This window comes from Spirosoma migulaei, assembly GCF_054776855.1.
The window spans coordinates 57,672-115,342 of sequence record NZ_BAAHBG010000031.1; the positions used below are offsets into that span (position 1 = coordinate 57,672).

The 57,671-nt window shown below is 47.1% G+C and carries 51 protein-coding genes (2 of these 51 cut by a window edge); 22 read left to right on the forward strand and 29 right to left on the reverse strand.

The features are described 5' to 3' along the window. From ACYVGO_RS29190 to ACYVGO_RS29220, 7 genes are all read right to left on the reverse strand, one after another. Nucleotides 1-154 carry the 5' portion of a hypothetical protein gene (locus ACYVGO_RS29190; RefSeq protein WP_460972312.1) on the reverse strand. Its footprint begins 110 nt before the window's first position, so only the first 154 of its 264 coding nucleotides appear in the window; it begins with the start codon at nucleotides 152-154; its stop codon lies beyond the left edge, outside the window. A gap of 27 nt (nucleotides 155-181) precedes the next feature. Then, nucleotides 182-1,144: a sterol desaturase family protein gene (locus tag ACYVGO_RS29195; protein WP_460972313.1), complete on the reverse strand. Its 963-nt coding sequence runs from the start codon at nucleotides 1,142-1,144 to the stop codon at nucleotides 182-184. 40 nt (nucleotides 1,145-1,184) lie between these two features. Further along, nucleotides 1,185-1,664, reverse strand: a complete 480-nt coding sequence (locus ACYVGO_RS29200) for a sll1863 family stress response protein (RefSeq protein ID WP_460972314.1) — start codon at nucleotides 1,662-1,664, stop codon at nucleotides 1,185-1,187. 184 nt (nucleotides 1,665-1,848) lie between these two features. After that, nucleotides 1,849-2,709 carry a YsnF/AvaK domain-containing protein gene (locus ACYVGO_RS29205; RefSeq protein WP_460972315.1) on the reverse strand — a complete coding sequence of 287 codons (861 nt, stop codon included), beginning with the start codon at nucleotides 2,707-2,709 and terminating at the stop codon, nucleotides 1,849-1,851. Between the two features lie 40 nt (nucleotides 2,710-2,749). Beyond that, complete coding sequence (locus tag ACYVGO_RS29210) at nucleotides 2,750-3,268, reverse strand: YsnF/AvaK domain-containing protein (protein WP_460972316.1); 519 nt, start codon at nucleotides 3,266-3,268, stop codon at nucleotides 2,750-2,752. A 146-nt stretch (nucleotides 3,269-3,414) separates the two neighbouring features. Further along, entirely contained in the window at nucleotides 3,415-4,458 is a 1,044-nt protein-coding gene (locus tag ACYVGO_RS29215) for a YrzE family protein (protein ID WP_460972317.1), read from the reverse strand. A gap of 387 nt (nucleotides 4,459-4,845) precedes the next feature. Continuing rightward, a complete protein-coding gene (locus tag ACYVGO_RS29220) occupies nucleotides 4,846-6,552 on the reverse strand; it encodes an OmpA family protein (protein ID WP_460972318.1) in 1,707 nt (568 codons plus the stop codon). A gap of 459 nt (nucleotides 6,553-7,011) precedes the next feature. Here ACYVGO_RS29220 and ACYVGO_RS29225 point away from each other — a divergent pair, with 459 nt between their 5' ends. Beyond that, nucleotides 7,012-7,218: a hypothetical protein gene (locus ACYVGO_RS29225; protein ID WP_460972319.1), complete on the forward strand. Its 207-nt coding sequence runs from the start codon at nucleotides 7,012-7,014 to the stop codon at nucleotides 7,216-7,218. Nucleotide 7,219: 1 nt separating this feature from the next. Here the strand turns inward: ACYVGO_RS29225 and ACYVGO_RS29230 are convergent, their stop codons facing one another. Next, nucleotides 7,220-7,618: a DUF1622 domain-containing protein gene (locus ACYVGO_RS29230; RefSeq protein WP_460972320.1), complete on the reverse strand. Its 399-nt coding sequence runs from the start codon at nucleotides 7,616-7,618 to the stop codon at nucleotides 7,220-7,222. A 15-nt stretch (nucleotides 7,619-7,633) separates the two neighbouring features. Continuing rightward, nucleotides 7,634-8,965 carry a DUF2254 domain-containing protein gene (locus tag ACYVGO_RS29235; RefSeq protein ID WP_460972321.1) on the reverse strand — a complete coding sequence of 444 codons (1,332 nt, stop codon included), beginning with the start codon at nucleotides 8,963-8,965 and terminating at the stop codon, nucleotides 7,634-7,636. Nucleotides 8,966-10,178: 1,213 nt separating this feature from the next. On the opposite strand from ACYVGO_RS29235, the gene ACYVGO_RS29240 reads away from it, so the two are divergent. The 3 genes from ACYVGO_RS29240 (at nucleotide 10,179) to ACYVGO_RS29250 (ending at nucleotide 12,669) form a co-directional block, all read left to right on the forward strand. Then, nucleotides 10,179-10,427 (forward strand): SpoIIAA family protein, encoded by a 249-nt coding sequence (locus tag ACYVGO_RS29240; RefSeq protein ID WP_460972322.1) that lies wholly within the window; start codon nucleotides 10,179-10,181, stop codon nucleotides 10,425-10,427. A 460-nt stretch (nucleotides 10,428-10,887) separates the two neighbouring features. Further along, nucleotides 10,888-11,298 carry a DUF2147 domain-containing protein gene (locus ACYVGO_RS29245; RefSeq protein ID WP_460972323.1) on the forward strand — a complete coding sequence of 137 codons (411 nt, stop codon included), beginning with the start codon at nucleotides 10,888-10,890 and terminating at the stop codon, nucleotides 11,296-11,298. Between the two features lie 951 nt (nucleotides 11,299-12,249). Continuing rightward, a complete protein-coding gene (locus ACYVGO_RS29250) occupies nucleotides 12,250-12,669 on the forward strand; it encodes a hypothetical protein (protein ID WP_460972324.1) in 420 nt (139 codons plus the stop codon). Between the two features lie 48 nt (nucleotides 12,670-12,717). Here ACYVGO_RS29250 and ACYVGO_RS29255 read toward each other — a convergent pair whose 3' ends face one another. The 7 genes from ACYVGO_RS29255 to ACYVGO_RS29285 all read right to left on the reverse strand — a co-directional run bounded on the left by ACYVGO_RS29255 (nucleotide 12,718) and on the right by ACYVGO_RS29285 (nucleotide 18,629). Then, a complete protein-coding gene (locus ACYVGO_RS29255; protein WP_460972325.1) occupies nucleotides 12,718-13,185 on the reverse strand; it encodes a hypothetical protein in 468 nt (155 codons plus the stop codon). Nucleotides 13,186-13,340: 155 nt separating this feature from the next. Continuing rightward, a complete protein-coding gene (locus ACYVGO_RS29260) occupies nucleotides 13,341-13,907 on the reverse strand; it encodes a DUF308 domain-containing protein (RefSeq protein WP_460972326.1) in 567 nt (188 codons plus the stop codon). Between the two features lie 110 nt (nucleotides 13,908-14,017). Then, the gene (locus tag ACYVGO_RS29265; protein WP_460972327.1) at nucleotides 14,018-14,314 is read right to left on the reverse strand and encodes a hypothetical protein; all 297 of its coding nucleotides are present in this window, start codon (nucleotides 14,312-14,314) and stop codon (nucleotides 14,018-14,020) included. Between the two features lie 120 nt (nucleotides 14,315-14,434). Further along, nucleotides 14,435-15,619: a response regulator gene (locus tag ACYVGO_RS29270; RefSeq protein ID WP_460972328.1), complete on the reverse strand. Its 1,185-nt coding sequence runs from the start codon at nucleotides 15,617-15,619 to the stop codon at nucleotides 14,435-14,437. Then, the gene (locus tag ACYVGO_RS29275; RefSeq protein WP_460972329.1) at nucleotides 15,616-18,015 is read right to left on the reverse strand and encodes a sensor histidine kinase; all 2,400 of its coding nucleotides are present in this window, start codon (nucleotides 18,013-18,015) and stop codon (nucleotides 15,616-15,618) included. Before ACYVGO_RS29275 ends, ACYVGO_RS29270 begins: the two co-directional genes overlap by 4 nt. Nucleotides 18,016-18,187: 172 nt before the next feature. Then, entirely contained in the window at nucleotides 18,188-18,361 is a 174-nt protein-coding gene (locus tag ACYVGO_RS29280) for a response regulator (RefSeq protein ID WP_460972401.1), read from the reverse strand. Further along, nucleotides 18,279-18,629 carry a hypothetical protein gene (locus ACYVGO_RS29285; protein ID WP_460972404.1) on the reverse strand — a complete coding sequence of 117 codons (351 nt, stop codon included), beginning with the start codon at nucleotides 18,627-18,629 and terminating at the stop codon, nucleotides 18,279-18,281. Before ACYVGO_RS29285 ends, ACYVGO_RS29280 begins: the two co-directional genes overlap by 83 nt. 372 nt (nucleotides 18,630-19,001) lie before the next feature. Here ACYVGO_RS29285 and ACYVGO_RS29290 point away from each other — a divergent pair, with 372 nt between their 5' ends. Then, nucleotides 19,002-19,409 carry a hypothetical protein gene (locus ACYVGO_RS29290; protein ID WP_460972330.1) on the forward strand — a complete coding sequence of 136 codons (408 nt, stop codon included), beginning with the start codon at nucleotides 19,002-19,004 and terminating at the stop codon, nucleotides 19,407-19,409. A 554-nt stretch (nucleotides 19,410-19,963) separates the two neighbouring features. Here ACYVGO_RS29290 and ACYVGO_RS29295 read toward each other — a convergent pair. After that, on the reverse strand, nucleotides 19,964-22,198 hold the full coding sequence (locus ACYVGO_RS29295; RefSeq protein ID WP_460972331.1) for a PAS domain-containing protein: 2,235 nt from the start codon (nucleotides 22,196-22,198) through the stop codon (nucleotides 19,964-19,966). A gap of 367 nt (nucleotides 22,199-22,565) precedes the next feature. Here ACYVGO_RS29295 and ACYVGO_RS29300 point away from each other — a divergent pair, with 367 nt between their 5' ends. Beyond that, complete coding sequence (locus ACYVGO_RS29300; protein ID WP_460972332.1) at nucleotides 22,566-22,922, forward strand: hypothetical protein; 357 nt, start codon at nucleotides 22,566-22,568, stop codon at nucleotides 22,920-22,922. Between the two features lie 251 nt (nucleotides 22,923-23,173). Then, a complete protein-coding gene (locus ACYVGO_RS29305) occupies nucleotides 23,174-23,386 on the forward strand; it encodes a hypothetical protein (RefSeq protein ID WP_460972334.1) in 213 nt (70 codons plus the stop codon). A 228-nt stretch (nucleotides 23,387-23,614) separates the two neighbouring features. Here the strand turns inward: ACYVGO_RS29305 and ACYVGO_RS29310 are convergent, their stop codons facing one another. Together ACYVGO_RS29310 and ACYVGO_RS29315 are read right to left on the reverse strand one after the other, a co-directional pair. Beyond that, a complete protein-coding gene (locus tag ACYVGO_RS29310) occupies nucleotides 23,615-25,162 on the reverse strand; it encodes a serine hydrolase (RefSeq protein WP_460972335.1) in 1,548 nt (515 codons plus the stop codon). 93 nt (nucleotides 25,163-25,255) lie between these two features. Continuing rightward, on the reverse strand, nucleotides 25,256-27,745 hold the full coding sequence (locus ACYVGO_RS29315) for an outer membrane beta-barrel family protein (RefSeq protein ID WP_460972336.1): 2,490 nt from the start codon (nucleotides 27,743-27,745) through the stop codon (nucleotides 25,256-25,258). A gap of 7 nt (nucleotides 27,746-27,752) precedes the next feature. Between ACYVGO_RS29315 and ACYVGO_RS29320 the strand changes: the two genes are divergently transcribed. From ACYVGO_RS29320 to ACYVGO_RS29340, 5 genes are all read left to right on the forward strand, one after another. Continuing rightward, on the forward strand, nucleotides 27,753-28,994 hold the full coding sequence (locus ACYVGO_RS29320; protein ID WP_460972337.1) for a sensor histidine kinase: 1,242 nt from the start codon (nucleotides 27,753-27,755) through the stop codon (nucleotides 28,992-28,994). Then, the gene (locus ACYVGO_RS29325; RefSeq protein WP_460972338.1) at nucleotides 28,978-29,745 is read left to right on the forward strand and encodes a LytR/AlgR family response regulator transcription factor; all 768 of its coding nucleotides are present in this window, start codon (nucleotides 28,978-28,980) and stop codon (nucleotides 29,743-29,745) included. Before ACYVGO_RS29320 ends, ACYVGO_RS29325 begins: the two co-directional genes overlap by 17 nt. Nucleotides 29,746-29,811: 66 nt before the next feature. After that, nucleotides 29,812-29,988 carry a hypothetical protein gene (locus tag ACYVGO_RS29330; RefSeq protein WP_460972340.1) on the forward strand — a complete coding sequence of 59 codons (177 nt, stop codon included), beginning with the start codon at nucleotides 29,812-29,814 and terminating at the stop codon, nucleotides 29,986-29,988. Between the two features lie 284 nt (nucleotides 29,989-30,272). Continuing rightward, nucleotides 30,273-33,407 carry a lantibiotic dehydratase gene (locus tag ACYVGO_RS29335; RefSeq protein ID WP_460972341.1) on the forward strand — a complete coding sequence of 1,045 codons (3,135 nt, stop codon included), beginning with the start codon at nucleotides 30,273-30,275 and terminating at the stop codon, nucleotides 33,405-33,407. Between the two features lie 206 nt (nucleotides 33,408-33,613). Further along, the gene (locus ACYVGO_RS29340) at nucleotides 33,614-33,847 is read left to right on the forward strand and encodes a hypothetical protein (RefSeq protein ID WP_460972342.1); all 234 of its coding nucleotides are present in this window, start codon (nucleotides 33,614-33,616) and stop codon (nucleotides 33,845-33,847) included. A gap of 397 nt (nucleotides 33,848-34,244) precedes the next feature. Here ACYVGO_RS29340 and ACYVGO_RS29345 read toward each other — a convergent pair whose 3' ends face one another. Continuing rightward, nucleotides 34,245-35,246 (reverse strand): hypothetical protein, encoded by a 1,002-nt coding sequence (locus ACYVGO_RS29345; RefSeq protein ID WP_460972343.1) that lies wholly within the window; start codon nucleotides 35,244-35,246, stop codon nucleotides 34,245-34,247. A 455-nt stretch (nucleotides 35,247-35,701) separates the two neighbouring features. Between ACYVGO_RS29345 and ACYVGO_RS29350 the strand changes: the two genes are divergently transcribed. Beyond that, nucleotides 35,702-35,839 (forward strand): Kazal-type serine protease inhibitor family protein, encoded by a 138-nt coding sequence (locus ACYVGO_RS29350; RefSeq protein ID WP_460972402.1) that lies wholly within the window; start codon nucleotides 35,702-35,704, stop codon nucleotides 35,837-35,839. Nucleotides 35,840-35,889: 50 nt separating this feature from the next. On the opposite strand, the gene ACYVGO_RS29355 is transcribed toward ACYVGO_RS29350, so the two are convergent. The 4 genes from ACYVGO_RS29355 to ACYVGO_RS29370 all read right to left on the reverse strand — a co-directional run bounded on the left by ACYVGO_RS29355 (nucleotide 35,890) and on the right by ACYVGO_RS29370 (nucleotide 39,559). After that, complete coding sequence (locus ACYVGO_RS29355; RefSeq protein WP_460972344.1) at nucleotides 35,890-36,810, reverse strand: zeta toxin family protein; 921 nt, start codon at nucleotides 36,808-36,810, stop codon at nucleotides 35,890-35,892. Beyond that, complete coding sequence (locus ACYVGO_RS29360) at nucleotides 36,803-37,096, reverse strand: hypothetical protein (RefSeq protein WP_460972345.1); 294 nt, start codon at nucleotides 37,094-37,096, stop codon at nucleotides 36,803-36,805. Before ACYVGO_RS29360 ends, ACYVGO_RS29355 begins: the two co-directional genes overlap by 8 nt. A 408-nt stretch (nucleotides 37,097-37,504) precedes the next feature. Next, nucleotides 37,505-37,885, reverse strand: a complete 381-nt coding sequence (locus ACYVGO_RS29365) for a hypothetical protein (RefSeq protein WP_460972346.1) — start codon at nucleotides 37,883-37,885, stop codon at nucleotides 37,505-37,507. A 462-nt stretch (nucleotides 37,886-38,347) separates the two neighbouring features. After that, nucleotides 38,348-39,559, reverse strand: a complete 1,212-nt coding sequence (locus ACYVGO_RS29370) for a tyrosine-type recombinase/integrase (protein WP_460972347.1) — start codon at nucleotides 39,557-39,559, stop codon at nucleotides 38,348-38,350. 458 nt (nucleotides 39,560-40,017) lie between these two features. Between ACYVGO_RS29370 and ACYVGO_RS29375 the strand changes: the two genes are divergently transcribed. Both ACYVGO_RS29375 and ACYVGO_RS29380 read left to right on the forward strand, forming a co-directional pair. Continuing rightward, nucleotides 40,018-40,170, forward strand: coding sequence for a hypothetical protein (locus ACYVGO_RS29375; RefSeq protein ID WP_460972348.1), 153 nt, complete (start codon nucleotides 40,018-40,020; stop codon nucleotides 40,168-40,170). 724 nt (nucleotides 40,171-40,894) lie between these two features. Further along, on the forward strand, nucleotides 40,895-41,485 hold the full coding sequence (locus ACYVGO_RS29380; protein WP_460972349.1) for a DUF4142 domain-containing protein: 591 nt from the start codon (nucleotides 40,895-40,897) through the stop codon (nucleotides 41,483-41,485). 199 nt (nucleotides 41,486-41,684) lie between these two features. On the opposite strand, the gene ACYVGO_RS29385 is transcribed toward ACYVGO_RS29380, so the two are convergent. From ACYVGO_RS29385 to ACYVGO_RS29400, 4 genes are all read right to left on the reverse strand, one after another. Then, a complete protein-coding gene (locus ACYVGO_RS29385; RefSeq protein ID WP_460972350.1) occupies nucleotides 41,685-45,104 on the reverse strand; it encodes an ATP-binding response regulator in 3,420 nt (1,139 codons plus the stop codon). Between the two features lie 78 nt (nucleotides 45,105-45,182). Next, entirely contained in the window at nucleotides 45,183-46,418 is a 1,236-nt protein-coding gene (locus tag ACYVGO_RS29390) for a sensor histidine kinase (protein ID WP_460972351.1), read from the reverse strand. 10 nt (nucleotides 46,419-46,428) lie between these two features. Next, a complete protein-coding gene (locus ACYVGO_RS29395) occupies nucleotides 46,429-47,244 on the reverse strand; it encodes an alpha/beta fold hydrolase (RefSeq protein ID WP_460972352.1) in 816 nt (271 codons plus the stop codon). A 651-nt stretch (nucleotides 47,245-47,895) separates the two neighbouring features. Further along, entirely contained in the window at nucleotides 47,896-48,309 is a 414-nt protein-coding gene (locus ACYVGO_RS29400) for a response regulator (RefSeq protein ID WP_460972353.1), read from the reverse strand. A gap of 533 nt (nucleotides 48,310-48,842) precedes the next feature. On the opposite strand from ACYVGO_RS29400, the gene ACYVGO_RS29405 reads away from it, so the two are divergent. Then, nucleotides 48,843-49,415 carry an RNA polymerase sigma factor gene (locus ACYVGO_RS29405; protein ID WP_460972354.1) on the forward strand — a complete coding sequence of 191 codons (573 nt, stop codon included), beginning with the start codon at nucleotides 48,843-48,845 and terminating at the stop codon, nucleotides 49,413-49,415. 125 nt (nucleotides 49,416-49,540) lie between these two features. Here ACYVGO_RS29405 and ACYVGO_RS29410 read toward each other — a convergent pair whose 3' ends face one another. Beyond that, on the reverse strand, nucleotides 49,541-50,452 hold the full coding sequence (locus ACYVGO_RS29410; protein ID WP_460972355.1) for an alpha/beta fold hydrolase: 912 nt from the start codon (nucleotides 50,450-50,452) through the stop codon (nucleotides 49,541-49,543). Between the two features lie 309 nt (nucleotides 50,453-50,761). Between ACYVGO_RS29410 and ACYVGO_RS29415 the strand changes: the two genes are divergently transcribed. The 6 genes from ACYVGO_RS29415 to ACYVGO_RS29440 all read left to right on the forward strand — a co-directional run. Beyond that, complete coding sequence (locus ACYVGO_RS29415; RefSeq protein WP_460972356.1) at nucleotides 50,762-51,331, forward strand: hypothetical protein; 570 nt, start codon at nucleotides 50,762-50,764, stop codon at nucleotides 51,329-51,331. A gap of 665 nt (nucleotides 51,332-51,996) precedes the next feature. Further along, entirely contained in the window at nucleotides 51,997-52,455 is a 459-nt protein-coding gene (locus tag ACYVGO_RS29420) for a helix-turn-helix domain-containing protein (protein ID WP_460972357.1), read from the forward strand. A 47-nt stretch (nucleotides 52,456-52,502) separates the two neighbouring features. Further along, nucleotides 52,503-53,006, forward strand: coding sequence for a transposase (locus ACYVGO_RS29425; protein ID WP_460972358.1), 504 nt, complete (start codon nucleotides 52,503-52,505; stop codon nucleotides 53,004-53,006). Nucleotides 53,007-53,371: 365 nt separating this feature from the next. Further along, nucleotides 53,372-53,953 (forward strand): RNA polymerase sigma-70 factor, encoded by a 582-nt coding sequence (locus tag ACYVGO_RS29430; protein ID WP_460972359.1) that lies wholly within the window; start codon nucleotides 53,372-53,374, stop codon nucleotides 53,951-53,953. 171 nt (nucleotides 53,954-54,124) lie between these two features. Beyond that, nucleotides 54,125-55,207 (forward strand): FecR family protein, encoded by a 1,083-nt coding sequence (locus ACYVGO_RS29435; RefSeq protein WP_460972360.1) that lies wholly within the window; start codon nucleotides 54,125-54,127, stop codon nucleotides 55,205-55,207. A gap of 226 nt (nucleotides 55,208-55,433) precedes the next feature. Then, nucleotides 55,434-57,671, forward strand: the 5' portion of a protein-coding gene (locus ACYVGO_RS29440; protein ID WP_460972361.1) for a TonB-dependent receptor. Its footprint extends 1,035 nt past the window's final position; only the first 2,238 of its 3,273 coding nucleotides appear in the window; it begins with the start codon at nucleotides 55,434-55,436; the stop codon falls past the right edge of the window.

A 57,671-nucleotide genomic window follows, 5' to 3' on the forward strand; every position in this document is an offset into this window, starting at 1 on the left:
TCAGATCGTCGTTGGGTAGTTTCTCGTCGGGCAAATCGCTGACGGGTTGTTCGCTGCCTACGCCACTGTGTCCTTCGGCCGACTGATTTTCCAGCCCGTTCGGTGAAATGGCCTGTTTGGCCCGGATGATGTCTTCTCGATCTTCGCTTTCCATATCGTTGTTAGTTGTTTAAAAAGTAAATTAGTAATGCAGTGTAGATTGTGCCGACTGTTCAAGGCGTTTATCCACCGAATCGTCGTCCTGCTGGGCTAACTGCTGTTTTTTTAGCGCTACCGCAATGAAACTGCCGTAGAAATAGAACAGCTTCTGGCGAAACCCACGGGCCTTTCTCACGTCGTTTATCATGTCGATGAACTCGTGAAAATTGATGTGAATTGGGTTGGCTTTATTGCCAATATTGGTCGTAATGCCGTAGACCGGAGCTTCTTCTTCCGGCTGATACGTTCCCAGCAGCCGGTCCCAGATGATGAACGTAGCGCCGTAGTTTTTATCGAGGTATTTTTCCTGCGATCCGTGGTGAACCCGGTGGTTAGAGGGCGTCGCAAAAATAAACTCGACCCACCTGGGCAACCGGCGAATATATTCGGTATGCACCCAGAACTGAAACAGGACCGCGATCTGACTAACGGTAAAGAAAACCACGGGGTGAAAGCCGAACAGCGCCACGGGCAGAAAAAAAATAACTTTAAAATTCTGAATCCAGCTCAGCCGGAAAGAAACCGTCAGATTATAATGCTCACTCGAATGATGAACGACGTGGGTTGTCCACCAGAACCGGCGTTCGTGCGCAATGCGGTGCGCCCAGTAATTAAAAAAATCGAAAATAAGGTAACAGGGTATAAACGTCCACCACTGAAGCGATATGCGCCAGGGGAGCAAATTATAGACCCAGACGACCCCGAACAGCAAGCCGAATTTCAGGCTGGTTCCAATCACGACGGAGCCTAAACCCACCAGGGTAGACCCAATCGTTTCCTGTTTGTTATAATACGGCTTCTTCTGAATATGGGAAATCAGGATTTCGATTCCCGTCAGTAAAAATAGGATGGGTGCTGCCCAGACAATGAGGTTCGGAGCGGCTTTTTCGATGGTCCACAGTCGCTCTAACGGAATAACCGGCGCACCAAATAAGGCTTCGTACATAGATAAGGAATGGTATCATGTTGACGACATTGCGTCATCGTTACTTATTATCCAGCTTATCACCAGCCTCATCAAAGGCATTACCAATAGAACGTCCTGCTTTCTTAAAGCCCGCTTTCATATCCTGCCAGGCATCTTCTGTGGCATTTTTCGCCTTGTCGATATCGTTGTCCAGATCCTTGTGTTCCCGTTTGAACTTATCCATTTGTTGGTTCATGGACTCTTTTGCATTGCCGCTGCTACGATCCATCTTCTGTTGGAGTTCGTCAATTTTCTGATCGAGTTTGTCGCGCTGTTCTTCCAGGTTAGTAACGGCTTTAGCTCGCTCCGTATGGAAATCTGTAGCCATCTGGTCGGTTGATTCTTTGGTATCTGCCTCGATAGCATCCCCCGTATTTTCGAGGGCTTCTCCGGTGCGTGACTTCTCAGAACCGCTGTTGCAGGCCTGAAAACCAGTAAGCGTCAGGGCGACGAATGCGGTCGCCAGTAAGGAACGTAGCGTTTGTGTTTTGATGTTCATAACGTTTGTATTTATGAGGTACTACCTGGTTTCAAAGTACATATAGTGATCTTGGAATGGGCTTAAGCAAACCTTATAAAGTCCTTAGAGCTTCTGTTTTGCCACTTGCCTGATTTCAAAAGAAACGGATAAAATCCTTGGAACGGCTGAAAACGGCCATTCCAAGGATTGAACATCTAGTCGATTATTTCGTTGAATACGTCAACTCATCGCCATCGCTTTTTGGCTTTGTCGAATCGGTTAGGTCGTCAATATCTACCTCCGTTTTACGGATCGTATCCCGAACCACTTCGTCGTGCTCGGTCACGTCCTTGCCCACCGAGATTTCCTCAACGACCGTTGCCGTTTTCGACACCACCGGCACTTCCTTATGCTCGACCATCTCAATCTGTCCGTCCTGGAAAGCGTTCAGGTCGGCATCCGTCGCCGGGCGGTTTACCGGATTGCGCTGTACACTAACCCGTTCTTCGCGTAACCGAATGCTTTCTTCAACGGGTTTGGCAATGATCCGGCTGCGTAGCCGGACGCCCCCCGTCTCAACGGTGCGTTTCCCTACTTCCAGATTTTCTTCAATAACCTTAATGGTTTGATCGGCGTCGGGCTGCTTCGTATCGGTGAAGGCTGCGCCCATCGATGCACTGGGCTGGCTGGTCAGACTGTCATAAACCGGCGTCCCTTCGTTAACATCGACGGCTCCGGCGTCATCCAGAATATCGGCCGCCTTCTCAGCTTCGTCTTCCGTCTGGACATGAACCGTAACCAGCGAGCCTCTTTCGGTGGCCCGGGCATATCGGTCCGCATCGTCATCATCGCCGAAGAGCGAGCTAAAGAAATTACCAATGCTGCTGCCGGTGTCATCGTCATTACTACGGGTCGTATTGGTAGTCGCGTATGGATCAGATGTGGTGTTACTGTAGCCTGCCGTCGAATCTGACTGGAGGGAAAGGTCGATGTCCTGGCGTGTAATGCCGGCATCGACCAACTTGTCAACGGCCTGCCGGGCTTCGGAAGCGTTATCAAAAACGCCAATAACTGTAAGTGCCATAATCAGACTAGTTTATTAGTAAGAAATTAGTTAGGGTAATTTATTCGGTAAGTTCACTTGAGGATTCAGTAGCGGTCCGTTCAACGGTTATCTCTTCCTGTCGGAGCGAGACCGTTTGCGTATCGGTCGTCTGGACCTGCCGCCGGGTCACCCGGATTTCTTCCACCAGCCGCAGTCGTTTCAGAATGACAACCTCTTCTTTTAGGACAGGATAGATCATTGTATCTCCTTCCTGCCGGGCCACCGGTACGTGGTCTACGAGTTGATCCATAGCCACTCGTTCAATGACTACGTCCTCCTGAAGCAAGGGAATTTGAATATCCTGCTCGTGCTGATGAACCGTTTTGGTAAGTCTGACGCGGCCCGTTTCGATAACCTGCTTGCTAACCTGAAGCTGTTCGCTAATCAGCGGTATTAGTAGAGATTCAGCATCGCCGCTTAGGAATGGAGAGTCCGGGTCGGTGGTGTTCGGCGTTTTATCAACCCATTCATCGGTTGGTTTCTGAGGGATCATAGCGGGATCGGTAACGGACAGCGTCAGGGCTGCATGAATTTGCATTGGGGTTGCTTACGTGATACGTAGCGTATTAAGGCGTTGTGGGTAAAAAAAGAGTTGGGCAAGTGCTCAGCCCCTTTTCGATCGTCAATCACTACGGTTCCCCAGTCCAAATGGGAAACAAAACAACCCTATACACGTAGTTTTTTCTATCGCACCGTCTGCGTCTCCTGAATCGGGTGGTCGTATTGATTATACTCGTCTTTTGAATCCGTACCCATTCGAGCGCCGAAACCCGAGGCAACGACTCCAAGCAATAGGCCAAAAAAGCCATAAATAGCCGCTTTGGAGGCTGCGGAAGCGGCATCGTCAGCCACATGACGGGCTTTTACTTCGGCCTCTTGTTTGGTTTGTTCGAATTTCGCGGCTGCCTGCTGATACGTATTGATCCAGTTGTCAACGATTTGTTCTGATTCAGCCCGGCTTTTGCCCGTTCGCTTCATCAATACGTTAACGGCATCTTCTTTGTCCACACGATTGACCGTTGCCTGGCCCTGCTTGAACAGGCGGCTGAATAGATTGCTGGCGACTTCGTCAGCAGCCTGCGGATTCGATGCGGCCCGCTCAACGGCATTACCTGCCCGGTCAGTGGCCTGGTTTGCTTTACGTTCCAGCGTGTTGGGGTTCAGACCCGGATCACCCGTCTGACGAAGCATGGTGTTGACTTCGCTTTTCAGATCCGTCAGGTTCATATTATTCATATCGATCCCGTTCGCCTGAAGCTGATCCTGAACGGCATTGCCGATACCGGGCGCGGCAGCCGCTATCCCTGAACCGGCGGTTTTAACGATACCACCCACCAATTTGCCCACACCGCCAATAATACTACCCAGCGTCGTCGTCAGAAAATAAATGGTCAGTAGCGTAACCAGACACCAGGTCAGCACGCCATGAATCATCCCATCGAAGAGCCGGGGCGTACTTGCCAGTCGGCCCGCTACCCAGCCACCAATAAACAGGGAGAGGAGGCTGCTGACAATATACCAGATGGCGCTCCCGATGCCTAAACCTGCCATCGGGTTGCGTTCTTCCACCGGATCAATCGTGCCCAGGCCGATGCCCAGACCCAATAAGGTTAGGAGTATCTGAGTAACGATGGCCACCAGAACACCGGCAAATACGGCGCTCCAGGAAATTCGTTTCATAAAATCCAGCCGGTTCGGGCGGTCCTGGTATAAAGCTGTTGTTTCCATAACGTATTACTTGTTTATCAGTTGAGTAAGGCAGAAAAACTAGGCCATCCTGCCATTGGTCTTTTCACGGCATTGAACACTTCGTCACGTATTGAGTAAATCAGAAAGCAATCTGTAGGGACACACCTGATACGGGTATGATCAAAACTGGTTAAGGAATGAGGCTTGGCCGTTACGGGTGTTCAGGAAGGTGTGGGTAATTCCTGTGAATAGGCGGGATAGAATGCCACTGGGCATAATTCCCGTATGTGATGATGAGGTAGTGGCAAAAGTACGTCCCTCGATATAGACACCCTATGAGCGTTATCACTGTGCGCTATGATGGGTGTCACGTCATCGCCTATTCTTTATACGGGTCCACACCTTGTTAGCACACCCAGACGCTTATTACAACTGAGTCACGACGATCTCGACGCGCCGGTTTCGTTGCCGTCCCTTAGCGGTTTGGTTGGTCGCAATGGGATCGTCTTCGCCTTCTTTGCTGGTCGTTATCCGGCTGTTATTAATTCCCTCCTTTACCAAAGCCGCTTTGACAAAATTGGCCCGGGCAGCTGCAAGCGGTTTATTAACCGACTCAGGACCGACGCTATCCGTATAGCCGACAATGCGGATGTGCAGTTTGAGGTAGGTCTTCATAATCTGCGCCAGATCATCCACTTCGGCCTGGGCATCGGGCGTAATCCGGGCGGTATTGGTGTCAAACCGGAGATCATCGAAGAGAAATGATTTATTAGGCTGACTGTTTTTTGTCGCTAAATAGCGGGCTAACTGGTACGTAAAGGATTGATCGGTCAGGATTAGTTTGCGGCCACCCGTTGCATCGACCGCTACGCGTACTTTTGGCCCGGCGGAAGGTACATCTACACTCAGGACGACCACATCGATCCGGCGGTTTTGCTCGCGTCCGGCCTCGGTTTTGTTCGTCGCTACCGGCATTGTATCACCCCGTTCCCGCGTGGCTACGCGGCCCGACTCAATACCCCCGGCGACCAGAGCCTGTTTAACGGCTTCGGCCCGCTGGCCGGACAGGGCGTCATTGTGGGCATCGGTGCCGGTGCTGTCGGTGTTACCTTCGATGCGGATGCGGAGCGAAGGATACGCCTGCATAATCTGGATCAGATCATCCACGTTGGGACGGGACTGAGCCGTAATTTGAGCCGAACCGGGCTCGAAAGTCAGGTTATCGAACGCAAACACCCTGGGATACTGCCCATCTTTGGCGGCTAGATACTGGGTCAGTCCGTAATTGAAGGAGCGTTCGGCAACGTTCAGTTTTCGACCACCCGGTAAATCAACACCGACCTTTACGTCAGGTATGCCCGAGCCATCTACATTCCCATCCATATCGTTGGCCACCGTGTCGGTTGCTGCGGCCACGCCTGACCCGATTGCCTGTTCAGCCGTGGATTTGTCCGGTTTGCAATAACGAAGCAAAACTAAAGTTAACAGGAATAACCCCAGGCCGATAAGCAGCCATTTCCACCAAAGCATACCGCCAGCCGGTGCTGCTTCCTCCCGAATCGGAACAACCGGGGTGGCGGCAGGAAACGGTGTACCAATGAACCAGGCCAGTGGAACACCAAACATGGCTGGTATGACCGAGCGGGTAGCATCGCCTTCACTGTGGAGCATAGCGGCTAACTGAGCCTCGGTCAAATCTCGGGCGATTACCTGTTTATGCAAAAAGCCCATTAATACGGAGGCAACCAGCCCGGTTAAGGTAGTGGCCGATCCTAAGCCGATTCCACTGTACTTGCTTGTTTCCTGAGCGACCTGGTGAACCCGCTGGTCATACAATTTTTTGAGTAAGGCATTCCCCGATTCGGCCGCTTTTTGTCGTTCGCTGGCGGTATCCACCAACTCACCTAAGTTTGGTTCAGTGCTGAAGGGCGTATTCTTGAGCAGATGATACAGCTTTTTTGCGCCATCGTTGTCCGATACACGATTCATGACACCAGCCGTTACGGTGGGCAGAAGCCCATCGATTGCTTTTGGGGTGTTCGCCTTATTTTCATTCAGGCTGTGGGCCAGATCGTTGACGGCGGATGGGGTAAAAACAGACCGCAGATGGTCCAATGGGGTTGTCGTTGCCATAGGTATTTATAGGGTGTTGAGCTTACGATTCGGGTCATGGCGAACCGATAAAGTCGGTAGAGGCCTGTTTCCGAATTGGAATATGGACCGGTTGATGCCGTAATTTTGTGTGGGAGACGCAGGGTTACTTAGCTTCATTGCAGCCAGTATAGCCGGTGCCATTGGGCAGAGCTGGCCATGAATCTGACAAGATGGAGCAGCAACGAATGACAAAGGTAGACGTGACCCTCCCGGCATAACTATGACGACCATCATCACCAGACCTGATGGTTACCTTAGTTGGAACCGCTGTGTATGTGGGGTAATGATGTTCTTCTGACTGCTATTGGTCATAAGACCCGGTGATACGGGTCATAAATATGATCAGATTAGTCAAGTAAGTTTGTATGTTCGCCGGGGAAGATAACCAGAGGCCAGCGTAGTAGTATTCGTATTGAATTCACTTAGTAACTCTACCTTATGTGGCCTTTTACACTGGAATTTCCCGAAACGACTGATAAACAGTCTGATGCCAAATCGATTTGGGATCGGCAATTGAATGAGTACGTTTTTAGGGTAGCGGACCAGTACATAACCGTTGTCGATAAGCCGACGCAAGACCGATTAATAAACTTGCTGACTACTATTGGCAAGCCAGATTCTAGGCAGCCAGATACGTTTCAATAATTCAGGATTCTTCTCGTGAATCTATCAGGGCCGCACCTGACTCGGTTGGATGATTCGATGCCCCGCTCCGCTGTTCGGCGTTACGTAGTTCGCGCTCCAGAAAGTAGTTGAGCGCCGTTCGCAGTACGGCAATAGCGGCTAAGAGACCAATGTCATTCCAGGTCGGGGCTACAGCCGTTTTCAGAATATCGGCCCCTAACTCCAGCTCTAAGGCCAGGGCCAGTGAACGCCCCAGCGATAACCGGATCTCTTCTTTGGGAACCATCAGGCTCCGGTCGGTAACGATTGCGTATAAAAAGTTTCCTAACGACCGCAGAGACGCAATGGCAATGACGATAGCCGCACCCGCTTCAATCCAGCGGGCCAGCAGGAACGTAGTGGCTTTAATGAATTCTTCCATTGGGTGAATAGCCAGTCAGGACCACGATTTCATGAGCTTTTTATAGAGATCACGCACCTGCTGCTTTTCGTAATCGGTGTTCAGCGTCTGGTCGGCAGAATCCATCAGCAGTTTGGCCTGTTGCTTTAAAATCGGCTTCCGGTCGTCGGAGCAAACCGCTTCGTTGACCAAGGCCAGCGCCCGGAGCAAGCGCCGGAGCACGGCATGGTTTCCCTTGGCATTGATGCGCGGCAGATCGAACGCCAGCCGGATATAGTCATCAAAGTCCATGCTCCGCACCAGTATCCGCAGATGCGTCCCGTCGGAGCGCAGCCTGGCCGGAAACTCGCGGTGGGCCAATTGTTCACTAACGGCGCCGAGGTAATCGACGGCCATGATGGCGGTGGTGGTGTCGTTGATGCCGGGCGAGAGTGCTTTCAGCGCAATGTCAACTAGTTGCTGAATACCAAACGCTACATCCTGCTCCACGTTCCGGTGCCGCCCAATGCTAACGTAATCCATCAGATCAGCGGGCCAGTCGGCTTCCTCAGGGTCGGGACGTTCCATGCCACTGCGAACGCTGAAGAGTACCGTTCCTTCGCCCACAAAGGCACCCATTTCTTTCTCGATACGGAGCACGACCTGGTTTTTCGTTGCCCATTTGAGTAGTCCCTCCGTATTGATCAATTGCAAATAACCCGACTGATTGGTTTTGACTGGATGCCAGCCCATTTGTCCATCGGTGTATTCTAAAGCGGCTTTGGCCTTTTTAGGATCATCAATCGGCTCGCCAAACTGATCCGGAAACAGTTCGACGATGGCTTTGCCCGTTTCATGAAAAATATGCTGAACAATCGTACCGGTCTGTAAGGATTCGGCAATGTGATGAATAAAGAAGATCAGCGCCGCTACCCCCCCTAACGCCAGCAGCAGACCAACTAACACGGCCGTAGACGGCACAAACTTGACCTCATCGGTTCCCCGAATGGTGCCCAGCACAATCAGGCAGTAGGCAAAGACACCGACGAAATAGCCTATGACGACCTGATTGACGCGGTCCCGCATGAAGTTACGTAACACCCTGGGTGAATACTGACTGCTCACCTGCGAAATTGTGGATAGGGTGAGCGAAAAAGCCAGTGCTGCTACGGTCAGCATGGAGCCCGAAATAGCCGACAACATCCCCCGGGCGCCATCGGCCCCCGAAGCGAATAGAAGCGGGAACCGTTTGGCCCCGTGCCAACTAGTATTGGCATCAAACTCAACCAGCCCGTAGGCTAGACCGAAGGAGAACAGAACCATCAAACCCGGCACAAACCAGAGCGATTCCTGAAGTTGTTGCCAGTATTGACGAAATCGGGTAGGCATTTGGAATGCAAAAAGATTATTAAGCTAACCTGCCAGCAGCCGAATAGTTAGAACGGCTAGCAATAAGCATAAAAATCGCTTAATCAACCGATTAAACGACTAAGTGAGATTACAGGAAATGGCCGCTCGACAACAATCCTTAGCGCATAATAGGGCCTTTGTTCACAATTCGCTGTAGTATTCGATTGACGGAATAGAACACACCGTTCGTTGCGCGGACGTCAGCCTTTAGGACCTCGATCACATTACTCATCCGTTTTTTATCGTACTGGTATTTCCCTGTTCATGAACAAATGGTGGTCATTTCTTCGTGACCTATCTGAGTAAAATCAAGTGTATCATCCTGCGGTCCATTGTGTCCATGAGCTAGTAAATCTCGTCACCGGGAAAACCGAAGATTCGTTAGATTCCCTATTCATTTAAAAAATAATTGACCAGTTTTGCCATAATCGTATGCGTAAAAAGTGAAAATTTAAGCTGGGTATACTTCTCGGAAATAAATCCTGGATAATAGCATAGAACAAGTCGGTGTAACTCCCGAAACGCGGATTACTAATCAAAATCATAAGGGAGCAGGCGTGGTAGTTGATCTAGTTACTTAGCTGACAAATGTAGACGTATTCGATTGTCTTGTCTATGACATCCATCATCCTGCCCTATGATGGGTAATGGCTTTCCAATAGAGCTACTTAGCTGGTTAATGAGCGTCTGTCAGGCAATGAATTGACGCGCTTATCCCATGTAGTATTCCAACGTCCTAAGTGGGGGACTGACGAGGTATCAATCAGCAAAATAACAGAGCGGAATTTGTAGGATGATGGTTATCATTAGGCATGATGATTACCATCATTAGTAACTTCAGTGGAATCCAATACATTTGGTCACCTTACAGAAAGGAGCGTAAATCGCTTCTTTTCGGTACTAGGCTTACTATTGCGTATGTACTGAATTAGGCGAGGTAGATCAGAATCAACAAAATGCAGGGTAACCTTTCAATCAAGTTAGACTAAATCCCGGTTTAATCCAGATCAGGCAGACAGTTTATCTCTGGGGCTTTGTTTAAACTGGATTTTAGTGGACTTTGCCACCAAATTACTTACTTTAAGTCATAACTCTTATGATTACGCCCATTGATTTTCAGGATGACAAAATTGTTGGCTTCCGCATGAGTAGTACGATTACGAAAGACGATATCAAACACTAGGCCGCAAAATTGGACCGCAAATGCGATACGCTGGATAAACTGCGCGAGTACATCAAAGCAGACGATATGGATGCCGTTACGGTTAAAGCGGCTCTGGTTGACCTAAAATTTGACGTGTCGCACCTTGCCGATGTTGATAAAGCGGCTTTCGTTTCTGACGATACCTGGACAAAGATCTCAACCTTCTTGGCTGATTTGTTTCCCGGTATTCACGCCAAACACTTTTTGCTGGCTGAGAAGGAAGAGGCTCGTCAATGAATCAAAAGCTGAATGATTTAACCGAAAACAAGCCGAATTTCATCCATTAAATTCATCAACCATAAAAACCCAACGCTGCTTTTACTCACCGGCTACAGGGGCCAATGAATCTGGTAGTGGTATTCTTATTTCCGGACAAGACCAACAGCTTTTCCTGAGTTACCGGCAAATCAACATATTATTGAGCGTCTGGATTCAGTTCCGCATGGGGTTCTTGGCGCTGATGATCCAACCGATGATAACCTGACACAAAAATCGCCTGTCGCGAAAAATCAGGAAACGAAACAACCCGCTGCGTCCTAATACAGACTTTTCTCAAACCAGCGAATCAGTCCATGCGCCTTCAGGATGAGTCTACAATTCCTCTACCGGCGTTAATCTTATCTCAGTCATATTCAATTATACCTTGTCGTTCTCTTAATTGCATTTCAATTTCTGTTTAGTAAAGATCCAATTTATAATGAAACTAATTGTTTATTTGAATGTCTTCAGTTTTATAGTATCAATTTTCTGCGTATTAGGCTTCGTACCGGACAATCAGGCTGACCAGATCGTAGGCCGATGGCAATTTCCTTCTAGGGGGTCCAGTGTCGATATTTTCAGAAAAGGAGACTTCTATTTTGCCCGCGTTGCCGAGGTAGACCAAGCTGGTGAGGAAAATTTTGGCCTAGTAAAAGGGGCTATTCTCATTCTTGATCTCCACTACGATGGAGAGGTCTGGACGGGGGGGCAATTAATACATCCTAAAACAGGCATTCATCTGAGCGCTGAAGTTCACTTGGCGGAGCCGAATGCTATAAACGTAACCATATACAAAGGCATTAAACTATTGCACCGAAAATTCACTATGACTAGGCAAACAAGACACTAACTGTCTGTAGGCGACGGCCCATCAATGGGTAAAACTTTACTCATTTAGCCATTCAAACTGGTTTAGCAACTACTTGTGCCAATAGTACCCAGCGCATTGTCTACAAAAAGATGGTCAAATCGTTCATTAATCTTGCTTCTCCTTCAGATCATTCGGTCAAGGCCGTTTTCGTTATACTAGACGAGCAGACGGGCCTTTAGTTTTTTTTAATGATTGTGACCTGGGTCGTCATCAGTGTCTAGCGCAGCAGCCATTTCAGTTGCTGCCTTGCTTTGTCGATGTTTAGCTCATAAACAGAAAAATGTTAGTAAGATCAAAGACGAACAATACGGTCGAACACCGTCCAATTCGTAACACTTATCCCTTACCGAGTACCGACACGATCAGCAATCCGCAGAGATGATTCAGACTGGTAGCTGGCGTTTGAATTTGGATACTGAATACGTAGAGGCAAAATACAGCCAGATTCCTATCCTTCATCTGGCTGTTTGCCGGCGCTTTAGGCGCTTGCATCCTTGGCCGGGTTCCACTCTCCATAACCTATTCCATACGGTCGTCTTCGTGTAGATAATCTAAGCGACTAAAGGGGAGTTAAAGCCGTCCAGTCATCCCCAATTCTGTTTCGTACGTATTACCAAATCTGCCCGATTTAATCGAGCATCGATTGGGCTGGTAGGTAAATAACCATCATGAGACCACGTGACCAGTGTCATAGTTAATACTATATGACCCGTCTACCTTTGTATGGGTACTAGCCAAAAAAAGGTCTAGCTAATCCTCAGTCATTTTCTTGTCGACCTAGTCTACTTCATCGAAACGATACGCTTAGTCAGGAAGGGACCGGCTTGATCCAACGAGTAAGGGGTCCTGACAAAGTACCTGAATTGATTAGAGGTTATGAAATGAATGCCGGTCTGCTAATTTGCCTGTTAAACAATTAATCAAAAACGTATGAAAACGATTCAATTAATTACCCTTGCGCTCGGTGTGGGCCTGCTTGCGGGAGCTTGTTCAACCACGAAGATGAACTTCGTCACTTCATCCGTAGTCCCGGCTGCTACGGGCGAGGTAAAAGTCAAGAAGGACAAGAATAAAAATTATGTCATCAACGTAGAAGTGCTCAATCTGGCCGATCCTAAACAACTCACACCCGCCAGGGAATCATATCTGGTCTGGATGGAATCCAGCGGAAATTCAGTGAAAAAGTTAGGCCAGATCGATACGTCGTCGGGATTTCTCTCCAAAACCATGAAAGGGGAAGTGAGTGCGACAGCCGTAGCCGAACCTACCCGTGTATTCATCACGGCGGAGAATGATGTCAGTCTTCAATACCCATCCGGTGAGATAATCCTGACGACAAACCGCCAGTAAGTTGTTTGCTCATTCTCGTTTCTATCGCCAAATCCTGGCCGTACCCATTTACGTGATTTGGGTACGGCCAGGATTTGCTTTTTCGGCGGCATGCGTTATTGAGCTGGCTAGATTATACGTACCAATGCGCTCGGTGACATTCAAAGCCCCGTTGTCGGTTAGTATATTGGCCGCCTGTCTGGCGTCAGAATCGGTGGGCGCGTGCACCGTAACCACCGAACCCGTAGCTGCGACCTGGGCTAATGTATCGGTCTGATCCGGGTCATCGCCAAACAGCGAACTCAAGAAGCTACGGAGGCTACCTCCGCCCGTTGCGGTTTCATCAAGCAACGCTTCATCGGGTAGGCCACTTTCATTTGTAGATGGATCAGGCACCAGTTCATCATCCATGAGGGTGGTACCCAACTGGTGTGAAAGCTCTATCGTGTTCCGAGGCATACCGAAACGAATTAATTGCTCAACAGCCTGCTCGGCAGCTGAGGTCGTCTTAAATATCCCAATGACAGTAAGTCCCATTTTAGCTAAGCGTTTAAGATTAAAAATAGATTTGTTACCTACTCGAACGCCCACCAGATCAGCCGCTCATTGCTTGTTTTGATTCAGTAGGCAACCATACTATTCCAGGTAGGCTATGTAAACTTCGTTTGGTAATGGTATTTGTGTGCGTGAACTTAGGTTGTTCCAGTCCGCAATTGGTGAGTTAACAGGCCTTGGACAATGCCTAGCCCAATCAGAAACAGGCTCCCAAATCGAAGTGCCGTCTGTCGCTCTTGTGGCCCCAGCATCAGCATGAACGCAAAGCCCCCCGCCAGTAGTACACAAATAAAGTGGATAACTCCTACCCAGTAGCCTTTCGTTGCGCTGGCAGGGGTGCCCAGAAAGTAAAACATCGTTTCAACCGCTTGCACAAAGGCATAGATAAGGGCCCACAGCCCCAGGCTATTGACCAAGCTCTTCAGGGATACATCCATCATAGTCAGTAAAGTAAGCCCAAATAGGATATCCCGAATGCTCGCCAAAACAAACCAGTTGTTATTTGGCTGCCCTTTATGGCGCCGACGAGAACTCACAATTACCCGACTAAAGCCAGCCAATACCAGCAGGCCGCTCAACAGACCCGTACCTGGAGTCTGAATGGGATTCATAAATAGTAGCAGTAGGCCCATTACAAGGTAGCATCCGTTGGGTAGCTGCATGAGCCACCAGGGTTGGCTTGTGTTTTGGATGATTGTTTTCATGGGTATTCGTTCTGGTATCAAGTAGTCAAATCGGAGCTTCTCCCACTCTGGCTATCCACCTCAAAGGGGCAGATAACGAGTAGCCAGTAGCACTCTAAAACCCCTTTTTCTTACCCATGACGTGTCTGCCGTAGTGTCGATACTAACGTTGAATTTTTGGGTAAGCCTTCCCTGTACGCTACTCGCAGAATCTGCGGGAAATAATACGTGTCAGACTGGATTGGTAAGTGAACCTGTTTCCAGACGTTGAGCATCGTATTGATTAAAATGGCTTCTGATTGGGAGGGAGATAGATTAGCGAGTAAAATAAGTCCCCAAAGTGGCGGAGCATACCGATCATAGAATTCCGTAAAAGCGCGTGATGGCTGGTTCTTTAGAAGTGGTGATGACTTGGTAAATAAGTTCATAGCCGTTGGAACAAAGATCAGGTACTTAAACTATCCGAGCCATGAGTCTACCCCTACCATTCCTCGTCAGATAGCGCCATGACGCTTAACAGGCATCCACCTGTTGCGCGTCATAGTGTATCAGCGCTTAAGTTGGGTGAGTTTGTCAATGTTCAACAAGGTGATCTGACTGCCATTCACGTCAATCAGGCCCTCGGTGCGTAGATCACTTAAAATTCGGATGACCGTTTCAGTAGAGGCTCCTACCAGGTGTGACCAGTTTTCGCGCGAAAGCGTCATGGGTGGCGATGTATTGGCATCTTTCGAGTGAGTCGCTTGGCGGGTACCAGCGGGGACACGGGGACCGCTGGTGTGGTCTGGCCACGGTGGAGTTTCCGAACCGTCGGTGGGGCGACTTTCTGACTGGCCAGAATTGGTGGGTAGCGAATAATATTTGCGCTGAACCATCAGCAGGGCTTCGGCAACCCGTTTACGGACCGATTGATACGCCAGTTGGAGCAACCGATCCTGATGCGCAGCTACATTCCCCGCCAGCAGGCGGATGAATCGGTTGGCCACCGCCTGGTTGTGATAAATCAGGGCCAGAAAATCGGCTTTGGGAATGGTGCATACCTCGGCATCTTCCAACAGTTCGCCTGTTTCGGGGTAAACCGTTTCTTCCAGCAGCGCCAGGTAACCCACAAAATCACCCGCCCCGAACAGCATCGTGATGAACTCATTACCACTGGGATCGATTTTGGACAATTTGACTTTACCCCGGCAGATAAAATACAAGGCAGTCGGCCAGCTACCCGCCGTAAAAAGCCGATGCTTTTGCCTAAATTGAGTGGTTGGGTAGTTATCGCAGAGGGATTGGACAGTATCGGCTTCCTGTAAGAGGGCACTTGTCAGGTTCTCTAAACCTACAGGATTTTGGACGGGCTCGGTTTGGCCACGTTCCCCTTTCTGGAGCCGGACCGCCACCGTGTTCAGTAACGTATGGTCGTCGAAGGGTTTGGTTAGATAATCATCCGCCCCTAGGTTCATCCCATAGCGAAAATCAGTCAGTTCGGCCTTAGCCGTTAAGAAAATAAACGGCACATCGGCTAGCGCGGGATCGTTGCCCATAATATGCAAAACACCGTAGCCGTCGAGTTCGGGCATCATAATATCACACAGAATCAAGTCCGGGCGCGTCTGGCGGGCCAGAGCAATTCCCTGTTTGCCATTGGCGGCCTGCAACACATGGTAGGGAGCCAGTTGGAGAATCTCGACGATGTTCTCCCGCATATCAGGGGTATCTTCGATGACTAAAATAGTTTTCATGGGGTTGACGTAGTTAATGGTAACTGGATCGTAAAGGTGGTGCCCGAATTTAGCTCACTGGTAAAGGAAATCGTGCCACCCAGCAAATCCACGTAGCGTTTGACGACATAAAGCCCCAACCCCGTCCCTTCCACATTCGCTACGTTACGAGACCGGAAAAAGCTGATAAACAGCTTGTCTTTATCCGTATCAGGAATTCCAATGCCTTCATCTTTGACCGAAATGATCAATTGCCGGTCGTCAACAGCCGTTGTTAGTTCGATTTCTTTTCCATGGGCTGAGTACTTACTGGCATTCACCAACAAGTTAATCAAAATGTTCTTTAGCATTTGGCTATCGATCGATAAGCTCGTCTGGCCTGCCCGGTGCTGATAGACCAGCCGTTGACCTGGTTTGATAATGCCCTCCATATCTTCCATGACTTCTTCGCAGAACAGCTGGATGTCGAGCGGGTGGGGGTGGCCGTACAGGGTTGCCTGCTCCATCTGGCTGAGGGAAAGAAAATCATTCAGCAGTCCCGTCAGGCTCAGTACGGCCGATTTAATACGCTGTACATGCCGCTCCCGTTTATCGGCTTCATCCGGCCCATTATAGCGGCTAATGAGGGAGACCGAGGAGAGAATCGTGCCCATGGGCGTGCGAAACTCGTGGGACGCCAGGGTGACAAAGTTTGACTTCAGTTCATTCAATTCCCGTTCCCGAATCAGGAGGTTGTCGGTTTGCTGGCGGGCCAGTACCTGCTGGGTCACTTCAGTGGCCATAACAAATACGCCGGAAACAGCGCCAGGTTGCTCCCCACCATCAATTTGTTGCAGGGGTTCATAGTTAAAATTAAAATAGCCGGTCTCCAGCTGTCCGTTCCGAAAAAGCTCGATACTACGTTCAGTAGCCCGGAAGGCTTCTCCCGTGCGCATGACCTCCTGGAGCAGGCTATCAAGGCCCTGATTAATTAATTCGGGCAGGGCCACCAGCATTGGCTTATCAATCAGATCCTTATGATCATCGCGGCCAACCATGCCCAGGTATTGTTGGTTCGCCATTTCGTAAACCAGTTCCGGTCCACGCAGGATGGCAATGGCTACCGGTGCCTGAGCAAACAACGTCCGCAACTTGGTTTCACTTGCCTCTATCTGATGCCTCGCCCGTCGACGCTCGGTTGCGTCACTGGCCGTTACCAGAATACGCGTCACCCGTCCGTCAGCTTCGGGCAAGGGTTCATAGACGAAATCGAAATAAACGGTAGTGAACTGACCCTGCCGGTAAATAATGGCGGGTAATTCCTTGCCCACAAACGGTTGACTGGTCGCCATGACGCCCGCCAGCAATTCTTCAAAGCCCTGGCCAGCGGCTTCGGGTAGGGCCTCGAATAAGGGTTTGCCCAGCACCTGGGCTTCGGTACGTCCCCAGATGGCACAAACGCTGGGGTTCGCTACTTCAATCACAAACTGGGGACCCTCAAAAATGGCCATACCAACGGCGGCTGAGCGAAACACCCGCTGCAGATAGTCTGCATTAGCTTTTACAGCCTGGCGGGCCAGTACTTCCTGGGTAACCTCCTGAGCAACCCCACTGAACCGATCCAGTCCGCCCTCCAAATTGAAGACCGATCGGCCCTGGAACCGAACCCAGCGCAGGATTCCATCCTCGGCTCCGATGGTGCGGTAGGTAAGGTCATAGTGCCCGTCTGAATGGGGGCTCATTATCCTGCGAACGGCTTCATTTACTCGGTTTTTATCATCGGGGTGAATGTAGCCAATAGCAGTTTGGTAGGGAATCGCCTGACTACTGCTTAGCCCAAATAACCCTGCACTTCGCTGGTCCCAATGCACCCTATTGCTAACCGGGTCTACATCCCAGATGCCAAACTGGGCTGCCTCGATGGCAAAGCGGAACCGTTCCTGGCTTTCCCGGGCAAACGCTACTTTTTGGGTCGTTTCCTGACAGATCACCAGGACGCCGGCTACCTGTCCGGTTTCATCCAGGACTGGGCTGTAGCCAAAGGTCCAGTACACGTTTTCGAGCCGGCCATTTCGATAAATCGGTATCAACTGATCTTCGGCCCCGACGGAGTTTCCCGCCAGCACCTGGTCGATCAGCGGCTTGATGGTTGGCCAGGTTTCAGGCCAGCACTCCACGCCCCGTTGCCCAAGGGCCGTCGGATGTTTGCCGCTCGAGCCCAGACTGGGGCGGTAGGTGTCATTGTAGAACTGAATCAGCTCAGAACCCCACCACAGGAACATAGGGGCCTGCGCATGGAGCAATAGGCTCAAAACAATGCGCAACGGGTTTGGCCATTGGTCAGGCTGGCCAATGGCTGTCTGAGACCAGTCGTTGGTGCGGATGAGTTCGCCCATCTCCCCTCCCCCAGCCAGAAAAGCCCAGGTATCGGTATTCATTGCTGCCACGTTGCTTTTTTCATCAAGTTTATTCCTGCGAAGTCTTGTTTACAACAGTAGATTGGTAAGCGTTAAAGTGTTCAGTATCAACAAAAAAAGTAAGCCTGCGGGACCTATTATGACTAACTATCTGCCTGTGTAGGGTTGGCTCGAACAAGGAATTAGTGGGCCATTAATTCATGCCGGCGTTTAGAAAACAGACTTTGAGGGCCTGGGCAATAGGTTGCAACTCCAGCCAGGATACTGGTTTTTGAATATAGCTGTTAATGCCGCTCTGGTAGGCTGCCGCCACCTGGCATGGGCAGGCGGATGTCGAGAACATAACCGTTGGAATATGCTGCAGCAACGGATTTGCCTTGAGGCTCAGTAGCGTTTCTAATCCATTTGATTTGGGCATGTTCATGTCGAACGGTCCGCCGGTGCGGCAGGATTAACCGTACCGGATGGGGTTCAGGACCCTGTATCCAACCGTCCAGTAGCTTCAGCAAATGATCACCATCTTCCGCTTCGACGATCATCATCGACGGATCGGTGGCCTGGATGGCCTGACGAAGGAAATAGCGGTCATCAGCATCATCGTCGGCAATGTAAACTATGGAGGTAGCTGTTTTCATTGATTAAGTGGTAGAGTTTAAACGGGTACAGTACAAAGGTGAAACGTACTGGTAAAGCAAACAATGATGGATATCAGCCTCGGATATGATGGTTTCGGATTCCAATCCTGTTAACCCCAGCGTCTTAACGGATTCCTGTTAACGGTTTCAACAGAGTAGCTGGATGGGAAGTTTGTTGAAATCCGTGGCCGATTATCAAACTCCATAACGGTCATTGATCTAGTTGACCGTTATCATAGTTGGGCGGGTTATGATTCATTACCTTTATAAAACGTCCTACTTTTAACTAGTGCTGTTAAATGGAAGCAGTTTTTCCCCACTCAGCTACCTGAAGCCACCTTAATTTCACTGGTTTAATCAAGCAATTTACTAATGGCCTTACGACAAATGGTTACTGGCTTTTTTGAACACGTAGCCGAAGCACAACAGGCCGTTCAGCTACTATTGGGTAGTGGCTTTACCCGAGAGGCTTTAAGCATGAATACGCAACCTACCCCAATACTGCCAACTGTGGATAATACCAGTCTCCCCCAGTCTGGTTTTACGGATGGAGAAATTGGTTTGGACAAACCCACATCAGGGCATTTTCTGTTTTCGCTCTTTGGCAATGTAGATGAATCCGGACACGGACCCTTTGATCGGGACGAGAATGACTCCGGCACAAGCGCCCAGGCTAACTCGCTTCGCAGCCTTGCTACTGTAACTGTAAGAATTCGATCGACTGCTGAAGCCAAACGTGCTACCGAATTACTACGTAACGCGGGGGCTAAAACAGCTTAACTTTATAAACTCACATCGTCAGATAAGTCTTAAGTAGAAACCTAATCCACCATGTTTTTCCCATCTTCTCGGAGAATCCATTTCATCTAATTTGACAACGCTATATCAGGATTAGCTTTGCCTAATTATATCTGATCGAAAAACTGACAAACTAGGTGTAAAGCCAGCTTGGTTCTTTGAATGTATGTTGATGAGTATCGGAGGCCGATACTTAACCTTCCTCCCGCTGTAAGGGGATAAATTGTTTAGCTCTTAGGGGGGGCTTAGGCTTGTCCGCTTGTGGGTAGTTCGCCTCTAACACGCAGGCCATGGTCACGACGCTCACCGGCGGATTCATCGAAGTAGGTTTAGCCTCATTCTATTTTATGACTTCTCCTCCAAGAAAAAGGAGATTGTGCTCAAGTGGCCTCATCGGACACGTTTTACCCCTAAATTACCGTATCGTATGAATACAGTTTTGTCTCAAGGAGGAGCGTTATCGAGACCGAGTAAGCCGCTGGTTACCGCTTAAAACGGAGCTCTCTTTGACGCGTCTGAACAATATGAAACACCAACTAGGCTGGAAAATACACACAGAACGTAGCCCCTTGATTCGGTTTACCGCTGGCCGTTATCGCTCCCCCATGGTTCGTGACTACTTTCTGCGCAATGGCCAAACCAATTCCCGTACCGGCAAACTCATTCTTACCGTGTAAACGCTGAAACACTTGAAAGATGCGATTTAGGTACTTCTCATCGAAGCCAATGCCGTTGTCTTTCACCTCGATCAGGTGATACCTGTCGGCATATCGAGCGGGCAGCAACGAAGTGGGTAACTCACTTCTGGCTAACTGACGGGCACGAACGGAAATCTGGGGAATAATTGATGTCCCGTCCAAGTTGGGGCGTCGAAATTTAAGCGCGTTGGCCAATAGGTTCTGAAAGAGTTGAGTTAACTGCATTCGTTCACCTTGTATCGTCGGTAAATCATCCACGTCAATCTGGGCCTTGCTCTCCTCAATGGCCACCGATAAGCTGTCCAAGACTTGATTGACCACTTCGCTCAAGGGTACAGGCTCATCAAGTACTTGACTGGTCGCAATTCGGGAGAAGGCCAGCAGGTCTTTAATCAAGATCGACATGCGGCTAGCCGCTGTCTGCATGCGCTCCAAGTAAATTAGTTCTTCCCCTTCGGGTTTGGCGTAACGGCTTTTTAAGAGGTCGCCAAACTGTTGAATCTTGCGCAGGGGTTCCTGTAAATCATGCGAGGCAATATAGGCAAATTGCTCTAAGTTTTGGTTGGACCGTATCAGATCGGTGTTGGCCTGGGTTAACTCCTCCGTCCGCAACTGGACGCGTGATTCCAACTCGCTGGCCAACTGACGGTAGCGCTCCTCGCTTTGACGAAGTGCTTCTTCTCCCTGACGCTGAGTGGTTATGTCCGTATTAATGGCCACCGCTGCCACCACTTGCCCTTCTATGACCACCGGGGTAGCCGCACACCGCATGATTCGGTCTTCCCCGCTTAGCCGGTGCCGAATCAACACGTCCTCTACCACCCGTTCGCCACCCAGCGCCCGGGCAAATGCCTGCCGCTCGACTGGAATGGCAGCACCGGTCTGCCAGTCGCGGGTCTGAATCTCCTCAGCCAGCGTACCAATATGACGGTTAAGTTCTTGTGGGCTGGTGAAGCCCAGTTGTTCCAGGGCAGCCTGATTGACCAACGTAATGCCTTCCAGCCCCCCGATGTAGAGGCCGTCGGCCAGATTTTCCAGTACCGCCCGTAGCCGCCCTTCGCTTTGTCGCAGCTGTTGCTGTTCCCTCTCCAGGGCTTGACGAGCCTTGACTTGCCCGGTAACATCGGTGGCAATAACCAGGATACCCGACACGGGACGCTCAGCTCCTTCCTTCCGGGGCTGGTACGTTAGATCCACGTAAATGGTTTCGAGTTGATTGTTGCGCAATAGCTCGACAGCTACTTCACTGGCGATGAAGGGGACACCGGTCGCAATAACCTGCCGGAGCAGGTCATCAAAGCCTTGACCCGCTAGTTCGGGCAGGGCTTCCAGTAGGGGCTTGCCAACCAGTTGCTGAGGTGCTCGGTCCACTAACCGGCCATAGAAGGGGTTGGCCAGTTGAAATGTCAGATTCTGCTCATCGATAATAGCAATGCCAACGGGTGACTGCTCGAAAAGGCTAAGCAACTGATGCTGACTAGCCTCGATCTGTTGATGGGCCTCATCAGAATCTAATCGCAATCGGGTTTGAGTCTGGGCCTGGACCTGACTTTGCCGAGCTTGGTCCGAAAGTTGTTGGTTGGCCTTTCGTAGGGCCAATAGATTGATTACTTGCCGAGCCAGTGTTTTTAGGGCAGCCAATTGCCCGGCGTCCAGTTGCCGAACCTGATTGTCAATCACGCAGAGCGAGCCCAAGGCCATTCCCTGCTCATCTACCAAGGGCACCCCGGCGTAAAATACGATGTGGGGCTCGCCCGTCACCAGGGGATTGTCGGCAAACCGCTCATCCAGGCGGGCGTCTTGGACTACCATCGTGGTAGCCGGGTTCAGGATATTATGCGCACAGAAGGCTTGCTCTAAGGGTGTTTGACTGAGGCCAATTCCGTGCGTAGCTTTAAACCACTGCCGGTCTTTGTCCACGAAGCTAATTAACGAGACCGGTGTCTGACAGATTTGGGCGGCTAAGTGGACAATAGCCTCGTAATCGGCTTCGGGCAATGAGTCCAAGATTCGATAGTTTACCAGCGCGCTGATTCGCTTGTCCTCATCAGACAAGGGTGAGAGTGATTCCATTTACTGATAAGATACCGTTGAAGTAGGCTCATCAAAGATACTGCATTAATAGCGAATCCGGTAAAGCGGTCATCGATACCCGACTGTCTTATCCTAATTTTATTCGGACGTTTTTCTGAACGGTACTCGAGTAGGAGGGGAGTGGTCGAAAACAGGTCTTTTGCGTTCAATAAACCCGTTCAGTTAAGTTGTTCATGAATGTGTTACTATTTTTGACTTATATGAACGATTGGAAGCCTACCTCAATTTTTATCAATCATTGATGCCTACTGAAGCAACTCGTATTTGAGATAACGAATTTGGCCCCCTTTTTTAGATTTATATAAAATACTTCTATCAAGCCTTTTTTAACAATTTTGCTACCCGTATGGATTGGGCAAAATATAGGAAGAGGAGTCGGAACCTGATTATTTCTATTAATGGAAGCAAGGGCATTGCTATATTGACAAATACAGAAAAACCAGGCAGAAAACTAATACTCGACGCGTCAAAAACATATGATTCGGATGGGGATAATTTGACCTTTAAATGGTGGGTAATGTCTGAAGCTGGCACTTTCACTGAAGATATCAAAATTGAGGATAGCAATACGAATAAAGCTTTATTAGTTGGCACAACTAACGCTTACGGAAAGTTGTTTCAGGTGATTTGTGAAGTTACAGATAACGGAGCCCATAACCTTTCCAGTTATCGAAGAATAGTCTTTGAACCGACAAATAAGTGAGGTAGAATTAGTTCGGTAGGCTACGCAATTCATCAGCGGCTTATCGAACCAAGCCTTTTAGATAAAGCAACTCGAGAGCTATCTTTTTGAATATTTCATCAAACACACGGTCCGCCGTTGCGTTTATTTTTAAAAGAGTCAAAATTTAATGAGTCCGCCGAAGTGGCTCGTCCTTAAATCTGCTCAAAAAACCCTCCAGTCGAAGGAAGCAAGTCCATATTTGGATATAGCAAGTAGGTTAACCTTGCAAATTGGCAGTTTTTGGTTTCGGTGAGTTGAAACTTAGCAGTGATGATTTTTTTGACTTTTTTTTAATAGCATTCAATTTAATTACAAACCCTGTTTCCAACCGTCCCATGAATCCACAACAACCTACCTTCGATGCACCAGATGAAGCTGACGAGCCTTATGTTCAAGTCATCTCCACCGAAGAGTTTGTACGTCAAGTTGAGGAAGCTAGCTAAGAAGAGCCAAATCAAACTCAGGCTAATTAGCTTTGAGGCCATAGACCGCATTTTTTTCTCAAGGCTCTTTTATTTTGCGTTCAGAACCTAACCTATTTCCTGGTTAACGATATATATGACCCATTTTCAACGGCTTGTCCAATCAAATCCAATTGTTGAACTAATTAGTTTGTAGTAAGCGATTCTACAAATTGTTCATGCTAAACCAATTGAATCCGTAAAAAACTGTTACTGATTTACTTTTATAAATTCATAAGCATCATGATCGACAAAGTCAGTTCCCTTAATTTCAAGGTGTTCGACCTGATTCTTGGAAATTGTAAAGGTTATGGGGAAAATGCCAAATCGAGGATTGGAAAAGGAAAGTCTAAATTCACTTCCATCCATGTAATCCAGATAAGCAATTAAGTTTTGGTGATGTTCAAAGTGAATCGTTAATCGCTGTTTTCCTTCCTTAACCGAATCCGCAGCGATTACTAAAGTCCCATATAGCTTATTTTTATACACACCTGTAAATGCGGATAACGGCAATACAGGCTTATTATTTTTTTCCACTCTCCGAACAAGTGCCTTAATTTCATCTCGACTTTTTTGATCCCTAACTTTAGCCCGGTTAAAGTAATATTGATGGCGGTTGGTGTAGGGGACTTTTAGATAAGCATCGAGAATCTGAAATCGGAGTGCTTCATGAAAGTTGTTATTGTCCTGGTTGGTCAGGATCAGAATACCCAATTTTATTCCCGGCACTAACGTGGTCGTACTTTTATAGCCAGAACAGGCTCCAGCGTGGGCAAAAACAGATTGACTTGCATAATCTAGTAGCCCCGTACCTAAACAATAGAATTGAAACCCAAGAGGAAACAAAGTCATTCTATCGGAACTCACAATTGTATTTGCAGTACGAGTTTTATCCAGTACTGACCAGGGCAGTATACGTTTCCCCTCCAGGCGGCCACTATCGAGCTGCATCATCAACCACTTAGCCATATCGCCCGCACTGGATACCATACCTGTAGCTGGACCCAGGTTGTCTAAATTATCGAAAGGCACCCGCGTCAATTTGGCGTCCGTGTTGCAACACGTCGTGTAGGGCAAAGCGAGGTTAGTTTGATTTTCAATGCCCGCCGTTAACATTAACGTACGATTCATTGCAAGTGGTTTTAGGAGAAAGGTGTCGCTAAATTTTTCCCAACTCATTCCACTCACTTTAGGGATAATCTCCCCAGCGACTACATAGCCTTGATTGGAATATCCAAAATCCTGACGAAACTGGTTTGGTGGAACCATCAGTCGCATCCGATGCACCACGTCTTGACGGGTTAAGTCGGTATCCCAAAACAAAAAATCCCCCTGAAAATTGGACATCCCTAACCGGTGTGATACCAAATCCCGGATCGTTACCAGTTGGGTGACAGTAGGATCATGCAATTTAAAGTCAGGCAGGTATTTTATTACATTGTCATCCAAGGATAGTTTTTTCTGCTCATCCAAAAGCGCCAGTGCTGTTCCCGTGAACAATTTCGTATTAGACGCGATCAGAAACAATGTATTTTCATCCACTGGAGTGGTTTTCAATACATCTTGGACACCATATCCTTTAACCAAAACAACTTTCCCATCTTTGACTAAGGCAATAGCCATGCCCGGTATTTGCCAATCGGCCATCCCCTTTTTAATGTAGGCCTCAAGGCTATCGGTAATAAAGGCAGGCGTTTGAGAAAAAACGGGGAGTGCAAGGCCAAGCAGAATCAAGTGTAACCAATAACGTTTTCTCATAAAGACTAGACGAGGGATAAATACTCCGTTGATAAAGTATAATAAGTTAACTGTATTAAGAGTCCAGTGGGATGATTAGGTCAGCAATCTGACTTAATTTCTACTATCACCACTTAGGCGTTCCTGCTCTGTATCTGAACCGAATTGACGCTCTTTAAAACCTTTTGCCTTAGTGCTACCCAGTCGATGGGTGTATGAGAGCATAACCCGCTGACTTTCGTACTTATGGCGAAATGTAATATTTGTATTCAGGTAATTACCATGATTCACAATCAACATCGTGTGGAATAGGTCCGAAGCAGCTAACTTAATCGTTGCGCGTTTTCCAAGTGAACGTTGTATTCCCAGGTCAAGGAACCAGATTGGATCGTAATACATGTAGCCCACTACAGCGGTACTACGATAGGTAAGGTTAACGTTAGCAGACCAAATTTTTCCCTTTATCGTATTCGAAAGTCTGACAATAGCCGTTGACTGCCCAAGGAGAACAGGGGTATCTTTAAAGGTAGAATAGAACCGGGAATTCGCGCTGGTGAGGGTTGCTAAAATTTGCCAAACTGGCGTAACGTCGATTGGAACAGATAAGGTAGCGGCAACGCGTTTTTCCCAATCAAAATTAATTCTATAATCCAAAGTCGTCGCAGCTATTGAATCGATTCGGTAAACTATTTCCGCAATTCGATTTCGGCTATCACTATAGACTACACTGAGATTTAGCCTTTTTGGGCTTGTATACGAGACTTGTAGGGTTGTTGTCAACTGGGGCAAAAGCAAAGGATTGCCTGAGTAAAGCGTCAGTGGGTCGTAAAATATATAGGCCGGGTTCAATAAGTCAAATGCCGGGCGGATGATGCGCCTATTAAGAGATAGGGAGTACTGATTCTTTGTGGGGGCTGTAAACTGAAAATTTATTGATGGAAATAGATTCGTGTAATCTCGGCGAATCGGTATAGATTGACCTGACTCGCCTTGGTAATTAGTATGTTCCAATCGCAAGCCCGCTTGCAGCGAAAAATGGCTCCAACTGTAGTTGATGTTTCCGTACGCCGAAGCTGTTCGTTCCTGATACTGATAGGGCTTTGAAAGTAAAGGTTCTAATTGGGTGAAGGCCGCCGAAAACCCTTCCGTTACCGGTAGATTATTCATTGAAATGGAACTATACTTTATTCCCGATTCAAACTGGCCTTTTTTACCAAGTCGTGTTGAATAGTCAACTTTGGCCGTTCGAATCTGAACCCTATTTGGATACCTTACTCGTATAGTTTCCGGTAGTCGATTTTGGGGGAGGTACTGGGTAAAGGTGGCTGATGAGAGTGAACTGTTAGTATACCTAGCAAAATCAAAATCAGCGGATAAACTGGATTGCGGCTTTGTAAACTTCTTTCGTAGATTCACATTGGCCACCACGTTGAAAACATTCTGCTTTAATTGAGTTATGGCATCAATTTGAGTTCGCTCAGCCGATGCAGTGGCCAGCTGGTATTCAATAGACGAAGTTGGATTATCAGATTCAGTCGTTTGGGACGCCTGCACTACTGCACCAATCGCCGTCGTTCTGGCAATTTTCCAATCCCAACTGGTTCGAAACAGGTGGCTCAAAATATCAATCTTATTGAATTCATGGCTCCTGCTATAACCCATTTCTTCAGTTGCCGAATTGGTAAGCTTTTGGGCAGACTCCCAGCTAAAATAGGTTGGCCGGTAACTGGGTGCGTACAAAAATGTACCCTGAACGTTCGCTGCTTGTAAGGATAGGCTAAGCGATCCATTGCTTTTAGGGTAGCGCCCAACTCCAGCAGATAGGCTTAGCTCACCCGTAAACCCGCCTTTATCGAGTCCCTTTGTAAACAGCAAAATGACACCACTACTGCCCGCGTCGTATTGAACAGGCGGATTAGTCAGGATTTCAATTCTGGATATTGCATTCGCTGGTAGGCTCTGCAAGTAGGAAACAACTTGATCGGCTGGTAAGTATAGTTGGCGGCCATTCTGATATAAAATAAGGCCGATTTTGCCATCTAGGGCGACCGTTTTGGTAATAGGATCAACACTTACCCGAGGGGCCGTACTAAGAACATCGAAAGCGTAATTTCCTGAAAAAACTGGATTTGATTCAATATTAAGGATGATTTTGTCCCCCAGAATCTCAACCAATGGCTTTTTCCCCTGAATAGAAAATTCGCGTAATCTTATCTCCTGGGTTTCAAGCGTTACGTTGATCATTGCGTTAGTAACTGAATCAGAAAGAGTAACAGACCGATTAATAGTAAAAAAACCAACGTGCGTAATTCGAACGTTATATACTCCATTAGGTAGGTCCTTCAGACTATAGGCCCCTGCTGAATCTGTGGCCGTTGCCTTGACCAAACTGGAATCTGGTCGCGTTAAAGTCACTAAGCTATTCAGAATCGGCGCTCCGCCTGAAGATTGAACATGGCCGGAGATTGTGTACGAAGTTCGAGTCACTCCGGTCATGGATGAAGGAGTGAATTGTCCAAAGCTGGCAAAACTGAGGCTCAGCCAAAAGACTAGCGGATAGAAGTTCCAGCGGTTAAACAAATACGGAGACAGTTTTTTCTGCATTCATCTTATGCGCAAGTTGAGAACTGAAATTACCAAACAAAACTGGATTGAGGACAAAAGGTTGTTTGACGTTCCACCTAGGCAAGTTACCTGGGGACGCATCAGTTTACACCTGATATTTTGGAGTTGGGACGCCTGGTCAGCCTACATCGCACTGGATCGAGTGCTTCGGGTTGACCCAGCAGTCCATCCTGATCCAGCCTTACTCCGCCTAATGTACACTACACATCTGGGCACCACCATTTTACTTTTTTATCTGTACGGCTACTTAGTCGTTCCTTCTTTATTGAAAGTACTCGTCTACTTCCGGGCAACAAATCGCTTAATGTGGTCTAAAGCAGTGATTGTCGCGGTTTCCAGTGCATTGGTTTTTCTACTCTTTAACGCCTACGATTACTACTTGTTTACCTATGCTGCCTACTACTTTAAGCCCGTACCAGCTTATGTTCAACGGTATAGTGATTTACTTCTGGCCTCCGGACCGATTGGAATCTTCAACGATTATTCCGTTTTGACATTTCTTTGGGCGTATAATGTATCCTACGTTCTGTTACCACTTTTATTACGGATAATCAGAGAGGCAATTTCCTGGGGCGTTGAGAGTATTGACCAGAAAGAGCAAAACCAACAGCTTATTCAGAATCAACTCCAACAGTTACAATACCAGATCAATCCTCATTTTTTATTCAATGTATTCAATAATATCTATGCTCTGATTCAGCGGACTAACCGGGATGCAGCTGATCTTCTCCGAAAGTTATCCCAGTTAATGCACTATACCCTATATAACACAAATGCAAATTTTGTCCCTCTACCGGGTGAATTACAGTTCCTTAAAAATTATGTTGAAATCGAACAAACACGTCATTTTAACCCGGAACGGATTCAGTTTACGCAGTCAGGCGATTCACAGCGTTTTTTAGTACCTCCTCTCTTATTGATAACGTTTGTTGAAAATGCGTTTAAGCATGGTTTACATAATAGTTATGAAGAGGGCTGGGTGCGGATTGAATTGATAATCAATGAACGTAATCAAACGCTTCAAGTAAACGTTTCTAATAGCATCGCTACCGAAGCCGAACCGACTGAACGATCGGGAGGAGTTGGTCTAGTGAATGCTCAAAACCGATTGAATTTACTTTTTAACCCAAAAGAGTATAGTCTGACTGTTGAAGAAACCGCAACTAACTATAGGATTTCCCTGACCATACCACTTAAAAGTACACCTGCTTATGAGTACCAAAGTTAGATGCTTGATTATTGAAGATGAGCCCTTAGCCCAAGATTTACTGATTGATCATGTTGAACGTATTCCAGGCTTGGAACTGATCGGTACGGCTATCAATGGCCAACAGGCATTGGCAAAGTGTAAAGCCCTAAAACCAGACTTATTGCTGCTTGATATTCGAATGCCCCGGCTAAGTGGTTTTGAAATCCTGGACCTTTTACCCAAGCCAGTACCCTTGGTCGTTGTCACAACAGCCTATCGTGAATACGCCCTAAAAGGCTATGAACATGCCGTCGTTGATTTTTTAGAAAAGCCCATTTATTTTGACCGATTTAGCCAAGCGATTCAACGGGTTAAAGAGCGGTTAGGTTTTGTGCATCGGGGAACAGAAAACGTTGATTCCGAAGAACACGAGGAGGTAGCCCTTTATAAAACTCGCCTTTCTGTACGCGTCGACCGGCAACAGGTCAACATACCGCTTGAGAATATAAACTTTATTGAAGCCTTAGATAATTATGTTAAGATTCACTTGATCACGCAACCCGCTAAACCTTTGTTGTCTAAAGTAACAGTATCCCAGTTAGAGAACAAGTTGCCGAATCAGCATTTTCTACGGATTAATCGAAAATATATTGTTCATGTCGATCAAATATACCGCTTCACGTCTACCTACGTCCAGTTATTTACGGGTCAGGAGTTAGCTATTGGGGTTACTTTTCGAGATTCGGTTAGGCATGTACTGGACGAGCGGAGCGCAGGTAAAGGAATTTAAGCGCTTCAGTTAGATGACCAATGGTATTCATTCACCAACTAATTCAAGGCATTCACCAACTTTTTAGTGCTTCAACTGTTAGAGTATGCAACTTGCCTGAAAACGATCAAGATGAAAAGTCAGGACGATAAAAATCGCTTTCAGTTTACTAAGCGGACAGTAACCAATCGATATGGAGCGCGTACGGGCAGGGCGGGTAAACTCATGTCAGGCACTACCATTGACATGACCATTTTTAGCTAATGGCTATGCTACTCTTAGACTTTACTTAGTTTATTTTTGAATTTATCTAATCACTTTAACTCATGAATACATCAAATCGCTTTCAGATTTCTCCCAAGAGAATTGTAAAGTCAAGGATGATACTATCTAAGCAGTCTACTAATCCCCGAAATGGTACTGATTGTGGTGGAACGGGGGGAACAATTGTATCGACAACCTATTAGATTAACATAAACACCAGCGCTTATTACACCCCGTTCAAGCACTAGAACGGGGTGTTTTTATGAATTATAAGTTGATACGTTATGGCAACAGCAAAGTTGGATCATCATTCCTTTTTTTGTGTTAGGTTACCGTTTCGACCAATCAATCAACTAATTGAGTTAATCAAGTGCAGTCCTATCAACACAGCCTCGGACTACGACCTGATCTTACGAAGGATACTCCAACAGCCCCTGGCAGACGAAGCCCTTTTTTTAGCATCTCCAGCTTTATTTACCGCCTGGCTGGCCGCCAAAACTCAACCTCCCCCTATTGAATCCTCTTTAGCTAATGCATTATGGCGATACATTTTCCGGTCCTATGGCCGATCCACGCCGTATGGCTTATTCGCCGGGGTTGGAATGGGTAATATAGGGCCCATACGTCACATTGACTTTGGGAATCAGCCGTGGCAAACCACAAACCGACCCGATATTACCGTTCTTAAGGCAATCGATCACTCGTTGATTCAACAAAAATCGATTCGCCCCCTTTTACGCTATCGGCTCAATAACAGCTTGTATGAAGGAGCCGGGCAATACCGATTTTCTGAATTAAAGGGAACGGCCCTGAAATCACGAATTATTTTATCGTCGATTAACAGTACACCTGACTTAAACATACTAGTTAACTACCTGCGCCAACAAGGTGAGGCAACCTATAGTAACTTAATTAATTTATACGGGAGTGAATTTCAATCTGAAGTCACTCCCTATATTGACCGGTTAATTGATGACCAATTTCTGGTCAGTAATCTGTCTATCCCGATTACGGGTGTGGATATGACGTCCTATCTCTTAAATCAAATTGGCTATTTCCCCTCCGAAATTTCACGCCACAAACAACTTCTGGTTGCTCAGAATGCGCTCTCCCAAGGCATAGCCCAATTAGCTGATTTATGCCACGTTCAGTGCCTATTAGACCAGACAGTACATTCTGCTGAAACACCAGTCGAGCCCGTTGATTCGCGGATTCAAACAGATTTATTTTTCCACCCTAAAAAACTGATACTCGATGAATCAACCACCCTGCAAATCGCGAATCAATTTAGTCAAGTGATTCCGATCCTTACTAACAATCTCCTTTCCCCACTTCAAGAGTTTATCCAACGTTTTCAGGAGCGATATGACAAGCAAGCCATTGATTTATTGACGGCCCTTGACCCTGAACTTGGGGTGGGGTTTGCCTCAGATAAACTCGCAGATTATCCCCTACTGAGTGAACTGCCATTCCCCGTTCAACCTACTGCGTTGACAGCAACGGATCAATTTGAGCACCTCCGGGAGGTGCTCTATAGTCGTTTTTTGTTGCATAGACAAAAGGAGATAGAAATTACCGAAGCGGATATAAACGCGGTTACCAAAATTAGCCCTGTAAGTCCCTTACCTCCCGCCTGGTACTTACATGGTGAATTATTTATGCCAAACTCGTCGTCTGGCGAGTTAAATTCCCTAACGGAAGAAAAGTGGCGCTTTGTTTTAAATTCCACCATCGGCACCTCATCTGCCTTTTTTTTAGGTAGATTTTGTCACGGTCATGAGCCACTTCGGGCTGCCGTTGAGTCCATGTGTGCCTGGGAACAGATGCAATACCCTACGGAGATTCTAGCGGAGATTGTTCATTTACCGGTCAGTCCCCTTCGGGCAGGAAATGTGGTGGCCAGACCCATTTTACGTCCATATGAAATCCCTTACTTAACATCCGCCGGTGTGGATACTGACCATACCATTTTTCTGGCGGATTTGTTGGTATCTGTGACAGCGGAAGGCGAAGTTATTTTAAGACATAAAAGAACAGGCCAACGCGTGCGCCCCCGGCTCAGCACGGCCCATAATCCGTCCTTAGGCGATGAAGTCTATCAATTTCTAGCCAGTGTTTATCAGGCGGAATCCAATACCTGGAGTTGGTCCTGGCGTTCACTAAGTCAACTGCCCGCGTTACCCAGATTAGTGTATGGGAATTTAATAATCAGTCCTGCGCAGTGGACCATTCGAAAAGACCTTCTACCAGCCGACCATTTGTTAACCGGAGATTTATTACGCACGCTATACGACTTACCTCGATATGTACAGTTTGTGGAAGGCGACAACAAATTGCTGCTTGATCTTGAATTCGAACCAGCCTGGAGGATTCTGGTGGATGAGGTAAAAAAACAGGAGAAAATACGGCTCAAGGAATGGTTAGGGGAGACTCATTCGCCCTGGCTGATAAGCGCAACCAATCAACACGTCTCCGAGCTGATTATCCCCATGAGAACACTGGCCCATTCGGAACAGTCAGTGGCTTCTCTCAGGCCAAGTGCTCCTTTTATTCCGGGCCAAACATCCTACCGAGAGCGAACCTTTACCCCTGGGCAGGATTGGCTATATTTAAAAGTTTACCTACACGAGCAAATAGCGGATCAGATTTTACAGGAAGTACTAACGCCTTTGTACAAACAGGCGCTTAAAAAAGGATGGTCCATTGGCATGTTTTTTATCCGCTACGCAGACCCGGAACATCACCTGCGAATTCGGTTTCAAACCAATAATAAATATTATGCAAAGCTACTGATGACTTGGCATCAGGCTATTCAACCATACGTAGCGTTGAATTTGGTTAAGCACATTCAAGTGGATACATATCAGCGGGAATTAGAACGATATCATCCCGAACTAATTGAATCCTGTGAAACTATATTCAGTGCCGACAGTCAATTTTTCCTTAAGTGGCTTTCCCAGATAAACGAACCACAAGATGAAGATCGGTATTCATTAGCTTTAGCGAGTGTGGATGCGTTATTAACCGATTTTCGCTTTTCCCTTACCGAAAAAGCCAAGTTTAGTCTTCATCTACAGAACGCATTTTTCCAGGAACATGGTGGAAGCAAAGCGTTGAAACAACAATTGAATCGGTTATTCCGTAACTATAATAAGTGCTTTTTTGAAAGCTCACTCACAACTAAACGCTTTATTTTGGAGCGTCGTGATTCTATACAAACTGAGGCCAACTTAATCAACGCTTACTTTGCACAAAATTCCGCTAATAGGGGCCATGATCAGCTGATAGCTAGTTTACTGCACATGGCTCTAAATCGAATCTTTACGGGTCAGAATCGGAAACATGAACTGATTGTTTATCATTTTTTAGCCCGTTCTTATCAATCTCAACTCGCCCGTTTGAAGCAAAGTCCTGACTAATTTAAGTGAGGATCTTGGTCTGTGAAAGTCGGCTTTTTTGAAAAAAGCTTATTCGCCCCCCAAAATAGCCCATTTGCCCCTTCACCAACTAAATCTGAATGTTTACCAACTTTGAATACTATTCCATTAAAATGTAAGCGAACTTGATTAAGCGATTACAAGATCTGTTTTTCCGAAAACCGAATTAGATCTAACTCAACTTAATTATGTTCACAGCAAAAGCTCATACCCTAACGAATTTAGCTAAACTTACTGTTCAGCCTCAACTTTTGACGGTGCAGGACATTCTCAAGATAGCACGGTTGCTCAAGAAGACACCTTCAGAAATTTTTGACAGTATTTTCAATGAGCTAACCGCCACGAATAAAGGCTTAATCAACGAATGTGAATTGGCTGCCGACGAATTTTTAGCCAAAAAGAATAAGTATAGTTCAAATTAGCAGTTGGCCAGAAAATTCACCGTGGAGGTGCCAGTGCGAAGCATTTTCACGGTGAATTTATATCGGGCAGTTCGGCCACTTGTTAACTACTCATCTGTAGGCAAGCAAGTCCTGCTTCCATTGACGGTGTACCGCGCACCGTCTTACGCCCCTTACAGACGGTGTAGTCAACAACGTGTAGCAGGGCGGCAATGTGTCCCAAGCAAAAACCTTTCTTGAGCGATTAAGCACAAAAAGCCAAATGAGATACGACTGAAGTGTCGGACGAATCATCGACGGGTAATACCGCTTCAACCTAAAAGCGCGACGTGTTGATTTTCGGCAAGCCTTTACTCTCTATATCACTGCAAATCAATCCAATACAACTGAAAATAGTTCTCAAAATAGCCGCAACGAATTAATTTACGTTTAAAGCCTGATGGGTCAGTTCATGAAAAACCTTTTCATCCATGCTGTATCGATCAGCCAGGGATAGACTTGCCCGACTGTTCATTAGCGAGTAATTAAAGGCATTGTATAATAGCCACATGGTAGGTTCTGACTGCAATAGTCGTTCTTCAATTTTTAAGCGTTCCTGCGCCTGCTTGACGAGTTGGACGGGAATTTTTACCTGTTTAGCTAATTGGTCAATGGTATTTTCCTTCATCGGCATTTTATAAAGCCGGTCATAGACTTTCGTGGTAAGCGCCCCTTTATGGGCCATAAATTGATCAATCACCTGACCTAAATAACTTTGCAAATAATCCATATTGAGCCGGTAATGATGAAGTTTCTTTTGCACAATCTGCTCGACTTCAACATCTGATTTTACGATCCGGGTTTCTACGGATTCTTTTACATCTAGGGCATCTTTAAATTTCTTCGGTTTACCCGCTAATAACCAGTTTAGGTAGGTGTCCATTTCCAAAAACTCATCCGCCCATCCCATCAGCCCATTGGTACATATTTGCCGGTAATAGCTTACCCGAACACCTGTTTTCTTGATGGTATTGTCATTGACCAAAGTTCCCTGCATCGTAAAGGGCGATTTACCATTATACGAATTGTTAATGATGAGGTTCCGATATAAACGCTCCGAGCCTACACTAACCTCATCAGGAGTTATAATATTGATGTTGAACTCACCAATATCGGTATACCGCACACTGATCTCATACTGTGGAATGCGGCTGTTAACTACGTCACGTAAGAGTTCGTTGGGTACCACTGAATAATCCTCGGATTGAATGGCATAGATTGTGGGTTTTCCCGTAGCTGGAGAACCCACAATCGCATGTTGTCTGTCGGACGGTAAAATCGCGTAATCGGGCAAAATCGACGCAAGTCTTACGGACTCAACTGGGAAACAAATTTCATCCCAAGTATTGGTTTTTTGAGGAGTATTACTGACAGAGGCCATACCAAAATGCGTTTACTGGTCCAATTATATTTTGACTACTAAATTAATCAAATATTTTCTAATTACAAATTAGGAATTACGTTTTTCTAATTAGAAATTATCAAATTTTCACTGATGTATTGGCAATATGCTTCTTCGCTTTTACTCACCGCTATATAAAAAATTGAAGTTTTTTTTGGACAGGACGGGCAAGTGGGATCTGCTCACACTTAATAAAATGATTTCGGATCTGTGGCTTTTACGGTAATTTATAATCAGCCATTTACCAGACGTAAGTGGCTTGTCTTGGTCGCTTTTTATTCTAGAGTAACGATATGATTAGATAATCAACCATTCTGACACAACAGGGTCTTATAAAAAAATTGATCAGTATGCGCCCGCTATTATTCTTTGCATTACAAGTTGCTTTACTAAGTTGTCGTAAAGACGTGAGTCCAAATTTAGCCTGTATGGAAATGCCAAGAGATTTGTCTGGCTGTTATGCTAATTATAACCCTGTTTGCGGCTGTAACGAGAAGACCTATGGAAATGCATGCGAAGCCAAAGCACATGGTATTGAATCTTATACAGCAGGAGAATGTAAAAAGTATTAAAATTGATCTAACAAAGCCCAAGGATAAACCAATATGCGCTATATATCAATTCACTCTAATGGGTAACCACCTCTTCGGCTTTCCTCTTTCAGTTTACGGTAAGCTTTCCCGTAGGTAGACCTGGTTTTAATTTCGTTTAAAACTTGCTGATAGCGTTGATTGGGCAACGGATCAGGCTCGGCTCCTCGTTTTTTCCTTGCATGTAGTATTCGTTCCCAAGTGACGGCGTAGTCTGCTATTTCTTTCGGTGTCCATAGTCGATTCCGCTCCCGCTCGATCTCTCTGGAGGGCTCCACCTGGCTTGACCACTGCCCATCCTCTATTTTATAGTCAATCAGTACTATTTTGGCTCCTCGACTGTATATGACCAATCGGTCAACGCGTTGTTCCCGATACAACTTGTCAACTGATTTTAATGCACCCTCGTAGGCTTCCTGATGGATTGCGAGTGGGGTAAACCGGCCTGAACTACCGATCTCCTTTTGCCGTTCGTACCGGATGTAAATACCCTGTAAGGATTGTTCAAATGGAACGGCAAGTATATGGGCTTCGGGCGAATAACCGTGCTGCCGAAACCGATGCGCTGTGGCAGCTGGAACGTCGGGGTTTCGCATCGTTCCCTCGATAATAATGTTATACCGGTTTTCAATCGCTTCGGTCAATAACGTTTGGCCAATGTAGTTGGCAAAGGGTTGAGTAGCATTGGCCGCTTCCAGTTCTCCAGCCCGGTTAAATTCGTTAAATCGCGGGTGAAATGCTCTAAACTCATCCCCGTTGATCACTACGAAGGGGAGCTCTGGTTGGTCGTCCTGTATGCGGCCAATCAACAACGATTTACCAGCAGCTGGTTGTCCACCTAAAATAACGCCGATAGGGTATTGCTGGACAACGGCTTCCGCAAACACCTCTTCACGACTCCGATGTAAAGCAAGTTGTAATTCCGAGGGAGTAACCCCTAACTCATCAAGCATACTGGTTACTCTGTTCCTGAATAAATGGCGCGTAAACCGAATAAGCTTTGGCAATGATCGCTTCCTTAGTCGCGGCACGGTAGCAGGCTCGCCGTTCCTTACCTAAGTCTTTTATTTTCTGCTCCCATTCCTGAATACGATCCACATTAGGCGCTTTCTGGTTGCGCTCCTGGGCGACCTGGCCTACGTAAAATGCAATGACCTGTCCAATAACTTCAACCGCCGTCTCAAGCTGTAGCCACTCGGTCATAACCGATGGAGATTCTGTTTGTAGGATAATTGCCATCGTCAGGGATCGTTTCTCAAATATACTAACACATTTTATACCTATTTGCGTTTATTTCCCTTGATTGTTTGTGAAGAAAACAATTAAGGTTCAATGGTCAATGTTGCTAGATCAATATGAACCGGTCGATCATAATCATCAATAATCTCGGGTAAAAGTTTGTATTCAGGACGAACGGAGCGCGTATTATACGCTTCAACAGATGGATAAATAGCGGTTTGTTGGTGATACTGGTCACCCGTATCTGAGGGTTGAAGACGCCAGACCCGTACGTATAAACAGCCGGAATGTCCGACAAAGGCACCCGGATGTCGGACAGCTGGACGCCTTTAAATTTCTCAGATTCAAACATATTCCTTTGAATACAGCCCGTAACCGAAATGGTTACGGGCTGTATAGGTACTACTTTTAATTAGGAAATAGGCCCACCCAAATCAAATTTGACGTTTCCCAGGATAAAAAAGCCACATGGGGTTCAAGAGCTTTGCTACCTAACCAGATTACATTCGCTTCAAAGACGTCGATCATTGTTTTGGGACTGATGCTTTCGCCGTCATTAGATGTACCCACGACTAACGCCTTACTATAAATCGTCCACCCTTCAAAAGAAAAGGCGTCATGCTCAGTTTCTAATATGTCATCATCCACAAAGAGAACATCCCCATTAGCCTGACCAGCTGCCGTAGTCACTAACTGGCAATCTAATAAAGCGTAAATACTTTGTAGGTCTCCATCTGTATCTACCAGAGTAATCGTTCGAGTTGAGGGATCAATTAAGTAAGCGTTCATAATCGTCTTTTTGTTTAACTGATTGATTATGAACTAAATTTAATGTTTTGTTTCATATTATGGAACATATTTCATGATACATATTGAAATTTTTTATACTTATTATATCTTTTTTTCCCCGCTGTCTAGTTGAATTAAACTGCATTTTTTAAACCTTAAAACCACCGAGTGGTAGTCAATTTGCGATTGAATCGGGTAAATGTTTATCTACAAACTTTACTATCATATGTAGATTTGCAATGTAGTTTTTAACTATGTGCTACCGCTGCCTTTCCGTCTCATTTATAATTTTTCTAATTAGAAATTTTCTAGCCGTATTCTCCATCCATATACTCGAAAATCGATTAACAAAAATCGAACACTTAGCAATAAATTAACTTTGTAATAAAAAAACTAGCATACATAGTTAATTTGTTACATTGTTAACAAAATATTATAAGCGCCTATTAATCATCAAGTTATCTACTTGCTAGACAATTTAACATAATAGTCTTTCTCAGTTTGTTTCTTAATATAAAATTGCGTTGTTTCAAATAACTCATGGCGTAAGTGCCGCTGCACATGAACCGGTTCAACTCCTTCCTGAATTAGGAGTTGGCCTGTCGTATGGCGTAGACTGTGCGCGGACAACCGGGGGCGTTTCAAGTCCAGTTGCCGCAGATATTTATCAACCCGGTACCTAATTTGGTAGGTTTTTAAATCAGTCCATAAGGCTTTTCCAGACTGTGGCTGAACAGGCCAGTAATCTTTATCCTGTAAATAGGACTTCAGCGCTTTAGCGCAAAAATCAAACAAGTGCACGTCTTTCCGGGTATCCTTCCCTTTCCCTTTAACCCATAATTGTTTCCGATCAAAATCGATATCACCAACACGCAGCCGGGTCACTTCAACCGTTCGTAAGCCTTCAATGACTAATAAGGCGACTAGTGCCCGGTCGGCAGAGTCTTCAATGGAATTCAGTAGCGCATCCCGTTCCGTTCGCTCTAGACTATCTTTATAAAACTTACGTTCGGTCGTCAAGCCCCGTACAGCTGCCACATCCCGAAGTGCATCGACCTGATCAGCAACTAATCCGACCTGGCTTCGATTCTTAACTACCCAGGCCGCCAGTTGCTTAATGGCAGACAGTCGAATATTGACCGTAAATGCCGACAGGCCTTCTTTCTTGAGCCACTCGACATAGCGACTCACCGTCTGCCCGGTAAAAGAAGCCTGATTGCCCTGTCCTTGCTCATCAGACAAATAGTGAAAGAACGCGTTGAGGGATTTAGTATACGTATCCTTAGACTCCTCCCCTCGTAAGGTGGTTGAATCATGCAGAAATCCCAGAATTAATTCATTGGCTGCTGGAATCGTCGTAGAAACCGGTGGCGGGTCAGCGATCAGGCGCGGCATGCCTTGGATCTGATAAAACAGGAGAAACTTCCGTAGCGGAGAAATCCGATTGGCAGGTAAGCCAGCGGCAAACAAACTCAAACTAAAGCGGTCAATAGAATACTTATTGGTAAGACAATAAGCCAGGTAGGGCCGCACGATCCGGGGATAATTACCCGGTTTGGCTAACCAAGCCGCAAAGTAGTTTAGCACCTGGGTCAAAGTCAGCACCGTGCTGCTCGCCTGAATGGCCTCGCTCTTCGAGGAGAGTGTAGAAATAGATGTTGATGACTTAGCCATAAGCTCGGGCATTTCAGGTAGTAAGGTACAATTTATTTCAACGTCTTGGAAATACGCCTTTCCGATAATTGTTGAAAATACAACTTTTTAAATGAAATGCCTTAAAGAAGAAACAACGGGGGAAAATAAAGAGAAAGTTTAACTGAAACAGTAAAAGCGCGATTTGTAAGAGTTTCTACAACAAGGATAACAATTCAAGAACAAGCGTTAATGTTATGTAAAATGAGAAAAATCAATGTGAGCCTACCTTCTATGTTTCATCGAAGTAATAGATGTGTATTTTGATCAAGCGCATAATGAGCGTCATGGCTTTGTTACGACAAATCGTTCATGTATTATTCGACTGACAGCTTGGCAGCGAAGATCGTCTTTGTAACAGTTTATGCCAAATGAAGTACAAATTAGAAAACTTTAGGTTGCGGAAACTTCTGCCAGGACAAAAAGACTAGCTTGCCGGTATGAATACAGATAAACAAACATTTCCCCCTGAAGCGGATGAAGAACTGGACGATCCCTATGTGCACCCGGTTTTAACGGAGGAGTTTGTCGAAACGGTAGAGCAGGCCAGTCAAGAGTCGAAGCAGGACGTATTGACTCCCAACGGGGACTAGCTAGTCTCTACTGAACTGAGCGTGGGATTTGTGTTGACTTATCTTCAGGAGATAGCTAAAAAAAGGACTGGTTGAGCCATATACGGATAAGCTAACAATCGGTCCCAACTTATAAAATGCGATTCGTTAACAGCGTTTTTGTAAGTGAAGAGTCCTAATAGGATTTTTGTACTTTAAAAACATTTAGCATAATATAAGCTACCCCAAAATTAAATCCCATAAATGGTACATTTTTAAGATTAGGTATTTGTTTAAATCAGTTTAGCGAACCCCCTAGAAGTTGGCGGCACTTTGTTAACGTTGTATGTATCATATCTAGTAAAGGCGAACAAGTCCAGTCTTCCAACTCGGGCTATTGCTAACCAGTCAGCCCTCTCTATAGTCCGCAATGTTTAACTGTTGCTTAAAGATTTGTCCCGAGAACCGCGTCCCGTGTTTTGCGGCAAATCTGGTTGTTAATATCAGCCCTTGACAGGTTGCGAGTTGATCAGTTAGTTCCCCAGTCAGGGTTATTCATTTGAGATAACTAACCACAAAAAGTGGCAACGATAAATATGAAACAATATTATGACTTCGGTGACATTGAATCTACCTTTTTTAAACTCCCCAATTGCTTGTTGAAGGAATCTAGCCTAATAAAAGAACTGGAATAGGAACAGAATGCCCTGGAAACCGTTCATAGATGCTTGGTAGTAAAAACCATATACGCATCTAAATCAATGTTATGCAAAATTCTGACAATACCCCTCGAAGAGATTTCTTCAAAAAATCCGTGTCCGGTACTTTAGCGATGGGGATCGGTATGCCGTTACTGACCTCGCTGTTCACCCCGATTAGCGCCGAAGCTAGTGCGCTGACCGATACCCCACAAGCCGTCACCGAAAAGGAATTTCGACAGGGTGTGATTGGACCCGCGGAACTTTCGCTGGCCACTAGCCAGATTGCCGTCAGTAAAGCCACCAATAAATATGCTAAGGAGTTCGCTGGCTTTGAATTGGAAGAAGCTAAAGCCGTAACCAGCGTGCTCAAAGACCTAGGCACGCCTGTGCCAGCCATGAATGCCAAGGCCCAGGCGACACTGACTAAAATTAAAACGACAACGGGCGCAGCGTTTGATAAAACCTATATCCAGGCCCAACTCGAAAATCACGAATTTTTGCGAGATTTGGCCCAGAATTATCTCAAGAATTCGATGGGTAAAACCAGCCCGGCTGAAAGCCAGACGCGACACCTGGCCACCTTGGCGTTGGCTGTTTTTAAAGAACACGTGGCCCTGACCAAACAGATTTTAGGGCAGCTCGGTGGCGCAGTATAAGGAAGCAATTTATACAGGTTGAAAAGCCATACCTAGTCGGTGTGGCTTTTCGTTTTTCAAGCCAGAGAAGAGGCTACGGTTTCATTTGTAGGCCTACTTACTCGAATGTGACGGGTTAGTAAAATCAGGCGAATGCACACAGCCAAGTATACCTGTGTACACGTACTTAAAAAGGGGATAGTCTTCCCCGTAGCTCTAATCAACTGGGTAAATACACACTAAACGTAGCTCCTCGTCCGAGCTGACTGGTGGCTGTAATTACTCCCCCATGATTGGCAACCACTTTTTCACAAATAGCCAGACCGACACCCGTGCCCACATAGTCGCTTTTGCCATGCAGGCGCTGAAAGACCTGGAAAATTCGGTCCAGGTATTTTTCGTCAAAGCCAATCCCGTTGTCCGACACATCGATTCGGTGATACTGGCTGGCCAGACGACTCGGTTTTAGGGAAAGCGGCATATCGATCGCATCGATCAGAGATGCCTGAAACCGTATCAATGGGGTGCTGCCCGCCCGGCGAAATTTCAGGGCATTACTCAGCAGGTTATCAAATAGCTGCGTTAGTTGACCCGCATTGCCCATCACGGTTGGGAGCACCTCTACCTGGATTGACGCCCCGGTTTCCTGAATCGGTTGATCCAGCTCATCCAAAATCGTTTGCACCACTTCCTGTAGGGAAACGGGCGTTGCCGCTTCCTGACGGGTCGAAATGCGCGAGTAGGTAAGCAGGTCCTTGATCAGGGTGGACATCCGGCTGGCCGCCGACTGCATTCGCTCCAGATGATCAACCCCTTCGCCTAATTGGTTAGCGTAGCGGTTTTTTAACAGATCCCCGAAGGATTGAATTTTACGCAGGGGCTCCTGCAAATCGTGCGAAGCAATGTAAGCGAACTGTTGCAGATTTTCATTCGAGCGTTGTAAGTCATGAATCGAGAGCTGTAATTGCTGGGTGCGCTGTTGAACCTGTTCGTCCAACTCGGCCGACAGCTGCCGGTAGCGTGCTTCGCTGGTAGCTAAGGCCTGGCTGGCTTTGACCAGTTCCGTCACTTCGGTACATACTTCCAGGACACCAACCACCGAATTGCCTTCATAAAAAGGCGTCAGGGCAATATTAAAGTAGCCCGTTTCCAGTTGACCATCCCGCTGCAAAGGAACGGGAACCGACCAGCCCTGATCGGCAATGCCTGTTTGATAGACCTGCATACAGCGCTTGATAAACGCCTGTCCCTGTAATTCAGGCATGGCCTCCAGCAACGGTTTGCCCAGCACATCCGCTTCCCGCTGGATCAGATCCAACATGGTTTGATTAATTAGGTCAATAACCAATGACTCCCCTTTAACCAGAAGCATGGCCACCGGTGCCTGCTGAACCAGATTCCGTAGGCGAATCTCTTCCTGTCGGCGCGATTGGTTAAGACTAATTTGTGTCCGAACCTTCGAGAGAAGTTCGGGCCCCGAGAACGGCTTGACCAGGTAATCATCGGCACCCGCTTCCAGTCCATCAATCCGGGCCTCCTGGCCCGCCCGGGCTGACAGGAAAATAAATGGAATCGATGCAGTAACCGGGCTTTGTTTGAGCCGCTGGAGCAATTCCTTGCCGTCCATGCCCGGCATCATAATATCGCTAAGGATCAACTGGGGCGGCTCATTGGTTATCTGTCGGATGGCATCGGCTCCGTTTGAGGCCGTTTGGACGTTAAAGTAAGGCGTTAGCAAGCGACTTAGATAGTCCCGCATGTCGGCGTTATCATCCACCACTAAAATACGTACGCTTGGCATCGCCTGCTGGGCGACCTCATCCCATAACGCTGCCTGTTTTTCTCCGGCCAGCATGGTACGGGCTTCCTTCAGAAAGGAGTCGGTCAAGTGATGGTCGGTTCGATCAGGAGCACCTTCGATTAATTGGCGAACGGGCAGGTGTGCTTTTCCCAGCAGTAAGCGCACGATAAAGGTGCTACCTTTGCCTTCAACACTGCTCACGGCAATCGTTCCGCCGTGCAGTCGGACCAACTCGGCCACTAATGAGAGACCAATACCGCTCCCTTCGTAGGTGCGTCCTCCGGCATTTTCTACCCGGTGGAACCGTTCAAACATATGGGGTAGTTCCCGCTCGGGAATGCCAATGCCCGTATCCGAAACCCGCAGGACGGCTTGCCCATCCTCCGCTTGCAAATCGACCCGAATCGATCCGTGCAGCGTATACTTAAACGCATTGGATAACAGGTTCAGGACAATCTTTTCCCACATTTCCGGATCGACGTAAACTTGGGAGGACAGGGGTTGAGCCGTAACTGTAAAGCGTAAACCAGCCCGCTCCATCAGCGACCGAAAACTACTGGCCAGATCGGTCGTTAAGCTCACCAGATCAACTGGCTGATAGCGAGCCTGCACACGTCCCGCTTCGATCCGGCTGAAATCGAGCAGATTGTTGACCAGTTTTAATAACCGTAACGCATTGCGGTGGGTGGCTTCCAGCGGCTCTTTATGAACGGACGTTTGTAAATCAGCATCCTGCATAAGCTCTTCCAAGGGACCCAGCATCAACGTGAGGGGTGTCCGGAATTCATGGCTGATATTGCTAAAGAAAGCCGTTTTCGTGCGATCGATTGCCGCCAGCGCTTCGGCCCGCTGTTGCTCCTGCTGGTAGGCATACACATTCGAGAAAGCGGTATTAATCGAATTGGCGAGCAGGGCATAGAAATTCAGATAGTCCTGATCAAGTTCCCGGTATGGGCTTACCCCTGCCAGTAAAAAACCGATAGGCTGCTCATTGTTAGTGCGTAAAATGGGGATTCGCACAGCCGTGTGGGGTGCTTCAGGATAAGGGCCACTTTCTATCACGCCAAGGCGCTGATTCAGTTGGTCAATGGCTTGAATTTCAGCAAGGTTGGCTAACCACTCTGTATGCGCTACGTCCAGCTCGTGCAATTCTGTTGGTAGGCGGGCGTCGGCCCGCAGCCCGGCATGCTCTACTAAATGCGCCTGTGCAAGCTCGTTTAGTTCATAAAACAGTAGAAAGGGTAAATCAAGAGCAAAGTCAGCCTGGGCCTGGACTAAACTTGCGTAGATCTCGGCATTAGTTTTGGCCTGAGAGGTCAGTGCCGCCACATCGCGCAGCACCTGGGTACGCCGGGCACTGAGCATCTTATCGGTGGTTTCCGTAATGGGGTGAAAAATACCCCCCACCTGACCCGACTCGTCCCGGATGGGGGCAAAGGAAAAGGTCATGAAAGCCTCTTCCAGGTAGCCATATCGATCCAGAAACATGCGCTGGTCCTTGATGTAGGTGCCTTCTCCCTGTTGACCCCGGGTGAAGGCATCCCCTACGACGGATAAGGCGGTCTCCCAGCAGATCCGAAAATTTTGGCCCATCGACTCGGGATGTTTCGCTCCGCAAATAGGTCGGTAACTATCGTTGTAAATTTGAATGGTTTCCGGGCCCCAGGCAATTAAAATCGGAAATGTCGAAGACAGACACAAACTTACCGATGTTCGTAAGCTTTGGGGCCAGCTAGCAATTGGCCCCAAAGCCGTCTTCGACCAATCCATGGATCGAATAAGTTCGCCCATTTCACCACCCCCCGCTAAAAATTGCTCCGACGATTCGGCTGCCTTCATAACTTTCTACTTGAATCGACCTGGTTACTACTTCTTAAAACCGATTTTCTCATTTTTTAGCCCGACGGAACAGGTACCTTATGCGGGCAGATAGACGCTAAAGACGGCCCCCTGTCCAGGACGACTGCTGGCGGTGATTGCCCCGCCATGGTTGGTAACCACTTTCTCACAAATCGATAAACCAATACCCGTCCCTGCGTATTCATGCTTACCGTGCAGTCGCTGAAACACCTGAAAGATGCGATCGCCGTATTTTTCGTCAAAGCCAATCCCGTTATCGGCCACCTCAATACAGTGGTAAAGGGGTGCCGCACGAAGGGGTTTGCTAAAGGCAGGGAGCTGGTTAGCCTGCTGGCGGTAGGCATGAATGCGAACGATAGGGGGTATTCCAGCCGGTTGAAATTTTAGGGCATTGCTGACTAAATTCAAAAAGAGTTGGCCTAGTTGTAGCCCATCACCGGGCAGGATAGGCATTGGACTCACCTCGACAATGGCTCCCGATTCCTGAATACGGACCTCTAAATCCATAAGAACGGTCTGGATCACTTCGGATAGTGCTAGCGGGGCTGTCGTATCGGGCCGATTCGACATACGGGCTAAGGCGAGTAAATCCCGAATGAGCGTCGTCATCCGGCCACCCGCGGCCTGCATCCGATCGACATAATCCGTTCCCGTGCCTAACTGGCTGGCATACTGATGTTTCAATATATCCGAAAAGGCTTGAATCTTGCGCAGGGGCTCCTGTAAATCATGACTGGCGATGGAGGCAAACTGCAATAAGGCCTCATTGGACCGTTCAAGTTCCTGATTAACCTGGTTAAGGTCACTATTGGCCACCTGCAATTCATGAGTTCGTTCCTGGATTCGTATCTCCAGCTCAGCCGATAGGGCCCTATACTTCGCTTCGCTTCGTTCGACGGCAATGCGGGCCTGCTCGGCATCTTTACGGGCCTGAATCAATTCCGCTTCGTATTGATGTCGTTGGCTGATAGGAAAATAGACACAGTGAATATGCATCTGGTCACCCTGTGGCTGAAAAATCGCATTGAGTAGTACTGGTATACGTTCTCCCGTCTTGGTCAATAAACTTAAGGCCATTTCATCCACCCGGTGGTGAAGCGTAAGCAGTGGATAAAAATGGGTTTGATAGAACAGCCAACTAGCCGTCGATAAGATTTTACGGACGGATTGGCCGAGGAGTTCGGCAGCACGATAGCCTAATTGTTGCTCCGTTGTTGCATTGATTTGGAAGATTAACCCGTCTTCATCGATCAGCACCACCCCACAGGGAAGCTGGTTAACCAAATGATCCATCCTTGGGGAGCTAGTTTGGGTGGATAATGGACAAATACTGTTTCACCAGGTCAACCGTTTCGGTAGCCGCGCTTAGATGCGGATAATGGCCCGTGGCTTTCATATAGCGGAGGGTGCTACCAGGCAGATGTTGGTGAATATATTCACCAACCTGCTGAGGGGCAACGATATCCTGGGAGGATTGTAAAATCAGGGATGGCACGTGCAGTTTAGGCAGCGCAAGCCGATTATCCGAAAGAAATGTGATTCGGGCAAATTGCCGCATCATCAGCCAATCGGTAGCGGTAAAGCTTTGCGCTAATTCCTGACTCAATTCCGGTTTACCCGGATTGGCCATAACCGAAGGTGCTAACGTGGTGGCCCATCGCATATAATTCTGATCCATCATGTCCAGCATTTCGTCGATGTCCGACTGGTCAAACCCACCGATATAATCCGGCTTATCATTAAGGTAACGGGCAGAGGGTGCGATCATAATGAGATGAGCAAACCGGTGGGGTTGCTCGATTGCCGCCAAAAGACCAATCATGGCACTAATCGAATGGCCTATAAAGACGACATTGGTTAGGTCCAGTGTTTCACAGATGTCAAGCACGTCCTGCGCATAGCCCGTCAGCTGATTATACCGAATGGGATCAAAAGCGGCCCGATCAGACTTGCCGGAGCCGACATAATCGAATAAAATGATCCGGTGGCTTTGCTCAAAAGCGGGCGTAACATAGCGCCACATGTGTTGATCGCAGCCTAAGCCATTGGCCAATAGCATGGGTTGGGTACCCTGGCCTAGTATCGTTACATGGTTGCGCTTAAGAACGTGTTGGTCCATTCTGCCTTACTTTTAGGGCTTGAAGTTAGCAAATCGGTGATTAATGCGGTTGGCGGTAACGGAAAATAAACTGGTTCTAGATTGATTAAACAGGGTACTCTAAAAAGTAGATGTCTTTTAGTTTGTACGCTAGTATTCGTTCGAGAAGCATATAGATCAATTCTTTACCTTCAAAGACAGCAGTGAAAACTCCCTAATTCGTTCGTTATTTATAGTCCCGCAAAATTTCTATTTGGCTTTTCAATGACTTTATGGCCATACAGCAATACGATGAGTAATGCCTTAACTCATGGGATGGAAAGTGTATCGTTCCACGAGTTCAATTGGCAAAATTAGTCTACGTATAAATGGGATACTGTGTGTCTCTAGTAGCTCAAAGATTGCTTTGATTAACGATAGTACTATCTGCTAGACCATAACAAACTCAATCTAAATTATAGGGGTGAATGCCATGTTGCCAGTCCCCGACAATCCACTCGATCTGATCCTTGAGTTCACTGTAACTGATCGCTTTTTTGAAGAAGCCTTGACGCGTAAGCTTCCTGAACCTGTGCTGGGGAAGCGTCAGTGGCTGAGAAAATAAACGGGATTGCTTCTTTGTGAACCAGATTTTCAGATTTCTAAAGGGCTAATAAGAGAACTATCTCTAGATCATGGCCTCCCTGAACTTAATTGCCAATCCTGAACCAACTGGCCAAATAGGGCCAGAATCCGGTCAAGCGTTGGCGGTTTCGTCAGGAATCCATTTGCTCCCAATTGCAAAGCCCGCTCCCGATCCTGCTCAACCGAGGAGGTGCTGAGCACCACGACGGGTAGCTCCTGGAAAAGCGGTTCGGCCCGCAGTAATTGCAAAGCTTCAAAGCCATTTAAGCGGGGCATATTTAGATCTAGAATCACCAGATCAGGTAGTGCATCGCTTTGCTCCAGAGCGGGCAGTAGTTCCTCCCCGTCATAAAGGGATCGGATGAGTATGGGAGGAACCAGCGTTTTAAAGGCCTGTTCAAATAAATATTGATCATCAGTGTCATCATCGACAATCCACACGTGAGGGGAGGAAATCGCCATAGACTAGGGAGGTTATGGTGAACAGTGGCTAATTACGAAAACTAACTAAACTGTCCTATACATTAATCAACGTTAATCTGGAATTACTACAATTTACTGGACAGCAAGATCAAGCTTAATTAAGTGTCCAATTTAACTTAGCAGGTCCTGATTAGACTCGGACTGTATCGCTGGGCTACCCAGCCCAAACACCTTTTCGAAAATTGTCAGAACTCCTTGACGTAAGTTTAAAGCCAAGTCTACTTCCATTCCCTAACTACTTAAAAGCTTAACCGAATGGTTGTCTAACCCGGTTGTTTAAGGAGGTCAACAAAAACTCCCCATTTCCGGGTAAATAAGACCCCATTGAAAATCTAGAATTTTTCGCGTTGGGCGGCCAAAGCCATTCATTTCAACCGCTTTAGGGATTATAAGCCCATTTGGGCTACACTGGCATGATTTTAATAGATTTAGTCGTAGTCAGTGCAGGCATAAGGGCCTTGTTACCGGCTGACCATTCCCCATTACAGCCACTATTCCTTCTGACTATTTGCATGAATGCTACTGCCCTAACCGAAGTCCAGTTTGTAACTGCTTTACAACAAAAACGATCATCCGACTTTTCCCTCTTATATGATGCCTACGCGCCAGCCCTGTTTGGCGTTTTGTTTCGACTCGTCAACGATCGAGAGCAGGCGGAGGATTTATTGCAGGATGTCTTCATCAAGATCTGGTCGAATAGTCATCAGTATGATCCTACCCAGGGACGTCTGTTTACTTGGTTATTAGCCATCACCCGGAACGTGGCCATGGATCAACTCAGAGCCCGGAAGGTTCAACTGAAAGCCGCCCCTTATCTGCTGGAGCAATCAGAACGGATTACGTCAACCGGCGTAGTGGAAGGAATGATTGATCGTTCGCTGTTGGCTCTCTTAGCCCCTAAATATCAGGCAGTCATTGAGCTCATGTATTATAAAGACTATACAAGCCTGGAAGCCGCGAAGGTCTTGAAATTACCCATCGGTACAGTGAAGACCCGGGCCCGGGCGGCCTTACAACAACTGAAAGACTATCTCCGATCCGATATCCAAAACTACCAAACCAGGCTTGGTACCCATTTGGCTTAAACAGACCTGCACCTACGGGACTGGAAACCTTTTGCGGGACACGAAGTAAACGATCTTAATTTGTGCCTTCCGCGTCCAGTTACCTGTCGCAGGTATACTAAATACCTGCGACAGTACGTTCATGGCTACTTTTTTCCGCCAAAGGCGAGAAACAGGCCCATCACGAGCACTGCGGCACCTACACCAATCAATACCTTTTCCGTAACCTCAGTCGCATTTTTCACGGTAGGGGATTGGGATTGTGGTTCATAGCGGCCATCCGTTACGGCCAGAATCAGGGCAATCGTTTCAGCAGGCACATCTAATTGCGGAACGTGACCACAATTTGAAAACCAGTGTAGCTGAGCATCAGGAAACAGCTTCAGAGCCAACTTAGACTGATTGGGCGGACAAATTCGATCCTGTCGACCCCAGCCAATAACCAGATTCGGGATAGAGCCAACAGGTGCCCCCTGCTGGGGAGGGCCATGGGCCAGACTATCCAGCAGCTTGGTAAAGCTGGAAGTCGGTAAAAACTCCCGAAATTCATTCAGGGCTACCCCAGCCGGGATCGTCCAGGGATGAGCCGAAAATTGAGCGAACAACACTGTTCGGCTCAGGGGATTGTTGACCAAGGGTGGTAAGATGGGTTGGATGAGCTTGGATAGTTGTGCCGATAGTCGAACCGACTGGTAGAAATAGGGTACCTGCCAGCCTTGCCAGAATCCACCTGGATCCAGCGATACCACTGAACCGACCACTTGGCCCCGCCGGGCAAGCTCGAGCACTAGCCGCGCTCCCATTGAATTTCCCACCGCATCGATGCCCAGCAGTTGGTGCTGGGTCAAAAAGTCGGTTACTGCATCCGCCAGAGTAGGAATGGATACCTCTCCCAGTAGAGCCGGGGATTGACCGAAACCCGGCAAATCCAGAGCAATCACATCCCGCTGGGTGGCCAACTCATCGATAATGAGATCCCAGACTTGTAGGGAACTCCCTAGGCCATGGAGCAATAACAGGGGTTTACCGGTCCCACGCCGGACATAGTTCATGGTCATAGGTATGAGTTAGTAGGTCTACAGGCTGCACTGAACAACTTAGCATACTATGAACGGCTACCGGTGCATATAGTTTAGAGTAGGTGAAGTGGCAATAGGGTAGCGGGACTTACTACCTTGAGTACAATCATACTGTCCTGCAACTTTAAACGTAAACCATACATACCGTTGAGCCTAAGGGATGAAGCGCGGTTGGCGGCTGTTTTAAAGTTCTTCGTGAAAAGTCAGTTCATCTTCGTAATCCGTCAGCGAAGTAGACACTCAGCTACCCTACTTTTGTCGTATACTCTCACTCCTCTACCAACGCCCATGTTTCTAGGTCATTTTGGGGTCGCATTTGCCACTAAGCCCCTTCAACCAAGTGTCTCATTAGGGACCCTGTTCCTGGCGACTCAACTCGCCGATCTACTCTGGCCAACCTTGTTACTGGTGGGCGTAGAGCGAGTCCAGATACGCCCCGGTCTGATGGCGGCTTCTCCCTTTGACTTCATCTATTACCCCTTCTCCCACAGCCTCCTAGCCCAACTACTACTGGGCTTGCTGCTGGGCACTACGTATGGCCTCATCCAGCGTAATTGGCCAGGCGCGTTGCTGGTGGGCTTAGTCGTACCCGCTCACTGGTTGCTAGACCTGGTGGTTCACCGTCCCGATCTACCGCTCTACCTGGGATTATCACCCAAAGTTGGACTAGGCCTGTGGAACAACTTACCCGCTACGGTAGCCCTGGAAGTAGGCTTGCTTGCCCTGGGTCTGTGGCAGTATGTTCGCGCTACCCGAGCTCGAAACCGTACTGGCCGCTTTGGGCTCTGGGGGCTGGTTGTGTTTCTAGTAGTGGTCTACTTAGGGGCGGCCTTTGGCCGACCGACGTATCGGCCTTAGCCTGGAGTGGTCAAGCCCTCTGGCTGACTGTAGGGCTGGGCTATTGGGTCGATGCGAATCGAGCGCCAGCAGAGCACATCGGATAATTCAGTAGAGAACGTATGCTGGGGATTGACTGGGCCTGCTGTTAACGGAGTGGACAACAATCCTAAAGGGAGCATTCTCGAAAAGCGCCAATAGTGTGACACGTATAGGATGCCCGTAAGGGCATTTTATTTTCCTGAATTTGTACCTTTAAATACGTTGGTCAACTGGTGAACAGGGTTACTAACTACGAGCCAATAGCCAATCAAAATTAGCCTTATGAATGGCATTTTACTGATAAAACAGAAACAATAATACCCTCCCTCTTCCTTTTCAATATTTTATACTTTTCGTAGAGGTCGTTCATAAAAGGCAAGCATTATGTGAACGCTTTCAGGCACTACAAGCAATAGTCAGACTATTTCTCCAATCAACAAATAGCGTCCAGTTGGCCAAGGGAATAACTGGACGAATACATCAAAATACATTTTTGTATTTTTAGTAGATATTTCATTTCCAATTTTAGGGTCTATAGCGTAGCGGAAATTATATTATTTATATAGATCAAAAAATATAGTTAAATGCCTTATCCCGACTTAAGTAATCAAGCAAATTTAAATTACGTTTTTTATCTTAGTGATATGGGACGTAAACGCCATATCGAACTAACTGATTCAGAGCAGCTCACCTTGCAAGAGGGACTCAAGAATCACCCCAAGTATGAGTTCCGCCGATGTGCTCAAGCCTTACTATGGAACCATAAAGGCTGGACCCTTAAGACCATTGCCAGTGCGCTGGAAGTCTGCTCACAGAGTGTCAGCACCTGGCTCACCTCTTTTGAGCAAGACGGCCTAGTCGGTCTGATGCGCCAGAAAGGACAGGGACGCAAACCTATCCTCTCGCTCACCAACGCGGCTCATCAACAGGCCCTGACTAAGGCAGTTGCTATGCATTATCAGGATGCTGGTCGGATTCAGGCTCACTTACAACTAGTTCTAGATCAATCCATGAGCCGTGATACAGTCAAGCGGTTCTTAAAAAAAACGACTACACCTACCACCGCTTACGCCGAAGTACCAAAGCCAACCAAGACCCTCTAGCCTATGCCGATGGGTTAGAACGCTGGAAAATCCTGCTCACCTTATGGGTGAGCGGACTCATTGAGGGGACCGCCCCCGCGGCTGTATTTTGCCAAACCGGCTTTACTCAGCAACCTTACATTCCGTATGGCTGGCAGAAAAAACACCAGCCTCTTCAACTGCCTGCCCGCACCACCACTAAACGGTTGAACCTGCTAGGCCTGATGCGGTTAGACAATCATCTAACGGTGTATCACAGCGAAAAGCCTTTAACGGGCACCTTCGTGGTCGAGTCCCTGACTCATTTTGTGAATCAGCCACACGCCAAACCCGTCGTCATCGTTCTTGATAACGGATGGTCCGCCACCGCGGCCTATCCATCGCTGTCAACTGGTTTACGACCAACAAGCCGAGTGGGAGGACAAAGACGTTTATCTGTTCTTTCTTCCTGCTTACAGTCCCCATCTCAATCCCATCGAAGTCTTTTGGCGGATGATGAAGTAGCGTTGGCTGACGAAAGTGAACTACCTGTCGTGGAGCGGCTTGAAAAAGGCCATATTTGCCATTATTAAAGCCTTCGGTGGGGAATACCGCATTGATTTTACCGAGCTACAGACCAAAAATATAGTTCAGTTTAATTCTGCTTGATTACTTAGTATAAAAAATGTATTTCCATGATTTAAACTTTGGTCTTTAGAGCCAAACAACGGGGTTGCTCTAAAGACCAAAATGGTAAAAACAAACTCACCAGGACAAACACAACCTGGGCCAAACCATTAACTAGTTACGATATGAAGTCTATTGTAGAGTAAGAAGAATAGCCCCTGATTAGTTGGACGAATCTGGAAGGGCCAGGAAATTAAGTTGAAATATTTACAGATATATTTGTGATTTAATTTTCTAACAAAGCTTGCACAAGCACGTTGTAACTACCAGTATGGAGTCCACGAATATCACTGATGCTATCCTGTTGGAGCGCTTAGCAGCCGGTGATCAGCGGGCTTTTCAGGAAATCTATCAGCGATATTGGTATAAGCTATTTCAGGTGGCCAGACGAAAAGTCCTTTCCGAGGAAGACGCCGAGGAAATTGTTCAGGATATTTTTGTCGATTTGTGGGAAAGGCGGCAGTATTTACTCGTTCACGACCTCAGTAAGTTTCTCTTTAAAGCAGTTAAATATCAGATTTTAGACTACCTGAAAGCCAAATTTGTACGTCAGACATACCAAGATAACAAGCAGCGTTTTAGTCAGGATACGGATAGCCAAACTGAAGAGCAACTGGCGTTGAAGGATTTAAATGAGGCCATTTCAACCGGGATTGACCAATTACCGGCCAAAACGCAGGAAATTTTTCGATTGAACCGGTTAGAGGGTAGGTCTGCCAAAGAAATAGCAGATCTACTGCAAATTCCCGAACGAACCATTGAATATCACATCACACAGGCCCTACGCACGATGCGTAGCTATTTGAAAGACTTTATTGTCTATACCCTCTCAATCATACTGTCTACTCTATAACTTCTACACCTGATCCCATTCTCTTGAGTGTTGTATTATATAAAGAAGAATTGATAAAATACATCACTTCAATATAATCTTTTAGAGAATCGTTTGACCCATTTGCGGTAAATATACGTCACAGTCTACCTGTAAGTAGTAGGCTTCAGTGCGCCAAACCGTCGTCAAAGGATGTATAAGTATACAAAGGGATTCCTCCGGATACTCCAGCGCTATATTGATAACTCCTCTTCTCAGGAAGAGAAAGGAGTCATGGATTTCTGGTATGAATCCATTGATGAGGATAGTCCGGTTGAAAAAACGGCTGCTGAAAAACAATTGTTAGAAGCCAAATTATGGCAGAAAATTCAGGAGAAAACCCAGCCATCTCCGACTGAGTTAACCCAGCCAATACCGAACTGGTGGACGCGAAATCGCAGTCGATACGCCGTGGTAGCCTCTTTAGCTCTGGTAGCTGCGGCTATTTATTTGGTGACAAGCTTAACACGGCCACACCCAATCGCTTTAAAAGGATTAACCACTGAGCAAGTCGATGCGTTGACCCTTCTGGAAAATACATCCCAGAATCCGAAACGAGTTCAGTTGTCGGATGGTAGTCAAGTAACGCTGGAGCCAAAAGCATCGCTCTATTACCCCCAGCGGTTTAACGGGAATCGACGAATTGTTTACCTGGCGGGTAATGGCTTTTTCGAGATTACTAAGAATCCCAAAAAGCCCTTTTGGGTCTACAGCGAATCCATTGTCACCAAGGTATTGGGTACTAGTTTTACGATCCTGAAAAATGAAACGTCAGGCGAAATAGAGGTGGCAGTCAAAACCGGCAGAGTCATTGTTGAAACGTCTGACGAGCACAAATCAGCTATCGAAAAATCGTCCACTGGCGTCGTGTTAACGCCCAACGAAAAGGTCACGTATCAACCGACCAAAGAGCGTTACGTTACCGGACTGGTCGATAATCCGGTATTGGTCGATCACTCACCGGAGTTTAGTAAACCGGATGCTTTCGCCTTTGAGGAAGCCCCCCTGAGTACAGTGATTAAAAAACTGGAGAAGGCGTATGGGGTTGAGATCACCCTCGTCAACGAAGTCATTGGCGATTGCCCAATAACCGCCAGTCTGCCCAACGAATCTCTGTTTGCTAAACTGGAAGTCATCAACGCCCTGTTAAACTCAACGACCGAACTCAACGGGACCACTATTGTCATGGCCGGTGGCGAATGCGTTCCCTTTAAACCTGTTTCACCTAAACCCTAATGTTAATGAAATAGATTCTTTTACTAAAAAAGCCGGATATGCTACCAACACATCCGGCCAATTGCGCTCCCCACAATTTCGTTTCCGTTCCGAAAAATTCATTTTACCAAATGAAGCGGGGGTTTATTGTCAAATTTTCCAATTCAACAAAGGCAAAACAATGCAAAAAAGAAGAAAAATCCTAACGCCCTTAGGTACCTTAATGAAAGTTTCCTTTTTTCAATTTATGCTGACTATCATCGCGATAGGGTACACCTATGGCCATTCGGTCAGCGCCCAGGAAATCCTGACCCAGAAGGTCGATCTGACAGTTAACCAAAAGGAAATCAAAACGGTCCTGGCTCAACTGGAGTCGATTGCTCATGTGAAATTCGTGTATAGCCCACGGTCACTGCCGGTGCAACGCAGAGTGTCCATTTCATTGACTAAAAAAGCACTTTCAGAAGTGCTGGACGTGTTATTTCAACCCGAACAAATTTCCTATCAGGTGGTCAATGATCGGATCATTTTGAAGATGAGTAGTCCAACGTCTTCCCTGCCTGCTCTGGACAATTTGCTGGCTAACAAACCCGTTGAGATCACCGTCCAGGGTACCGTAACCGATGAAAAAAATGCAGAAATGCCCGGAGTTAACGTCTTGCTCAAAGGGACAACGCGCGGAACAACAACGGACGTGGATGGAAGCTACCGGCTGAGCTTGCCCGAAGGGACAAACCATACACTCGTTTTCTCACTGGTTGGCTATACCCCGCAGGAAGTCGTCATTGGAAATCGATCCACGGTTGATATTCAATTGGTACCCGACGATAAACTCCTTTCTGAGGTGGTCGTCGTCGGCTATGGTACTCAGAAAAAAAGCGATCTGACGGGTTCCGTCGTACGGGCAGACATTGAGGCTTTTCGCGAATCACCGAATGTCAATATTGCGCAGTCCTTACAGGGAACGGTCCCAGGTCTAAACATTGGTCAGGTTAGCACGGCCGGACAAAATCCAACGATATCCATCCGTGGTCGAACCACGATTAATGGGAACCAGAATGTTCTCCTGGTCGTGGATGGGATCATCTATACCGGCAATTTAAGTGATCTGAACCCGGCCGATATTGAATCGGTAGACGTACTGAAAGATCCCAGCAGTATGGCGATCTACGGGGCTCAGGCCGCCAACGGTGTTATCCTGATTACGACCAAGGGCGGAAAAAAGAACGCAAAGCCAATCTTTAATTATTCGGGAAGTTACACCACACAAAACCCCGTTAAGTCGCTGACACTGTTTGATCGCGACGGCTATATTGCCAAATTGGCTGATCAGGACTGGAAGAATGCGTTTCTGGCTCCAGATTATACTAAGCCTAATCCTGCCTACAATATTCAGAATTACATTAGCGATCCCCCAATCAGAGAGGGGTATACCAACGGGACAAACTACGACTGGTGGGGCAACACCACCAACCCCGGTTTTATCACCGCGCATAACCTGAGCGTAACCGGCTCAAGCCAGGACTGGTCCTACTTTCTATCAGGCGGGTATACCGATCAGAAAGGGTTTATCATCAATGATAAATTCAAACGCATTACCACTCGGATCAATGTAGAAAATACCATCCTGAGCTGGTTAAAAGTTGGGGCGCAGACATTCGGTTCCTTTTCTGACTATTCCGGTATTTCACCAAGCCTGGGTGGCATCTCGATCATGTCTCCGCTGGTGACACCAACTGACGCAACCGGTAAGTATATTCAAAATCCACTGGGTACCAACGTCACCAATCCGTTTCTAGTTGCGTTGGCTGATGATTTCGATAAACAGAATAGCCTCTTCGGTAATTTCTATGCCAACATTAACGTACCCTTCGTAAAAGGCTTAACCTACCGGATTAACTACGGCCATAATTACGCCTGGGACCGGCATTACAGCAGCAATCCCTATTCAAATGGAGGAACCGGCGAAGCGTATAAGATTAATTCCAGTTCCTACGACTGGACGTTTGATAACATCGTCAATTACAAAAAGACGTTCAAAGACATTCATTCTGTAGACGTAACTCTGGTAGCCGGTCGGCGGGCCAGAAACTATGAGGAATCCAATGCGACCGGTACCAATTTCAACAACCTTCAGTTAAGCTACAATGACCTGAGTCAGGCCACGATCCAACGAATTACGTCCGCTGCATGGAGAGAGAGCTATCTGTATCAGATGGGCCGGATCAACTATGAATTTAACTACAAATATTTACTCACGGCTACATTGCGTCAGGATGGATTTTCTGGCTTCGCCGAAAACAAAAAAACCGCCTTATTCCCCTCCATCGGTTTTGGGTGGGTGTTGAGTCAGGAAGACTTTCTAAAAGTGAGCGCGATCAATCTGCTCAAACTAAGAGGCTCGTATGGAACAAATGGCAACTTGGTCAATCGATACTCGTCGCTGGCCCGGACGAATATTTACCCGGCCTATGTGTTTGGAGAC

Coding starts and splice junctions, on each gene's coding strand:
- ACYVGO_RS29195 (WP_460972313.1), bottom strand. CDS start 1,144: ATGTACGAAGCCTTATTTGGTGCGCCGGTTATTCCGTTAGAGCGACTG.
- ACYVGO_RS29200 (WP_460972314.1), bottom strand. CDS start 1,664: ATGAACATCAAAACACAAACGCTACGTTCCTTACTGGCGACCGCATTC.
- ACYVGO_RS29205 (WP_460972315.1), bottom strand. CDS start 2,709: ATGGCACTTACAGTTATTGGCGTTTTTGATAACGCTTCCGAAGCCCGG.
- ACYVGO_RS29210 (WP_460972316.1), bottom strand. CDS start 3,268: ATGCAAATTCATGCAGCCCTGACGCTGTCCGTTACCGATCCCGCTATG.
- ACYVGO_RS29215 (WP_460972317.1), bottom strand. CDS start 4,458: ATGGAAACAACAGCTTTATACCAGGACCGCCCGAACCGGCTGGATTTT.
- ACYVGO_RS29220 (WP_460972318.1), bottom strand. CDS start 6,552: ATGGCAACGACAACCCCATTGGACCATCTGCGGTCTGTTTTTACCCCA.
- ACYVGO_RS29225 (WP_460972319.1), top strand. CDS start 7,012: ATGTGGCCTTTTACACTGGAATTTCCCGAAACGACTGATAAACAGTCT.
- ACYVGO_RS29230 (WP_460972320.1), bottom strand. CDS start 7,618: ATGGAAGAATTCATTAAAGCCACTACGTTCCTGCTGGCCCGCTGGATT.
- ACYVGO_RS29235 (WP_460972321.1), bottom strand. CDS start 8,965: ATGCCTACCCGATTTCGTCAATACTGGCAACAACTTCAGGAATCGCTC.
- ACYVGO_RS29245 (WP_460972323.1), top strand. CDS start 10,888: ATGAAACTAATTGTTTATTTGAATGTCTTCAGTTTTATAGTATCAATT.
- ACYVGO_RS29250 (WP_460972324.1), top strand. CDS start 12,250: ATGAAAACGATTCAATTAATTACCCTTGCGCTCGGTGTGGGCCTGCTT.
- ACYVGO_RS29255 (WP_460972325.1), bottom strand. CDS start 13,185: ATGGGACTTACTGTCATTGGGATATTTAAGACGACCTCAGCTGCCGAG.
- ACYVGO_RS29260 (WP_460972326.1), bottom strand. CDS start 13,907: ATGAAAACAATCATCCAAAACACAAGCCAACCCTGGTGGCTCATGCAG.
- ACYVGO_RS29265 (WP_460972327.1), bottom strand. CDS start 14,314: ATGAACTTATTTACCAAGTCATCACCACTTCTAAAGAACCAGCCATCA.
- ACYVGO_RS29270 (WP_460972328.1), bottom strand. CDS start 15,619: ATGAAAACTATTTTAGTCATCGAAGATACCCCTGATATGCGGGAGAAC.
- ACYVGO_RS29275 (WP_460972329.1), bottom strand. CDS start 18,015: ATGAATACCGATACCTGGGCTTTTCTGGCTGGGGGAGGGGAGATGGGC.
- ACYVGO_RS29285 (WP_460972404.1), bottom strand. CDS start 18,629: ATGAAAACAGCTACCTCCATAGTTTACATTGCCGACGATGATGCTGAT.
- ACYVGO_RS29290 (WP_460972330.1), top strand. CDS start 19,002: ATGGCCTTACGACAAATGGTTACTGGCTTTTTTGAACACGTAGCCGAA.
- ACYVGO_RS29295 (WP_460972331.1), bottom strand. CDS start 22,198: ATGGAATCACTCTCACCCTTGTCTGATGAGGACAAGCGAATCAGCGCG.
- ACYVGO_RS29300 (WP_460972332.1), top strand. CDS start 22,566: ATGGATTGGGCAAAATATAGGAAGAGGAGTCGGAACCTGATTATTTCT.
- ACYVGO_RS29310 (WP_460972335.1), bottom strand. CDS start 25,162: ATGAGAAAACGTTATTGGTTACACTTGATTCTGCTTGGCCTTGCACTC.
- ACYVGO_RS29315 (WP_460972336.1), bottom strand. CDS start 27,745: ATGCAGAAAAAACTGTCTCCGTATTTGTTTAACCGCTGGAACTTCTAT.
- ACYVGO_RS29320 (WP_460972337.1), top strand. CDS start 27,753: ATGCGCAAGTTGAGAACTGAAATTACCAAACAAAACTGGATTGAGGAC.
- ACYVGO_RS29325 (WP_460972338.1), top strand. CDS start 28,978: ATGAGTACCAAAGTTAGATGCTTGATTATTGAAGATGAGCCCTTAGCC.
- ACYVGO_RS29335 (WP_460972341.1), top strand. CDS start 30,273: ATGGCAACAGCAAAGTTGGATCATCATTCCTTTTTTTGTGTTAGGTTA.
- ACYVGO_RS29340 (WP_460972342.1), top strand. CDS start 33,614: ATGTTCACAGCAAAAGCTCATACCCTAACGAATTTAGCTAAACTTACT.
- ACYVGO_RS29345 (WP_460972343.1), bottom strand. CDS start 35,246: ATGGCCTCTGTCAGTAATACTCCTCAAAAAACCAATACTTGGGATGAA.
- ACYVGO_RS29350 (WP_460972402.1), top strand. CDS start 35,702: ATGCCAAGAGATTTGTCTGGCTGTTATGCTAATTATAACCCTGTTTGC.
- ACYVGO_RS29355 (WP_460972344.1), bottom strand. CDS start 36,810: ATGCTTGATGAGTTAGGGGTTACTCCCTCGGAATTACAACTTGCTTTA.
- ACYVGO_RS29360 (WP_460972345.1), bottom strand. CDS start 37,096: ATGGCAATTATCCTACAAACAGAATCTCCATCGGTTATGACCGAGTGG.
- ACYVGO_RS29365 (WP_460972346.1), bottom strand. CDS start 37,885: ATGAACGCTTACTTAATTGATCCCTCAACTCGAACGATTACTCTGGTA.
- ACYVGO_RS29370 (WP_460972347.1), bottom strand. CDS start 39,559: ATGGCTAAGTCATCAACATCTATTTCTACACTCTCCTCGAAGAGCGAG.
- ACYVGO_RS29375 (WP_460972348.1), top strand. CDS start 40,018: ATGAATACAGATAAACAAACATTTCCCCCTGAAGCGGATGAAGAACTG.
- ACYVGO_RS29380 (WP_460972349.1), top strand. CDS start 40,895: ATGCAAAATTCTGACAATACCCCTCGAAGAGATTTCTTCAAAAAATCC.
- ACYVGO_RS29385 (WP_460972350.1), bottom strand. CDS start 45,104: ATGAAGGCAGCCGAATCGTCGGAGCAATTTTTAGCGGGGGGTGGTGAA.
- ACYVGO_RS29390 (WP_460972351.1), bottom strand. CDS start 46,418: ATGGATCATTTGGTTAACCAGCTTCCCTGTGGGGTGGTGCTGATCGAT.
- ACYVGO_RS29395 (WP_460972352.1), bottom strand. CDS start 47,244: ATGGACCAACACGTTCTTAAGCGCAACCATGTAACGATACTAGGCCAG.
- ACYVGO_RS29400 (WP_460972353.1), bottom strand. CDS start 48,309: ATGGCGATTTCCTCCCCTCACGTGTGGATTGTCGATGATGACACTGAT.
- ACYVGO_RS29405 (WP_460972354.1), top strand. CDS start 48,843: ATGAATGCTACTGCCCTAACCGAAGTCCAGTTTGTAACTGCTTTACAA.
- ACYVGO_RS29410 (WP_460972355.1), bottom strand. CDS start 50,452: ATGACCATGAACTATGTCCGGCGTGGGACCGGTAAACCCCTGTTATTG.
- ACYVGO_RS29415 (WP_460972356.1), top strand. CDS start 50,762: ATGTTTCTAGGTCATTTTGGGGTCGCATTTGCCACTAAGCCCCTTCAA.
- ACYVGO_RS29420 (WP_460972357.1), top strand. CDS start 51,997: ATGGGACGTAAACGCCATATCGAACTAACTGATTCAGAGCAGCTCACC.
- ACYVGO_RS29430 (WP_460972359.1), top strand. CDS start 53,372: ATGGAGTCCACGAATATCACTGATGCTATCCTGTTGGAGCGCTTAGCA.
- ACYVGO_RS29435 (WP_460972360.1), top strand. CDS start 54,125: ATGTATAAGTATACAAAGGGATTCCTCCGGATACTCCAGCGCTATATT.